Genomic DNA, 47,875 nt, shown 5'->3' on the forward strand with positions numbered 1-47,875 from the left:
ACATAAAAGACCTAAAAAATTGTCTTAAAAAAATTTTTTAGGTCTTTTATTCCGAAAGGCACTTTTTCAGTGCCCTCCATAATGGCAACTCTATTTTTTTATTTGTGTATAACGTTCATATAAAATGATACATCTACAATATTATTATATACAAAAAATAAAAAAATATATGATAAACATTATTGAAAGTAAAATAAGCATAAAAGTAAGAAAGTTTTCATAGAATTTTTTGAGAACAATAATATAGGGAAAGTTTAGAATGAGTGTTAAAGTAGAATTATTTTCAGGGTTTCTTGGAGCAGGAAAAACACAATTAATAAAGAAGCTAATAGAAGAAGGCTATTATAATGAAAATATAGCTATTATTGAAAATGAATTTGGTGAAGTAAGTATTGATGGAACAATATTAAAAAGAACAAATACATTAGTAAAAGAAATTAATGCAGGATGTATTTGCTGTCAGGTAACCGGTGATTTTAAGGAATCAATTTTAGATGTTGTTGAAAATTGCAATGTAGACAGGCTGTTAGTAGAACCTACAGGAGTAGCAAAGCTAAGTGACATAAAAAAAGTATTTGAAGAGAAAGAATTGAAAGATGTTGCTTATGTTGAAAAGGCAATAACAGTTGTTGATGCAGAAAAATTTAATTTATATTTATCTAATTTTAAAAGCTTCTTTGATAACCAAATAAGAAATGCTGATATTGTGATATTAAGTAGAACTCAAAATATAAGTAGTGAAGAGGTTAAGAAATTACATGATGAAATAGGAAAAATAAATAAAAATGCAATCATCGTTAGTAAGGAATGGAAAAATACTAAAGCTGAAGACTTAATACCAAAGAATTTTATTATAAGGAATAAAGGTACAAAAAGTGGAAAAACATCATTAAAGAAAAGCAGTTTTTCTAAAGGAATACTTAAAAAAGAAAATAATGAAGAAGACCAATTTGAAAGCTTTGCACTTAAGGTTAATAGAAAAGTTTCTAAGGAAGAACTTTTAAGTAAATTTAATTTTATTAAAAATAGCTTTGAATTTGGAGAAATAATTAGAGCAAAAGGAATAGTTGACACTAATAATGGTAAGGAACAGTTTGACTATACTTTATCTGAAATAAATATGGAAAAGATAGCTTATAGAGGAGAATCTGTTATTTCCTTTATTGGGACAAACTTAAATAGAGATAAAATAAAAAATTTCTTTCTTTAGGTGGTGGTATTATGAAGGTTGGCATAGAAGTAGTTACTGGATTTTTAGGGGCTGGAAAGTCAGCCTTTATTAATTCATTAATCAATAAAACTAAGGCAGTTGGTGAAAAAATAATAGTCTTAACATGTGAAAGCGGAAATGTAAAAATTAAAGAGTTAGAAGAAAATGATATTACTGTTAAACATATTGATTTTATAGAGGATAACTCAGAGTTAAACGGAGAAATTTATAAGATTGTTAAGGAATATAAGCCACATAGGATAATAATTGAGTATAACGGTACAGAAACTTTAGAACATTTATACAGATGCATTTTTGATAATGAAACAGGAAAACTCATAAAATTAAATACAATGTATTTTGTATGTGACGGAGATAGCTTAGATTTTTATATTAAGAATATGGGAGAACTTTTACTTCCTTTTATTCAAAGTAGTGATGTTTTAGTAATAAATAATTGTTATAAGTTAAGTGAAGAAAAAATAGAGGAAGATATAGATCTTCTTGGTACATTAAATCATAAAGCACAAATTATAAAGTCAAATAATAATGAGGATTTCGAAAAAGCATTAGATGAAAGTAAGTTGCTTGAAAATAATTTTTTAAGAAACATGAGGGTTAAGATAATTGATTATATGAGAAAGTGAGTTAGCAGGTGAGAAAGTGAGTATAAGTAAATTTGAATCTTGGATGTGGAGTTACCTTGGAATTATTGTTGAAGCACTACCTTTTTTACTAATAGGTGCAGTTTTATCAGCAATAATTCAAATTTATGTTTCTGATGATTTTATAAAAAAAATAATACCTAAAAACAGTATTATAGGATATTTTATAGCTGCAATTGCAGGAATATTTTTTCCAGTTTGTGAATGTGCAATTGTTCCTATTGCAAGAAGCTTAATAAAGAAAGGATTACCTGTAGGTGTTGGAATTACATTTATGTTAGCTGTACCTATAGTTAATCCCGTTGTAATTATGTCTACATATTATGCATTTCCAGATAACATAAGTGTTGTTATCTATAGAACTATTGGAGGAGTAGTAGGTGCATTAATAGTTGGTTTATTGACTGGTATAATGTATGACAAAAAGAAGAAAAATGAAGTTGTTAAAGATGATAATGTTGGACTTTATTGTGATTGTTGTACTTATAGTAATAATTATTATATTTCATTGAAAGGTAAGATAAAGAATTTAATATTAAATGCTTCTAATGAATTTTTAAATATAAGTATTTATTTTATTTTTGGTGCATTCCTTTCAAGTATTTTTGTTGTTTTTATGCAAGATAGCTTAATAAATAATATGACCTCAGGAAAAACCATAGGAATTATAATAATGATGTGTTTGGGCTTTTTACTTTCTTTATGCTCAGAAGCAGATGCATTTGTTGCAAAAGGGTTTATGGACAACTTTGGGGTTGCAGGAGTAATTGCCTTTTTAATATTAGGTCCAATGATGGATCTTAAAAATTTAATTTTAGCCTTTGGATTCTTTAAAAAGAAGTTTGTCCTTAAGCTTTTAGCAATGATTTCTGTTGTAGTATTTCTGATTTGTTTAGTTGTAGTTTAATTAATATATGGGGGAGCTATGAAAAAATTCAATGTTGATGAATTAATATGGTTTATTATTTTAATATTAATGGAAGTTTCGATTGTTTTTTTAATAAGAAGTGGAAATATTACTAACTTTGTAGGAGTAGACATGATAAAATACTTTTACTTAAGTATAGTTATTTTAGGTGTGTTTACAATTGCTCAGTTTGGAAGAATATTTACTATTAAAAGAAGGGTTGAAATAACAAATAAATTTATTCCATTAACTTTCACATTATGTATAGGTTTTATTTTGCTTTTTATATTTCCATTATTAAAAACTAATAATATAAATAGTGATTTGGGCCTTAATAAAAACGATGATGCTATAATTATAAATAGCGAAAATTATGAAATTTTAAATGACATAAATGACAATAAAGAAAAGTTCGAAGGAAAAAAGATGATTTTTTTAGGGTATGTAGATAAAAGTGAAGAAAATCCTGATTGCATTATTATTTCAAGAATAGCAGTGAAATGCTGTCAGGCAGATAAAGAAAAAATACAAATAAGAGTAAAAGGTATTGATAATGATTTTGAAGATGGGCAATGGATAAGTATAAGCGGAGAAATTTGCTTTGATGAAAAGTTCTTTATATTAGCTAATGAATATAAGCTTCAAAATGAACCAACGGATATATATTATCATGAGCACCTTTAGGGTTGTTCTTTTATTAGAAAATTGATATTATATAAGTTATGAGACCCTATAAGATTAATAGGGAAGTTTAATAAAAATATAAAGGCGGGATGAATTAATGGAATTGCCAAAGGTTAAAGTGGCAGATTTTGAAGGACCTTTTGATTTATTACTACATCTTATTAAAAAGAATAAGATGAATATATATAATATAGAGATATATAAAGTTACAAATCAATATTTAGAATATCTTAATACTAGAAAAGTAATGGACCTTGAAATTACATCTGAATTTATAGTAGTAGCAGCTACTTTAATAGAGATAAAATCAAAAAATCTTTTACCAAAAGTAAAGGTTGATGAAGAAGAGGAAAGTGAAGAAGATATTGAAAAAAGATTAATGGAACGACTAATTGAATATAAGAAGATAAAGAACGTTTCAGAATTCTTTAAGAATAAATATATAAATGCTGGTGAAGTTTTTAGTAAAAAGCCTGAAATTATTGAAGAAATAAAACCAGAAAAAATCGATAATGATGATATATTTAAAAATCTTACACTTTTAGATTTATATAATATTTATAATAAAATATTAGAAACCTATAGAGAGAAACAAAATAAGGTTAATGTAGTACAAAAGAAGATATATGTAGATAAGTATAAGGTTGAAGATAAGATGGAAGAACTTTTAGAAAGGTTTAATTCTAGTGAAGTTATTGAATTCAATAACTTAATGAAAGAAAGTACATGTAAGCTTGAAACTGTAGTAACATTTTTAGCATTATTAGAGCTTATAAAGATAAGAACTATTCAAGTTTTCCAAGATGAGAGTTTTTCAAATATACTTATTAAGAGGAGGAGAGATATTGAGTAACATTGATGTTAAGCAATATGAATTTAATGAACTATCAAGAAAGTCAGATATAAAATCAGCCATAGAATCAATGCTATTTGTAAGTGGTGAACCTTTAGCATTAAGGGAATTAAGCAATAATTTAGAACTTAAAGAAAAGAATGTTGAAGAAATCCTGAGTGAAATGGCAAATGAATATGAAGATAAAAGTAGAGGAATAAGATTAATTAGCATAAATGGAGCATATCAATTAGTAACTAAAAGTGAAAATTCAGATTTTGTTCAAAAGCTATTAAAGAAAAATAAAAAACATTCTCTATCACAAGCTTCTATAGAAAGTTTAGCAATAATTGCATATAAACAGCCAATAACACGTATAGATATAGATGAAATAAGAGGTGTTAAATCTGAATCTGCTATTGCAAGATTAATTGAAAGAGGATTAATTAAAGATATAGGTAGATTAGAAGTTCCAGGAAGACCAATACTTTATGGAACAACAGATGAATTTTTAAGACAATTTGGTTTAAAAACAATAAAGGAATTACCATCATTAGATTTATATAGTGATGAAGAAACTCAAAGTTCAATTGATTTATTAAATAAAGCAATTGAAGATATGGAACCAGAAGTTGATGATTTTGAAAATAATGATAATGAAAATAATATAGAAGAGGAAGTAGCAGAAGAGATGAATGAAGCTGCTATTGATGAAGATAAATAATTTTTATTATATAAATAAAGCTGTATCAAAATTTAATTGTTTTGATACAGCTACTTTTTTATAAGTCTAAATCTTGACTTTCAGTTCCAGCATTTTTATCTTTAAAGAATCCTTTAAATAAGTCTAAAAGTTGAGGAACTGAATCTACAATTCTATCAACAGTATTATCATAATCTACAGGTTGCAATCTTACAGAGCCGTCCTTAACTATTAAAAATGCTACTGGCTTTACAGTGACACCAGCCCCTGAGCCACCACCAAAAGGATAATTTTCATCTCCATCATCTTTAACAGCAACATGGTTACCAAATTCACTTCCACCAGATGCAAAGCCAAAGGTTACTTTAGAAATTGGAACAATCGAAGTTCCATCACTAGTTTCTACTACATCTCCAACTACAGTGTTAACATCTATCATATCACGTAAATTTTCCATAGTACTTCTCATTAAGTTTTCTAATTCATGTTTATCAGCCATAATAATCCCCAAATAAAGGGATTCACCTCCTATTTTTATTAAATGATTTTATAATAATAAAACATATATAAATAATTTTTGCTAAATTAAAGGTAATTATACTGTTTAGTGTGAGTTCAAAAAGTATTTTATCTTTAAAAATAGGCTTAAAATCATTTTTATATCTTTTTACCTTAAATATAATAGAAAAAATATTTAGTAGGATTGGATTAATATTATAAAGTAAACCAAAAGCTATAGCAGTTTTGCTTGAATCTCCTAAGGAATAAGAAATATTACTATCAAACTTTAATGTTGGCTTAAATTTATTATAAGCAAGGTTATGATAAAGTTTTTTAAAAGGTATTTCTTTAAACTTAACTTTTTTATTAGAGGAGTCATTATCATCTTTATGGTCATCAATTGTTTTTTCGATATTCTTACCTTTATCCTCTTTTGGTTTTTTCTTATTAAGAAATTTCTTTATTAAGCCACCATCATTAGATAATAAATTAATATTATAAATTTTTACGTAAAACCTATCCTTAGAGACATAAAAATGAAAGCTCAGGGGTATAGGTATAAACAAAATTAATACTATAACAACAAAAATTATTAAAATATGCATAATTAACCTCTCCTAATCTTCTATTAGTATTGCCACAAAAATTAAATCTAAATCATAAAAATTTAATAAACATGTTTAAAAATTTAATAAATGAAAATACTACATGTGTAAGGAGAAAATAGGAGTGATGGATATGAAAAATTTTAAAATCCTAGGAGTAACTTTAAGTTTAGTACTAATTATTTGTAATTTAATGAATAATTGTGTTTATGCGCAAAGCTTTGATGATGAAGATGAAGTTGAAGATTTAGCTATAATCGATGATATTCAAGATGATGATATAGATGATGTTGATATGGAAAATCTATTAAATAGCATTAGAGTAAATGCAAGATGTGCTATAGCAATGGATAGTAAAACAAAGCAAGTGTTATTTGCACAAAATGCAGACGAAATAGTGCCTATGGCAAGTACAACAAAAATCCTTACAGCCTTGATTGCAATAAGTCAAGGTAATTTAGATAGAGAAGTAACTATAAGTAAAAATGCATCATCTATAAGGGGATCAAAAGTTAAATATACAGCTGGTGAGAAAATAAAATTAATAGAATTATTATATGGACTATTATATAAGTCTGGTAATGATGCAGCAATTGCAATAGCAGAAGATATTGGTGGTAGTGTAGAAGGATTTGCTAATATTATGAATGACTATGCAAGAAGTTTGGGATTAGTTAATTCTCACTTTGAAAGTCCACACGGGTTAGATAGTGCTAAGCATTATACATGTGCTTATGATTTAGCATTATTAACTGCAAAGGCAATGGAAAATGAAACATTTTGCCAAATTTGTGGAACAAAAACTATAACAAGAGATGCATCAGGTTTTACAAGAGATTATAATAATATCAATAAAATTTTGTATAGAATTCCAGAAGCTAATGGAGTAAAAACTGGATATACAGGTCAAGCAGGAAAATGTTTAGTTTCATCAGTTAGACATGAAGGTAGAAACATTATTATCGTAGTTTTAAATTGTAGTGACAGATGGAATGTTACAGAACAAATTTATAAATATGTTTCAGATAATTATTGTTTTAAAGCAAATAATATGAAAGATATTGTAAATTCATCAGAATTTATTAATTTAGGAACAATAGTTGAAGAGTCAGAATTTGATTATGGATTTAAAGGTCAAGGATCTGTTGAGGTAGAAGTGTTTAACACATTATTTGATAAAAATAGTGGAGACATTATAGGAAAAGTAGCATTAAATGATAGTGGAAATGAGTTGTTAAAAAAAGCTCTAATATGCGACACTGATATATCACAAAAAGAATTTGATAGTTTAATACAAAATGAAGGCACTAATAATTAGTGCTTTTTTCTTTTATTGTATATAAATTTGGTATAAAATGAATATATAGGTATTGTTAATTATTAAATTAAAATAATGTAAATAGAATCGGAGGAGAATATTTTGAGTAAAACTATAGTAAAAGAATTAAAAGTATTATCTAAAACTAAATTTTTAAGCTTATATAATGCTGATTATATAAATAGGGGTGGTAAGGAAAAAACTTGGACAATTGCATCAAGAAAAACTAAAGAGGCATTAGAAGATCAATTCTTTAATGGAAAAGAAGATAAAGTAGATGCTGTTGTTATATTAGCATATCATAAGGATGAAAAGAAATTAGTTGCTATTAAACAGTTTAGAATTCCTTTAAATAACTATGTTTATGAGTTACCAGCAGGATTAATTGATAATGATGATGATATAATACCAACAGTTAAAAGAGAATTAAAAGAGGAAACAGGATTAGACTTAGAAGAGGTAATAGAAAGTAAAGTAGGAAATAAGCTTTATTTATCACCAGGTATGACTGATGAATCAGTTTCATTAGTATATTGTACTTGCTCAGGAGAAATTTCGACAGAAAATTTAGAGGAAGATGAAGATATCGAAACTATATTATTATCTAAAGAAGATGCAATTAAAATATTAAATAGTAATGAAAGATGTGATATTAAATTCTTCATGGCTTTACAGAGTTTTGTAGCAATGGGTGATGAAATTTTTAAATAAATTAAAAAAATAATTAAAATCTCAAAATTTTTTATAAAAAATCAAATTGTTTTATTTACTAAATGTTAGTTTCATGGTATATTAGTAGAAACTTAGCATATTGTTCTACAAGATATCTATTTTGGGATATATGGAAATTACAATTTCTGAGTGAACTTATGAAGAAAGACATAAAAACATTGGGGGGAAAACAACATGAAGAAAAACGAATATGGATTATTCACTGCCATAGCAATGATTGTTGGAATTGTTATAGGTTCAGGAATATTCTTTAAGAGTGACAATATTCTTGTTGCTACAGGAGGAAGCGTAGCATTAGGAGTATTAGTATTCTGTATAGCAGCAATTGCTATAATTTTTGGAAGTTTAACTATATCACAATTAGCATCAAGAAGTTCAAAAGAAGGTGGCTTAATAGCATATGCTGAAGAGTATTATAATAAGTCAACATCATGTGCTTTTGGTTGGTTCCAAACATTTTTATATTTTCCAACATTAATAGCAGTAGTTTCTTGGGTGGCTGGAATCTACATTTGCATTTTATTTGGAATAGAAGGAACATTAGAAAAACAAATGTTAATTGGATTAGCAATAATGGTGTTCTTATTTGTAATTAATACTTTATCAGCAAAGTTAGGTGGATTATTCCAAAATGCATCTACAATAATAAAGTTAATACCTTTATTATTAATTGCAGTTGCTGGATTAGTATTTGGAGATACAAGCAGTGTTTCATTTAGTGATATTACTGCAATGAAGTCTACAGGATGGATTGCTGCAATAGCACCAATCGCATTTTCATTTGATGGATGGGTAGTTTCTACATCAATTTCACATGAAATAAAGGATTCAAAAAGAAATTTACCAAAAGCTCTTATAATAGCACCTATATTTATTTTAATAGTATATGTTTTATACTTTGTTGGAATAAGCATGTATATAGGGCCAGAAACTATTATGAGCTTAGGAGATGCTCACGTTGACTTAGCTGCAAACAACTTATTAGGACCATGGGGAGCAAAAATTGTATTAATATTTGTTATAATTTCAATCATGGGTACTATTAATGGATTAACTTTAGGAATGATAAGATTACCACATTCTTTATCAGTAAGAAATATGTTCCCAAAATCAAAGGTTATTAATAAGATAGATGAAAAATTATTAATGCCAGTTAATTCTGCAATAGTAGCATTTATTATAGCTATAGTATGGTATATTGCTCATTACTTAACAACTAAATTTGGATTACTTCCAAATTCAGATATATCTGAAATATCAATTACAATGAGTTACACAATGTACATACTTTTATATGTAAAAGTTATTCAATTAGGTAGACAAGGTAAGATTTCAGGTATTTGGAATACTATAATTAATCCTGTTTTAGCTATAATAGGTTCATTAATTATTTTATTCGGAAGCATGGGTAATCAATTATTCTGGATATATGCGGCATTCTGCTTATTAGTAATGTTATTAGCAGTTTTATTTTGTAAGAAAAACGAAAAAATTATAAACGGTTGTTTAGAATAAATTATTAATAAAAATTTAAAACACACAATTATATGAGTTTACTCTTATAATTGTGTGTTTTTTTATAATATTTTACAGTAGAAAATTTTATATATTAGGCGATTTATAGTAACAAAACGGATTTAATGAAATAATCTATATAGTGTATAGTATTAATTTAGGAGTCGAAATGTTTAAGGAGACGATTGATTGTATAGATGCTGGTACTGAGTATTGCCCTTGCCATTTAGCTGAAAGTGGTGAATGCATACTTTGCTCTCAACTACAAGGAAGTCATTTTTGTGATTGTCTAAATTGGAATGGAGTTTGTATTTATCAAGAACTTTATAATAATGGTAATAAAGCTAAGGAGCAAAGAAAGGCTTATACCTGCAAAGTATCTGAAAAAGTGCTATGTCAAGATGATGTGCTTTTAATTAAATTTGAAGCACCACATAAATTAGCAATAGATTTAGCAAAGCCAGGAAGCTTTATATTTATAAGAAGTGATGAAAATGTTTATTTTGATGTTCCTATTTCAATATTAGATTCTAATATTGATACAAATATTATTTCAGTAATGATAGAAATAAGAGGTGTCAAAACAAAACAATTATTAAATATTGAATCTGGAGGAGAAATAACAATTAGAGGACCTTATTGGAATGGTGTATTTGGTTTAAAAAACATAAGAAAACAAAAAAATAATAATATTTTAGTAATTGCAAGAGGTATTGGAATGGCTCCTATGGTACCTGTAATTAAAAAATTAGTTCAAAATGATAATAAGGTTACTGTAATTGTTGATAAACAACCTTTTAATGATGTATACGTATCTGAATGGTTAGATAAGCTAAATATCGTTCCTCAAGAAATGAATTTAATTGAAAAAGGTAAGCTATCTCCTGAAGCTAAGGTGGCTATAAAATCAATAATTGGTTACAATAATATATCTTTAATCCACATTGCTGGAGCGGATATATTAACTTATGATGTAATCGAATATTTAGATTATTTAGATAGACAAGATATTGATTTATCATGTTGTAATAATTTTAAGATGTGTTGCGGTGAAGGTGTATGTGGAGCGTGCACAGCAAGGTTTTCAGGTCACAGAGTAAAGAGATTCTGTAAGGTGCAAGCTAGTCCAAGAGCTATATTTGAGGGGAGGAGATTAATATGATGAAGGTTATAATAGTTGGTGGGGGCTGGTCTGGATGTGCAGCTGCTTTAACAGCAAAGAAAGCCGGAGCAGAAGTCCATGTTTATGAAAAAACAGATCTTTTACTTGGACTTGGTAATGTTGGCGGAATAATGAGAAACAACGGACGTTATACAGCTTCAGAAGAGTTAATTGCATTAGGTGGAGGAGATCTAATTAAGCTAACAGATAAATGTGCAAGACATGCTAATATAGATTTTCCAGGACATAAACATGCAACATTGTATGATGTAAATAAGATTGAAGGTGTAGTTAGAGATTATTTAATAGATAAGGGAATTAACCTTCATATGGAAACAAGGGTAACAGACGTTGATTTTGAAAATAATAAAATTAATGGAATTTTACTAAGTGATGGAAGCTATGTTAAAGGTGATGTATTTATTGAAACTACTGGTACAACAGGACCAATGGGGAATTGTTTAAGATATGGTAATGGATGTTCTATGTGTATTTTACGTTGCCCAGCATTTGGACCAAGACTTAGTATTAGTGCAAGATGTGGAGTAGCTGATATTCAAGGTGAAAGAAATGACGATGTGCTTGGTGCATTTTCTGGATCTTGTAAGCTTGCTAAGGAGAGTTTATCTGATAGTATAAGAGAGCAACTTGATAAGACTGGAGTTGTTGTTTTGAAGGTTCCTTCTGAGGATGTTAATTATGGAAAGCTTAGTACTAAGGTTTGTCAACAATATGCTTTGAAGGAATTTGCGGAAAATGTAGTTTTACTTGATACTGGTCATGCTAAGCTTATGACTACTTATTACCCTTTACAAAAGCTTAGAAAGATTCCAGGACTTGAACATGCTAAGTATGTTGATCCTTATGCAGGAAGTAAGGGTAATTCTATAAGGTATTTGTCTGTAGCTCCAAGGACTAATGATATGAAGGTTGTTGGTGTTGATAATCTTTTCTGTGCTGGTGAAAAGTCTGGACTTTTTGTTGGTCATACTGAAGCAATTTGTACAGGTTCATTGGCAGGACACAATGCTGTTAGACTTATGATGGGAATGCATCTTTTAATTTTACCTTCTTCTATCGCAATTGGTGATTTGATATCTTATGAAAATGAGAAGTCTTCTACTAGGGAGGGAAGAAAGGACAGGTATACTTTTGCTGGAGCTAGTTATTTTAAGAGAATGCAGGAGTTAGGTTTGTATACTATTGATACTGCTGAAATTGAAGATAGGATTAAGAAATTGAATTTGGATAATATTTTTGAACAAAAATTAGTTTAGAAGATAGATAATACTCTGGGGGGAAAGTTACCCTCTAGAGTATTTATTTCTTGGGGACACTTGGAAAATATAGCAAATTAAATATAAAAAAGATTAATGAAGGAAAAGCTAGTAAGGAAAGAGATGAACTAAATGAAATAATAATAGATTATTTATAATTGTTAAGGACTAATAGTGGTGAAAGAATAGATTTAGAAATAGCATGTACATGTAAAATTATTAGGAAATTAGTGATAAGATTAAGAAGGTTAATTTGGATAGGATTTTTGAACAAAAATTAATATAGAGTATTTATAATCCCAAGGAGGTTATGGACTTCTTGGGATTTCTTTAGGATGAAATAACTAATTATTAATTATTCAAGTATTTTTGAACTATTATAGCTTAGAAAATAAAATTGTAAAAAATAACATAAAAAATATTGATAGTAACTTTTTAATATGATAAACTAATTAAAGTTACCGGTTACTTTGGGTTATAGAGTATATGTACGTGAAGTATAAAATTTTAGAGGTTGGGGTGAGGAGATGACTATAGAAGAATCAGTAATTGATGAATTACAAGATATTTTAAGTGAATTATATTTTAAATATGGTAAAGATAATGAAATAATAAGATTAAGTTGCATAATAGATAGCTTCATAGTTAAAAGGCAGAAGGAGGTCTTGATAAATTGAATGAATAATTTAAAAAATATTTAGTATTAAGCAAATACATAAAATATATATTAGAGAAAGAGGAGAAGAGGGTATATGAAAAAAGTAATTTGTCCAGGGGAAGCATTAATAGATTTTGTATCAATGGATTTAGGAAAATCTTTAAAAGAAACAAGTGGATTTTTAAAAAAGGCAGGAGGTGCTCCAGCTAATGTTGCAGCGGCTATATCAAAATTAGGTGCAGAAGCATATTTTTGTGGAACTGTTGGAAATGATGCTTTTGGTAGTTTTTTAGAAGATACATTTAAAAATAATAAAATTAATACTGAGCTTATGTTTAAATTAGATACTAATAATACAACATTTGCTTTTGTATCATTAATGGAAGATGGAGAAAGAGATTTTGAATTTGCCAGGGATGCTGATTCAAGATTGACTTTTGAGATGATTAAAGATAATCTTGAAAAGTTTGATTTATATCATTTTGGTAGTGCAACAGCTTTCTTAGAAGGAGATTTGAAAAAAACTTATTATAATTTAAAGGAATATGCAAAAAAGAATAATAAAATAATATCATTTGATGCTAATTATAGAGAAAGTTTATTTGGTAATAACAAAGAGGGATTTATAAAGTGTTGTATTGATTTTATTAAAGACAGTAATATAGTTAAGTTAAGCGAAGAAGAAGCTTTTTTAATTAGTGGAAAAAACAACATTAAAGAAGCTTCTGAATTCATTATAAAATTAGGGTGCAAAAATTTAATTATTACACTAGGGAAAAAGGGGGCGTTATTAACAACAAAGGAAAAACAAATTTTAGTACCAACAAAAGAGTTAAAGATGAAGGATGCAACTGGGGCTGGTGATGCTTTTATGGGAGCTGTATTAGCTCAAGTTGTTGAAAACCCACATAAATCAATGGAGGAAATAGTTAAGACTGCAAATATAGTTGGAGGTATAACTACAACTAAAATAGGTGCACTTGAATCTATACCAACTTGGGATGAGGTTTTAACTTTCATCAAAAACAGCTAGAAGTAATTGTGCTGAAATATTAACCAATTACAAAATTTATATTGTGTTAAATTAAATATCACCAAATAATATTAAAATAAGATATATCTTGAGTTAAATCTAGAGATGTATCTTATTTTTTACATAATATAAAAAATTAGGTTAGAATAAAGATAAAATTAAGCAACTTACTCTAAATTATAAGTTATCTAAAAAGTTATATAAACAAATAAGAAGGAATTGCCTTAAATAGGAAAAAGCAACCTGATGTGTAAGCGCTAACATGTTATTATCTCATTAAGTTATCGGTTACATTATGGATTATATAAAACAAAGAAGTTGAGAAAGTGAAAAAATATGTAGTTTAATTTTATTTGCTATTACAGTAAATTTTACTGGCTTCTCACTTGCTAAAACTAGTGATGTAAGTAAAAACATATTAGGATTTGATGATGGTGAAGAATATGTATCAATGTGGGTTCATGTTATTGAAGAAACAACAGATGGATAGGCATACTCAAAGTCTGTAAAGGAGTTTAATGAAAAATTCAATGGAAAATACTTTTTGGATATTGAGTTTGTTCCTCGTAATGAAAGTGGAGGAGTGTATTCAGATAAGGTTAATGTATCAGTAATATCAGGTGGATTACCAGATGTAATCACTGTTGATGGACCTAATATATCAGTATATGCAGCAAATAATATTATTCAGCCATTATCAAATCTATCAGAAGAAGAGAAAAGTATATATCTTCCTTAAATTATAGAGCAAGAAACTGTAAATGGAAATTTATATGATTTAGGGGTAATGGAGTCTAGTGTGGGATTTTATTATAACAATGATATTATAGAAGATGCAGGCATAGAAGTTCCATCTATAAATAATCCATGGACATGGAGTGAATTTATTGAAATATGTAAAAAATTAAAGGAACATTTAGAAGATGGATATGTTATAGATATGCCATTCCCATCAGGTGAAAACAATTATCAGATTTTAAAGACGATGGATTATTTAAGCAATTATATGATCAACTAGTAATATATGGACGCCCAAGATCTAAATCATCAGCGTATCCTCAGATAAGTACATCATTTCAACAAGCTATTGAAGGAGTATTATTAAATTCAAAAGGAGAAACCGATGAATTTGAATATGGCTCATTAGAAAGAATATTATCTAGGGAAAACTTAATCCTAGCAATGAAGATAGTAATATCCAATAAAGGAAGCAATGGAGTTGATGGAATGACAGTTTATGAACTTAAACAATTTCTACAAACAAAATGGACTAAAATTAGAGAAGATATATTCAATAATGAGTACAAACTAATGCTAGTTAGAACAGCTGAAATCCCAAAACCAAACGGAGGTACTAGGTTACTAGTAATACATACGGTTTTAGATAGACTTATTCAACAAGCAATTGAACAAGAACTAAACCTAATTTATGATGAAAATTTCTCGGAGAATAGTTTTGAATTCCACCCTGGTAGAGCTGCAAAAGATAGAATAAAGAAAGCTGAAGATTATATTAATAAAGAAGCATAAAGACAAACTACGAGAAATATTATCAAGGGCAAAACCGATGACTTTGGAACAAAGAATAATTAAGCTAAATCAAGTTAATATAGTTTGGATTAATTATTATGGAATAGCAAAGTGTAAAGGCATTGTTATTCAATGGGATAAATGGATTAAACAGAGATTAAGAATGTGTATATGGAAATAGTGAAAGAAGATTAAAACAAGATATAAAAACCTTAAGAAACTAGCACTTAATCACTATCAAGCAATAAAATTTGCCAATACCCGAAAAGGATACTGGCGAGTAGCAAATAGTGCAATATTAAATACTACAATAACAAATCAATTCTTTAACGACTTAGGTTTGAAAAGCCTAACGCGTCAATATATTAAAATTCATTAAACTTAAAGAACCGCCGTGTACTAGACCGGTATGTACGGTAGTGTGAGAGTCCGATAGATAAAATAATTATCTACCTCATACTCGATTAAATTAAAAGTTAGGATTGAGTGGTGATTGAATTGTATAAGAAATTTACATGGAATTAAATTGAAAAAAATGAAGAAATTCATTGACATGTAACCGGTAACATGATATTATATTAATCAAGGTAACCGGTTACGTTAACGATTACCAAAAAGTTAGCATGTATTTATGATTTATATGTAAATACAAAATATGCAAATTATAATAAGTAAAATTTATTCGAAGGGATGGGATTTAATTGAGGCAAGTAGAGACAGCTATACCGATTAAAAAGGAATCATTGGGAGGTAAGTTTTTAAGAGGGCAGAAAGGAGGGAAAAGTAGTTTAGTAAAAAAAATAAATTATGTAAAAAGAAATTATCAGTTATATCTTTTTTTTACATTACCTCCATTATTACTATTGATTATATTTAAGTATATTCCAATAGGAGGAATATTAATTGCATTTGAAGATTATAACCCTATAGCAGGTATATTAGGAAGTGATTGGGTTGGGTTTAAACATTTTCAAAGGTTTTTATCATCTCCAGATTTTATGAACCTATTAATGAATACTTTAAAGTTAAGTGTTTATGGATTATTATGGGGATTTCCAATACCTATTATACTAGCATTACTATTAACTAGAGTTAAAAGTGAGAGAATAAAAAAGGTAATACAATTAGTAATATATGCTCCGAACTTTATTTCTGTAATTGTAATTTCAGGGATGATTATTCTATTCTTATCACCAGTAGGACCTATTAATCAAGCTTTTGGAACAGCAATAAATTTTATGACCAAGCCAGAAGCATTCCGTACTATTTATATAGCTAGTGGAATTTGGCAAGGTGCAGGATGGGCTTCTATTATTTATACTGCAGCATTATCTAATGCAAGTAAGGAATTGACAGAGGCAGCGGTAATTGATGGTGCTAATATATTTCAACAAATATGGAATGTTGATATTCCAGCAATTAAACCAATAATGGTTATTCAATTTATTTTATCTATGGGTGGAATTATGAGTATAGGTTTTGAAAAGGCTTTAGCATTACAAACAAGCTTAAATTTACCTACATCTGAAATATTAGCTACCTATACTTATAAAATGGGATTACAGTTAGGTGACTATAGTTTTTCCACAGCAGTTGGATTATTTAATGCAGTAATAAATGTAATATTATTAGTTGTAGTAAATACATCAGTCAAGAGACTAAATAAAGATGAAGAAGAAGCGTTAGGACTATAGGGGGAGAAGATATGAAAAAGAAAAAAAGACAAAAACTTTCACTTTCAGATAGACTTATTTTAAATAGTGGATATATATTATTAGGAATTTTTCTTTTAGCTATAATAGTACCACTTATATATGTTATTGTTGCATCTTTTATGGATCCAGTTGTGTTGAGTAGTGAAGGTATAACTTTTGATTTTAGTAAATGGTCATTAGAAGGATATAAAAGGGTATTAAAAGATGATATGCTTTTAAGAGGCTTTTTGAACTCAGTATTTTACTCTATATCATATGCAGTAATATCAGTTGCAGTAACATTAATGGCAGCATATCCATTATCAAAAGAAGAGTTTGTTGGAAGAAAATTTGTAAATACATTATATGTGATAACTATGTTTTTAGGTGGTGGATTAATACCAACATATTTATTGATAGATAAGTTAAATCTTTTAAATACAGTATGGGCAATTTTACTTCCAGGAGCAATTAATGTATGGAATATAATGCTTGCTAAAACTTATTTTAAAACTTTACCTAGAGAGTTAAGAGAAGCATCAGCTATTGATGGAGCAAGTGAAATTAAGCACTTCTTTAAGATAGTTTTACCAGTATCAAAACCAATTATAGCAGTATTGATGTTATATCAATTTGTAGGACAATGGAATAGCTATTTCGATGCAATGATTTATATAGATGATGCTAATTTGCAACCGCTACAATTAGTAATAAGATCAATATTAATTCAAAATGCACCATCTACAGGTATGATTGCTGATATTCAAAGTATAGCTGAAATGTCTAAGATATCAGAGTTATTAAAGTATTCAACTATAGTAGTTTCAAGTTTACCATTATTAGTTATGTATCCATTCTTCCAAAAATACTTTGATAAGGGTATTATGGTTGGCTCAATAAAAGGATAATATTATAAAAGGAGAGAGAAAAAATGAGGAAAAACAACATTAAAACAATAATAAGTACAGCATTAGTATCAATTATGGCAATTTCTTTAATAGGTTGCGGGTCAAAAGGTAATGAGAAAAGTGAGGAAACTGTGTTAACGAATGTTTCATTTCCTTTAGAGGAAACTGCAACTTTAACTATGTTAACAAGTGCACCAGCAATTTCAGAACAAGATCCAAATAAAAGACTTATATTTAAAAGATTAGAAGAAGAAACTAATGTTCATATTGATTGGACATGCTATCCAGATGATCAATATGGTGATAAGAAGAACTTAGCATTATCTAAAAAAAACACACTTCCAGATGTAGTTTTTAATGCAGCTATGAGTAATTATGATTTGCTTCGTTATTCAAAGCAAGGTGTAATTGTTGCAGTTGAAGACTTAATAGATCAATATATGCCTAATTTATCTAAGATATTAGATGAAAATCCTGAATATAGAAAAATGATTACAGCTCCAGATGGACATATATATTCATTCCCATGGATAGAAGAATTAGGAAGTGGTAAGGAAGCTATTCAAGCTGTAGCAGATATTCCATTTATAAATAAGAAATGGCTTGATGAGTTAGGATTAGAAGTGCCAACTACAACTGATGAATTAGTAGAAGTATTAAAAGCATTTAGAGATGGAAATCCAGAAGGAAGAACTGATGTAATTCCTATGTCATTCATAATGAATGGAGGAAATGAAGATCCTGCTATATTACTTGGAGCATTTGGTGAGGGGGATAACACAGATCATTTCCTTGTAACAGATGATAAGAAAGTTATTTATTCAACTGTTCAAGAAGGATATAAAGAAGGACTAAAATGGCTTAACTCTCTTCAAAATGAAGGTCTTTTTGATCCAGAAGCATTTACACAGGATTGGGCAACTTATGTAGCTAAGGGTAATAATGGTAGATATGGAATGTTCTTTACATGGGATGCTGCAAACATCGTTACTAATCCAGAAGATTATATAGCTCTTCCAGCATTAGCAGGTCCAGAAGGAAATGTTAATGTACCAAGATCTAACGGATATGGTGTTGATATTGGTAGATGTGTAGTAACTAGTGCAAATAAGAATTTAGAATTAACAGCAAAATGGATAGATGAACTATATGATCCACTTCAATCAATTCAAAATAACTGGGGAACTTATGGTGATGAGTTAAATCAAAATATATTTGAGTTGAAAGAAGATGGTACTTTAGCTCATTTAGATTTAGGTGGTTCTTCACCATGGGAAGTTAGAGTTAATCAATGTGCTGGAGGGCCATTAGCAATTCTTAATGAATACTATGGTAAATATTCAACTTGTCCAGATGATGCTAAAGCTAGATTAGATATACTTCATGGAACTTATGTTAAGGATATGAAAGCAGAATATAATTATCCAGTAGTGCTTATGAGTCAAGAGGATATTGAATTACTTACTCAATATGAAACAGCAGTAAGGCAATATACTGATCGTAAGAGAGCTGAATGGGTATTAAATGGTGGAATTGATGAAGAGTGGAATTCTTATCTTGAAGAAATGGAAAAGTTAGGTTTATCTAAGATGTTAGAAATTAAACAAAAATATTTAGATGAATATTTTAAATAAAGATTAGATGAAATATAGATAATTAAAAAAATTAGTAAGTAGTTAAGAGGTTTGAATTAAAATGCGATAAATATAATTAGAAAAAGTATGTTGTTTATAGAGTTATCGTATAGTAATTCCTACCTCTTAACTAGAATATTACAAAATAATATTTTAATTTTGATATGTTTTTAGTATGCATAGTATAATAGGAATGGTGTAATAGTGATGATAGAAAATAATTTTATTTTAGAAAAAGTAAGAAAATATGAAAAAGAATTTATTAATTGTATATCAAAAGAGGAGAAACCATCTTTTCATTTATGTGCCCCTATAGGATGGATTAATGACCCAAATGGATTTTCAACATTTAATAACGAATACCATTTGTTTTATCAATATCATCCTTATGATGTAGTATGGGGACCGATGTATTGGGGTCATAGTAAGACAAATGACTTTATTAAATGGGAACAGTTACCGATAGCGCTTGCTCCAGAGGCAAGTTATGATATGGGAGGGTGTTTTTCTGGTAGTGCCTTAGAGTATGATGGCAAACATGTAATTATGTATACTGGTGTATTAGATAATAAAGATGAAAATGGAGAAAGAGTAGTAAGACAAACTCAATGTATAGCAATTGGGGATGGAGAAAACTATGAAAAGTTAGAGTGTAATCCTGTAATTACTCATGAAATGTTACCAGAAGGAAGCAGTCTAGAAGATTTCAGAGACCCTAAGATATGGAGAGAGGGTGAAGAGTTTTATTGTGTAGTTGCAAGTAGAAGTAATGATGGTAGTGGTCAAATTCTTATGTATAAATCTAATAATTTAAAAGAATGGGAGTTTGTAACTATTGTTGATAATAGTAAAAATAAAGTAGGACGTATGTGGGAGTGCCCAGATTTATTTAGTTTAAATGGAAAAGGTGTGCTTATAATTTCTCCACAAGAAGTTAAGGCTACTAAGGATGGATTCCATAATGGAAGCAATACTGCATATTTAATTGAAAAATATGATAATGAAAAGAAGTCATTTGAAAGAGAAAGTTGTAATGTTATAGATTTTGGATTAGATTTTTATGCACCACAAACATTGGAGTCAATAGATGGAAGAAGAATAATGATTGGATGGATGCATTCTTGGGAAAATAGAATCGTACCAGGCAATTTTAAATGGTGTGGAATGATGACAATGCCTAGAGAGCTTACAATTAGAGATGGATGTTTAATTCAAAATCCAATTAGAGAAATTGAAAATTATTATAAGAATACGGTAGAATATAATAATTTAATAATTAAAGATGAAGTGTCACTAGATGGTATATTTGGAAGAGAATTAGATATTACAATAGATATTGATGGATCACAGGCTGAAGAATTCAAAATTAAACTAGCAAAAAATAATGAATATGAAACAATAATAAGCTTTAATTCAAAGAAGAATATAATTGAATTTGATAGAAGTTACTCAGGAAATTATGGAGATATACTTCACAAAAGAGAAATGAAGGTTAGAGATAAAAATGGAAAAGTTAAAATGAGATTAATAATAGATAAATATTCTGTAGAGATATTTGCAAATGATGGAGAACAAGTTATGACGTCAACATTCTATACGCCTTTAGAAGCTACAGGTATAACTTTCGCATCAGAAGGTAATTCTATAATTAATATTAAGAAACATGATATTGAAGTTTAACTTATAAAAAATGAGTATGTAGGTTTAGTAATATTAAACCTACATACTCATTTTGTTTTAAGATGTTGTATCTCTTATAATTAAATCAGTATCAATTGTAATATTTTCAAGCTTTACTGAGTTTCCTCTATTTTTAGAATTAATTTGTCTTAGTATTAACTTCATTGCAGTATCAGCTATTTTATTGATATCTTGATTTACCGTTGTAATTGGAATTATTGACTCTACAGAAATTGGAGAGTTATCAAATCCTATTATTTCATATTCATCAGGAATCTTCTTTTTATTTTTAATAAGAATATTTAATAAAATATTAGCATGTGTATCATTACTTACAAAAATACCTTTTTTCATATTAGGATAATTTTTTTCTATGTCATCATAAAGTTTTGACATGTTTATATATGTTTCTTCAAAATTATGACCTAGATGTGAAAGATAACACGTATATTTGGAATTTCTATCTTCGCAAGCTTTCTTAAATGCCTCAATACGTTTATATGAAGGGATTTCTTTTGCAACATCAGTATTTATATGAATTAATATATCACATTTATTGTCTATTAATAAATTAGTTGCTTTAAAAGCACCAGCATAGTTATCACTATTAACACTAGAAATATATTTATCTTCACGTTCTATAGAAACTATTGGAATACTTAATTCACTTAGTGTTTTAGAATCTATAGTATTACTAAGAATTATTAATCCTTCTATTTGATAAGCCATTAACTCTTTAATATAATTCATTTCTTTAGTATATTTACTTTCTTTATTAGTATCATGATTTTCTACAAAAACTAAAAATTTATAATTATATTTTGAATAAGTATTTATAAGACAATTTAACATTTGCGAATAATAATGAAGAAATAAATCAGGAATTATTATTCCAATCATTTCACTTTTTCCGTTAGCTAAACTTCTAGCAACTTTGTTTTCTTTATAATCCAATGCAATTAGTGCATCTTCAATTTTTTTTCTAGATTCAAGTGTTAATGAATCAGGATTATTAAAATATCTGGAAATTGTTGTTTTTGAAAAATTTGTGTATTTAGCAATATCACTAAATGTAACTTTTTTTGTCATAAGCACCTCACCCACTTTTATTATATCAAAATAGTAAATATTTATCAAAAAAATTATAGGTATTGACGTGAAAATGATAACATGGTAATATAATAACAAAGTTACCGGTAACATTACCGGTAATTAATACGATTGGAAATGGAGGAACTTGAATGGGTAGACCTAAAATACATTTAACGGCACCTAAAAATTGGATTAATGATCCAAATGGATTTATTTATTATAATGGAGAATATCATTTGTTTTATCAGTATTTTCCATATGATTGTAAATGGGGGACAATGCATTGGGGACATGCTACTAGTAAAGATTTGATAATGTGGAAACATTACCCTATAGCTTTATATCCAACGAAAGAATATGATCAAAATGGATGTTTTTCAGGGACTGCAATTATTGAGAAGGGGGAGTTACATTTATATTATACGGCAATAAAGTATGATAAATTTAGAGAGGGAAATATTCATTCACCTTATGATAATTATTCATTTGAAGCATCTCAAGCCAAGATAGTATCAAAAGATGGATATACATTTAATAATTATGAAGATAAAAGATTAATAATACCTCCTATTATGGATGAAAGTTTAGGGCATCGTACACATACAAGAGATCCTAAAGTTTGGAAATATAAAGATAGTTATTCTATGATACTTGGAAGTAAATTCAAACAAGAAGATAATGATAAGTTTACAGGAGAAGCATTATTTTATACCAGCAAAGATGGAGAAAAGTGGACTTATAAAAATAGATGCTATGATGATACAATAGGAGATATGTGGGAGTGTCCAGATTTATTTGAAGTAGATGGTAGATATGTTTTAGTAATGTCACCAGAGAATATTATAGCAGATGATATTAATTATACTAATAACTCCGTTTATTCAATAGTTGATTTTGATGAAGAAACTTGTGAGATGAAATTAATAAATAATCAAAAATTCTTAGATGAAGGACTAGATTTATATGCACCACAAACTACTTTAGATGAGTTTGGAAATCGAGTTTTAATTGGTTGGATGAGAATGCCATTAACGTTTGATGGCGAAGATTGGATAGGAATGATGTCTCTTCCTAGAGTTATTAATATAAAAAATAATGATGTGTACTTTAGTGCTCCAGAATATATAGATAAATTATTTAATAAAGAAGTTAAATTGTCAGAGTTTGATGTAAATGATGTTTATAAGTTAAATGCTACATTAAATAAAGATAGTGTGTTGGATATAGGTGGATATAAGATTTCTATAGTAGATGATAGTATAGTTACAGATAGAAGTAAAGTGTTTCCGGATATGAAAAGAAAAGGACGAGTATTTAAGTCTTCTAAGTTGAATGGTAGATATGATTTATCAATTTATATTGACAATGGAATTATTGAAATATTTATTAATGATGGAAAATATGTTATTTCAAATATAGTATATGGACTAGAGTCTAAAATAGAAGTGCATAATATAGAAACAATACGATTGCTTAAGATATAAATTTTAATCAGCATCTATTAGTATAATTTAAATTTTATAATAGTTGCTGATTAAAATACTTTAAAATGGAGGGGTAAAAATGTCTAAAGATAAACAATATGAGAAGGTAGCTAAAGAATTATTAAAATGTGTTGGGGGAGAGGAAAATATAATAAGTGTTGCACATTGTGCCACAAGATTAAGAGTAGTTTTAAAAGATGATAAGAAAATAGAAAGTGAAGCTATTGAAGAAATTGATTTAGTTAAAGGAAGTTTTAATAATGGTGGTCAATTTCAAATAATTTTAGGAACTGGAATAGTGGATGAGGTATGTAAACATTTTATAGGGTTATCTGGAATATCAGAAACTAGTAAAGAAGAATTAAAGCAAGTATCATCTAAAAAGGGAAATGTAATGCAAAGGTTTTTAAAGGCTTTAGCAGATGTTTTTGTTCCAATATTACCTGCACTTGTAGCAGCAGGTTTACTAATGGGAATTAATAATTTATTAACGGTACAAGGATTATTTATAAAAGGAAAGTCATTAATAGAAGCTTATCCTACAATTTCAGGATTAGCAGAAATGATAAATACATTTTCTAATGCTGCATTTGTATTTTTACCTGTATTAATTGGTTTTTCAGCAACTAAAATATTTGGTGGGACACCAGTTTTAGGTGCGGTTATTGGTGCTATAATGATTCATCCAGATTTATTAAATGGATATTCATATGGAGAAGCATTGTTAGATGGAACTGTACCATATTGGAGTATATTTGGATTTAATATTGCTAAGGTAGGTTATCAAGGAACAGTTCTGCCAATAATAGCTTCATCATTTATATTAGCAAATATAGAAAAACGATTGAGAAAAGTTGTAACTCCGATGTTAGATAATATAGTAACTCCACTTATAACTGTATTGGTAACAGCAATTTTAACATTTACTGTTGTTGGCCCAGTTATGAGAACTGTTGGAGATTGGATGACAGCTGGTGTAATGTATTTATTCTTTGATTTAGGTTTTGTTGGAGGAGCTATTTATGGTATTGTTTATCCATTATTAGTTATAACAGGTATGCATCATAGTTTAGTAGCAGCTGAAACGCAAATTTTAGCTAATATAGGAACTTTAGGTGGATCCCCAACATTTGCAGTAGTTGCAGCATCAAATGTAGCACAAGGAGCAGCTGCTTTAGCAGTGTTTTTTATAATTAAGAAGAATGCTAAAATGAAAAGTACAGCATCAGCTGCTGGTATATCAGCATTATTAGGAATAACAGAGCCGGCAGTATTTGGAGTTAATTTAAAATTAATATATCCATTTATAGGTGCTTTAATAGGTTCTGCTGTAAGTTCTGCTTATGCAACATTTATGAAGGTGTTATCTTTATCACCAGGACCTGCAGGATTACCAGGGGTTATAGTAATTAGAGCTGAATCAATGATTCAATATATGATAACAATGCTAATGGCTTTTGTAGTAGCATTTATTTCTACAGTTATATTAGCTAAAATATTAGCTAAAAAGAAAGAAATTGTATAAATTATAAGTAATAATTACTCTGAATTATATAAGTAAGATATGAATAATAATTGAATTATAATTTGGATATAATAAATTGTAGTTAAATAAAAATAGAGTAAAAATTTTGAAATGTATGAGAGAGTATAAAACTTTTAATGAAGGGAGCTAGATAAAATATAGTTTCCTTCATTTTTATATAGTAAATTAATTATAACTATAGCTTTTATAAATAAGAGTAAAGACTAATTAATAATATTTAATAATAAGATATTAGTATATTATTAATTAGTATATAAGTAATGAAGTAAAGTATTAAAGATTAGATAAAGTTTAATAATAAATAGTGAAATTTAGCATGGAGAGGTTGTGTAGCAGCTATAACTGCAAAGAAAGCTAGAGCAGATGTTTATATATATGAAAAAACAGATCTGTTACTTGGGCTTGGTAATGTTGGTGATATAATGAGAAATAATGGACGTTATATGGCTTCAGAAGAGCTTATTGATTCTTGAAAAGCTTAGAAAGATTCCAGGACTTGAACATGCTAAGTATGTTGATCCTTATGCAGGAAGTAAGGGTAATTCTATAAGGTATTTGTCTGTAGCTCCAAGGACTAATGATATGAAGGTTGTTGGTGTTGATAATCTTTTCTGTGCTGGTGAAAAGTCTGGACTTTTTGTTGGTCATACTGAAGCAATTTGTACAGGTTCATTGGCAGGACACAATGCTGTTAGACTTATGATGGGAATGCATCTTTTAATTTTACCTTCTTCTATCGCAATTGGTGATTTGATATCTTATGAAAATGAGAAGTCTTCTACTAGGGAGGGAAGAAAGGATAGGTATACTTTTGCTGGAGCTAGTTATTTTAAGAGAATGCAGGAGTTAGGTTTGTATACTATTGATACTGCTGAAATTGAAGATAGGATTAAGAAATTGAATTTGGATAATATTTTTGAACAAAAATTAGTTTAGAATATAGATATATTAGGCCACTAGCAATGAATTAAAATTTGCTAGTGGTCTTTTGACTGAAAAGATAAGTTGTTTTAAAGGTTTATTAGGATAGTAGATGTATAATTATTCCTAATGATAATTTTACTAGTGTATAGGATGTTATTCCAATAAAATATGATGGGAACATAGATATGATTATTGAAACAATAAGTAAGAAAAAATTAAAAGAGTGTGTTTAAAGTCAAATTGAAAATAATCTTAATTTGATTGAAAGTGATTAGATTAAAATAAATATAGTTAAAACACCTTAATAGACTGAAAAGTTTATTAAGGTGTTATTTTTTACAAAATATAATCCATATAATAACAATTTGAGCTGGAAACACCTCAATATGTCGAAATCACTCAATAAATAATCAAGTTATTTTCAGCAATAATTATATATTTGATATGAAATTAACTCAGTTCGACAGAAGGATATGAAAATATAGTGTATAATATACATTAATACTATTATTTGTAAAAAAGAGATATAAAAGATGTTAGGTAAAAAAATTGAAATTGCAAGAAAATCAGTAGATTTAATAAGAGAGTTTTTTAGTTTAGAAGCTATTTTAGGAGAAAATTTATGTAGGGGAATAGAAATCAATAAAGAAACGGCTTCTATTATAATTAATGATTTATATGAAGGTGTTTTAGAATATGATGTTGAAAAGGCAGCAATAGCATTTGAGGAAAGAATAAATGGATGGGGTCCATGTTCTAGTGGATTTTATGATGCTATAGAGGAAGAAAAGAATTGCTTTGATGATAAGTTTAGTGAATTAAGTAAAGATGAATTTATAAATTATGTAGGAAGTATATATTATACCGAATATAGATGTGAAGAAATAGTTAAGGAATTAAAGGAATTAGCTGAAGAATATAAAGAATTATAAAGTAGTTTTATTTTGATATACAAAGAAACTTGAAAAGGTGAAAGTAAGTGAGAGATGGATATAATTAATCATATTACTTATAATGTTGTAGAAGGAACATATGATAGTGATATATTTACAGCAGAAGATAAAGGAAAAGATTTTAGTAAAGCATTTTTATCATTGAAATATGTTAAGTAAAATATTATGTTTAGATATTTCTACACAATTAAAGTTAGTAGAAATAAGTGAATTTGATGATTTAGGTATAAGAATATAAGAGGGAGGATTAATTTATGGCAGATATAAAATTTGAAATTAAAGAAACATTAGGTGCTATAGCAGAATCAGCTAAAGGTTGGAAAAAGGAATTAAATATAATTAGTTGGAATGGTAAAGAAGCTAAATATGATTTGAGGGAATGGTCACCTGATCATGAAAAGATGGGGAAAGGCGTTACATTAACTAACGATGAATTAAAATCATTGAGGGATTTATTAAATAGTATAGAATTTTAAGTTTTATTTGAGGTTATGAAAGTATAAATAAAAGAAAAAGTTATTGATTTATTCGATTCAACGAAAGAACCTGCTATTAACATGGTATATGAAGTATTTTTAGATTCATCAGATACAAACTTTGTCATTCCAGTATATCAAAGAAATTATGATTGGAAAAAAGAACAGTGTAAGCAGTTATATGATGATTTAGTTAATATGATAAAGTATAAATATAAAAATCATTTCTTTGGAACAATAGTATCAATTTATAATGATAGTGGAAGAAATAGAGAGTATTTAATTATAGATGGGCAACAAAGGATAACAACTATTTCTATATTATTATTAGCGATAGTTAATATAATAAAAGAAAATAGATTAAAAGCAAATGGAATAATAAAAGAAAAGCTTACTAATCAATATTTAATAAATCAATATTGTGAAGATGATGATAGAAAGTTAAAATTAAAGCCAATAAAGAATGATAGACAAGCATTTGAAAAGTCTTATAGAAAGAGCAGATGATATAACAAAAAGCGAAATAGAGGCTTTAATAGAAGGTAAAACTATAGAAAAACCAGTACATGAAGACATAACCTACAATGATGTTTATGATAATTTAGATAACCTTTGGAACTTTATGTTCTTTACAGGATATTTCAAAAAGATAAGTGAAAGAATGGATGAAAATACCCAAGAAAAGTTTGTAGAGCTAGCAATACCAAACTTAGAAGTTAAGTATATCTTTAGAACTAAGATACTTAAATGGTTTAATGAAAAGATAAAGAGCGAAGATTTATCTCTTCTTTATACTTCAATTATAAAAGGAGAAGTTGATGTATTCCAAAGGGAAGTAAATAGATTATTGAAGAAGACAATAAGCTTTAATGATGCATATGAAAACTTTTATCATGGATTTATGATAGGATTATTATCTCATATGGATGGTTACATTGTAAAATCCAACAGGGAGAGCGGGGATGGAAGATGTGATATTTATATAAAACCACTATCAATTTTTGATAAAGCAGTAATAATTGAAATGAAGGTTTGTGATAAACCAAAAGAGCTATTTACAAAGCCACAAGATGCTCTGCAGCAAATTGAAGATAAAAAATATGCATATGAACTTAATCAAAGTGGTTATGAGGATATTATAAAGTATGGAATGGCTTTTTATAGAAAAGACTGTATTGTAAAAATAAAAGAATAACAAGCAAATCTAAAGGAAACATACATCTAATATTTTATTGGAACTGAATAAAAAAGGATTATTTCACTCATATTATAAAATGTACTCTATAGGATAAGACTCTTTTATATTGTTTACTCTATAGGGTACATTTTAAAGATCAAAGGTTTTTAATTTATTTTTAAGTATAGTCTTTTAAGCTATTATTTTTAGATAATACCATTAAAATCTATTTCTAAGTTGTTGAAGATGTTTACTTTTATTTTGTCATTAAAAGTATACAAATCAGGCTGATTATAGCCACTTTCAGTTAAAGTATAAACTAAAATGTTTTTTTTCATAGGATTTACTATCCAATATTCTTTAACTTTATATTTTTCATAAAGGTAAAGTTTTTTTACATAGTCATTTCCAGGATTAAATTTAGAAACAATCTTAACAATCATATCAGGAGAACCAAAGCAACCTTTATCATTTAATTTATTTTTATCACAAATTACTGATATATCAGGTTGAACAATATTTTTGCTATCATTTTCATTTTCATTTTCGTTAATTAACACAACGTCAAAAGGAGCAGGATAGACTTTACATTGTCCTTTGTTAGATTTAATATAATTTCTTAATTCTGCTGAAATTTCCATTATTAATTCTTGATGTATTCTACTTGGAGCAGGAGACATTGCAAAAATCTTGCCATCAATAATTTCAACAAACTCATCATTTGGGAAATTTAAATAATCATAATAAGTATAAACTTTATTATTTATTTGTTGGATAGCCAATTCATCACCTCAATTAATTTATTTTATTACATTTAAGTGATCTTGAATTACAAAAACATCTTTTTCAGTATCTTGAACCTTACGAGTTATGAACTTAACATCAGTTTTAGTATCAGATAAATCACTTTTTTATATTAATTAAATAGTAGTTCTAGAGATATATCAACCAGTTTCGACCATGGTATCATAGTTTTTGCACTAAGTTTATCCAGTCTATTATTGTAATCTAAATCTATTGATGTATTGAATCTAACTTTAGTTTTAACTTTCTATATTTACTTCATTAATGTAATAATATTAATCAAATTCAATTTATTTTAGATATATTTTTATAAATTAGTTTTTGATAAAAGATAATTTGGTATTTAAAGATATCTAATACAATAATAAAAAGCTATCTAATAAGAACATTTAAGTTTAAAAAAATATAATAAACTTGATTTCAATTTATTACTTTTTTATATAGTCTTTTACAAATTATTTTTAACTATAATTATTTTAATTATTAGTATTATTAAGATAATTTTCTAAAAATATATTTATTAAATTACTTAACGACATTACTTTATTAAGGTATTATTTCTTTGCTTGTAAAGTTAAGTTTTTATCAACCATGATAGTTAAATTTTTTTAATGCTAATTCCTCAAAAAAAGTTTCTTTATTCAATTTAACTTAATTTTATCATAATTACGTAAGAAAAGAAATTACGTAAAATAAAAAAATGATAGTTACGTAATGGAGGATAAATTAAATTAGAACATTAAAGACATCTAAAAATTTCATATCGCTTAAACAATATATTAGAACTAAAGACTTTATCAGCAAATGAACAATATTTTTTAGAATTTATTTTGATAATAAGTATTAAAGATGCTTTTCTTATTTATTTGATATAAGTTAAAAAAAAGTGATAAAAAAATATCAAATAAAATAATAGTATTTTTTCTGATTATCCAAATAAAAGAATAATCTTAATAAAATTTAATTGCTAAAATTTACTTTAATTATAACTAAAATAGAAAAAATGACTAAAATAACAATAAAAAATACAAAAAATATAGAAAAAAATCTAAAAAATACAACAATTTTGTGATAATAATCACTGAATACAATCAAATTAGACATTATAATAACCTTACAGATTGTTATTAAAATAACAAATAGAGTTAGGGGGAATAATAATGTTTAACGAAGAATTTAACAAAGTTGCAGGTGCAGCTAAAGCTAAAAATGAATTATTAAAAAATAATAAAGTTGGATATTTAGTTTCAGCGATGTTAGCAGGACTTTTTGTAGGTATGGCTATAATGCTTATATTTACAATAGGAGGATTATTATCATCAGCAGGTTCACCAGCAACTAAAATAGTAATGGGAATTGCTTTTGGTGGAGCTTTAAGCTTAGTTGTAATGGCTGGATCTGAATTATTTACAGGTAACAACTTTGTAATGGCAGTTGGATCATTAAACAAGACTGTATCATGGATGGATACTATAAAGGTTTGGATAGCAGGATTTATTGGAAATTTAGCAGGTTCAATATTAGCAGGATATATGTTTTACTTAACAGGTCTTGCAACAGGACCAGTTGGAGAGTTTATAGCAAATACTGCAGCTACAAAAATGAGCTTACCAGTTTCAGAATTATTCTTTAGAGGATTATTCTGTAATATATTAGTTTGTTTAGCTGTATGGTGTAGCTTTAGATGTAAAGATGATGTTTCAAAATTAATAATGATATTCTGGTGCTTATTCATATTCATAACATGTGGATTTGAGCATAGTGTTGCTAATATGACATTACTTACAATAGCACTATTAGCTCCAGGAACAGCAGCTGTAAGTGTATCAGGATATATTTATAATATAGGAATAGTTACTTTAGGAAATATGGTTGGAGGAATTTTATTTGTAGCAATTCCTTACTACTTAATTTCAAAGAATAAAAAAGTTTCTAATTAATTATTTAAAGATTTATATAAAAAAGATATAGTGTCTAGTAATACATTAGATTCTATATCTTTTTTTGTTATATTTAATATGTACTATATATTTTATAATAACGTAGATATTTTGTGTTGCAGAAATTAGTGCATTTTCACTTATAAAAACAGAATAAAAGTAATAGTATTATTAAATTTAACAAGTAGAAATTACTAACAAATTATTGCAATTAATATAATATTTAATATATTATATAGTTATATTTTAATAGAGGAGGAGTTAAGGTAATGCTTAGTGAAAAATTATTAAAAGCTCTTAATGAACAAGTTAATTTTGAATTTTATTCTTCTTATACATATCTTGCAATGGCGGGATATTGTGAATCAATTGATTTAAGCGGATTTGCTAATTTCTTTAGAGTTCAAGCTAAAGAAGAATTAGATCATGCCATGAAATTATATGATTATGTATATCAAAAAAATGGATCAATTGAATTAGAGCAAGTAAATAAACCACAAACACAATATGATGGAGTAATTGATGTGTTCCAAAAAGGATATGAGCATGAGCAATTAGTTACAAAAAAGATATATTTATTAACTGATATAGCTTATGAAGAAAGAGAACATTCTACAATTAGTTTACTTAAGTGGTTTATCGATGAACAAGTAGAAGAAGAAAATAACTTTAATGCTTTACTTAAAAAAGTAAGAAGAGCTGGGGATAACCAAGCAGCATTATATTTACTTGATGATGAATTACAAAAGAGACAATATTTATCTCCACAAAATGTATAGTTTTTGAATTCTATTAATTTTGAGTGGGAACAATTAATAGAAAAAGTGCTAGGTATATAAAATTATAAATACCTAGCACTTTTTTAATTTATTAACATATCTTTTGATACACTTTTATTTAACTTAATATGCATTACTACCATAACTATTAAAATTAATAGTAAATATACTGGAAATAGCCTTACACTTATATGATTTGCAATAATACCAAATAGAGGTGGCATTAGTAAGTTTCCAACATAAGCACTTGCCATTTGTACACCTATAACTGCTTGTGATTTATCTGCTCCAAAATTCGTTGGTGTAGAATGAATAATGCATGGGTATATTGGAGCACAACCTAAACCAATAGTAACCAAGCCTACTAGAGCAACTTGATGACCAAATGGTAAACACATAAGTATAATACCAATTAAAATAATGACTTGTCCTAAATAAATCATTTGTTTATCATTGAGCTTCATAGTAATAAACCCACTAACAGCTCGTCCTACTGTAATTCCTATAAAGAATAGACTTGCATAACTTGCTGCTATTTCTAAATCAAATCCATGTTGTAGTACTAAGTAGCTACTAGCCCATAATCCAGTTGTTTGTTCTAATGCACAATAGCAGAAAAACATAAGCATTACTTGTTTAGCTCCTGGAATATTAACTATTTCTTTTAAAGTAAGTGCTTTATCTTTTTTATTTTCAGATTCTTGAACACCATCTACATCGTCTATAACAGGACGTTTTTTCCAAAGTGGTAAACTTAACATAATTATAATAGTTAATACAACTTGTATTAATGATATATAACGATATCCCATGTTCCAAGTTTGTCCATTAAGTAATGCAAAGCTCATAATATATGGACCTATACTAGCTCCAACACCCCACATACAATGAAGCCAACTCATATGATGACTCTTATAATGTAGAGCTACATAGTTATTTAATGAAGCATCAACACTACCCGCACCAAGGCCATAAGGTATTGCCCATAATACTAACATCCAATAAGAGCTACTTATAGAAAATCCCCATAAAGCTACTGCTGTCATCAGAACACTAAATGCTGTAACCTTACCTGTTCCTAATAATTTTGTAAGACGATCACTTTGCAAGCTAGAAAAAATTGTACCAGCTGAAATAATCATAAAAATTGCACCTGCATAAGATACAGGAACATTAAATTCTTGATAAATTGTAGGCCATACAGAACCTAATAATGAATCTGGCAGTCCTAAGCTAATAAAAGCTAAATATATAACTGCTAATAATAAACTAAACATATTGATTTCCTCCTTTATATATTGATATGATTATATCATCAAAAAAATAAAATTAATAAGATAAAATAGTCGTTTTCATATGACAATATCTTCAAAAAGGAGTAGTTATGGCTTTATCAGAATGTATATCAAAAATAGATAAAACTGGTCTTGAATTAATAGAACATGGAATTGCTAGTTTCCCTATAGCATGTTACCATGATGATTTACAAAGAGAATGTGTTGATTGGCATTGGCATGAAGAATTAGAGTTAATTGTTGTTTCAGAAGGGAGAGCTATTATTGCTGTAGATGGTGAAAAGCATATTGTAAATAAAGGAAATGGATTTTTTATTAATACAGGGGTTCTTCATGGTGGATGGATTTATGAAAGTATTAACTGTAGATTTCATTCTATTGTATTTCATCCTCGTTTAGTTGGTGGAAGTTCTAATAGTATATTTTGGACTAAATATTTAAATCCGATTTTGAGTAATATTTCTTTTAAAGGATTGTTTTTAGATTATTCAATACACTGGCAAAAAGATATACTTTGTAGTATTGATGAAGCATGGTATCTTTGTGCTAATGAAGAAGAGGGGTATGAATTTGAAGTTCGTAATGCTTTATCAAAGATCATTTATCTTATGTCTAAACATTTAGAGTGTATAGAATCAAATACATCAACAAAGAAGTTAAGAGATAGTCAGCGTATGAAAAATATGATTAAATATATTGATGAACATTATTCAGATAATATTACTATTGATGAAATTGCTGAAAGTGTATCTTTAAGTGTAAGTGAATGTTTACGTTGTTTTCATAATACAATTGGAACTACACCTATACAATATTTAAAGTCTTTTCGTATTAAAAAGGCTGCTGAATTATTAACAAATACAGATATGAAAATAGTTGATATTGGTATAATGTGTGGTTTTCAGGATATGAGTTATTTTGCAAAAACATTCCGTAATATCTATGGTTGTACACCGTCAAAATACAGGGGGAAATAGCATTAAGTATTTAAATGAAGGTGTATGTTCATTAAAGATTACGTTATTGTGACTTTTTATATAACAAATGTTATAATTATTTATATAAAAGTCAGTTTTAATGATAGAAGTTAATTAAAATTTGTTTAAATTAGAGGAGATTTACATGAGTTTTAATAGAAATATATTAGGAGAGAATTCAAAAGAAGATATTTTAAGATTAGTAAAAAGTAATGAATTTAAGGAAATCTTTAAAAGAAATAATATAGAGAATGTAATTATATTTGGTAGTTTAACAAAAGATGACTTTAATGAAGAATCAGATATTGATATAGCAATTATTGGAGAGAATAAAATATCAGATACAGTGGATTTAAATCTAACTTTAGAGTTAGAGGATTTTCTAGGAAGAAGCATAGATCTTATAGATATAAATGATGAGGAGATAGAAAATATTATAAAAATAGAGGCTTTAAATAGGAATTACGGTTGATGCAGCGATAAAACTATTAAAAGAAAAAAATATCTTCTCAGATGAAATAGCTAATTATATAAATTCGGCAAGACTTATAAGAAATAGAATTGGTCATAGATATAAGCAACTTAAAATAGAGACCTTAGTAAACTTTTTAGAAGAAAATATTGAGGTAAGAAATAGTTTGTTTGAATTTGTAAAAAGCTTTTTAAAATAATAGAAATTTCAACGAAAATAAAGTTAGATGAATTTAAAATAATTCAAAAACCCAAGTAGAAAGATTATATTGTTCTACTTGGGTTTTATTAATATAAATTTAAGAAAATATTTCATATAAGATAAGTTTAGTGGTTTTGATGATTGTAATTTGTAGTGCGAGGATTAATTTAGTATTACAATCAAGAATTTAATTTTTTGTTTTATAAGAAAACTTTAAAAATGCTATTGACTTAGAGTTAACTTCAATACTTATACTTAAAATATAAAATTAAATTAAAAATTTTAATTATATAATGGGGTGTGAATATGAGTAAAAAAGTATTAATTTTATCTTCAAGTCCAAGAAAAGGTGGAAATTCAGATTTGCTTTGTGATGAGTTTATGAGAGGTGCAAAAGAAAGTGGGCATGATGTTGAAAAAATATTTATAGCACAGAAAAAAATAAATTACTGTATGGGTTGTGGAGTCTGTAATTCAACTAGCAAATGTGTTCAACATGATGATATGGCTGAAATACTTGATAAAATGGTTAGTGCTGATGCAATTGTTTTAGCAACACCAATTTATTTTTATTCAATGGATGGGCAATTAAAAACACTTATTGATAGAACTGTACCAAGATATACTGAAATAAGAAATAAGGATTTTTATTATATCATGACTGCAGCTGATACAAATAAAGATATGCTTAAACGTACAGTAGAGGCAATACGTGGATTTACAGAAGATTGCCTTTCAGGTGCAAAGGAAAAAGGGATAATTTATGGAACTGGAGCATGGGGAAAGGGAGAAATTAAAAATACTCCACAATTCTTAGAGGCTTATGAAATGGGAAAAAATATATAGGTTAATATAGTATAAGGAAAACGCTCAAGGTGATAATAATTAATTTACCTTGAGTGTTTTATTTTAGGAAATAGTTGATCCAAATGATAGGTGTGAAAATTAGAGTTTTTTTTAGAAAGCCTAAATTAATAATGCTTATTAGGCATTATTTTATATTTATTATAGGTATTAGACATTATTGGAATTGTAAAATAAAATATTAGTATAAGGTAAAAGAAAGTGATTTAAGGAGGAATAATATATGGAATACGTAAAATTAGGTAATACAGGATTAGAAGTATCAAAGATTTGTTTAGGATGCATGAGTTTTGGAGATCCAGAAAAATGGATTCATAGTTGGGTATTAAATGAAGAAGAATCTAGAAAGATAATAAAAAAATCATTAGATATTGGAATAAATTTTTTTGATACAGCAAATGTATATGGTTTAGGAGCTAGTGAAGAAATATTAGGACGTGCATTAAAAGACTATGCAAGTAGAGATGAGATTGTTATTGCAACAAAGGTTAGTGGGTCAATGGGAAAAGGGCCAAACAAATCAGGATTATCTAGAAAAGCTATTATGAATGAAGTTGATGCAAGTTTAAAACGTTTAGGAGTAGAATATATTGATATTTTATACATTCATAGATGGGATTATAATACACCAATTGAAGAAACTATGTGTGCACTTAATGATTTAGTACGTTCAGGAAAAGTTTTATATTTAGGAGCATCATCAATGTATGCATGGCAATTTGCAAAGTCTCAATATATAGCTGAAAAGAATGGATGGACAAAGTTTTCGGTAATGCAAGGTCATTATAATTTATTATATCGTGAAGAGGAAAGAGAAATGAATCAATTATGTAAGGATATGGGGGTAGCTTTAGTTCCATATAGTCCATTAGCAGCAGGTCGATTGACTCGTGATTGGAATTCAGATTCAAAGAGATTTAAAGAGGATAAAGTTGCAAAAGTAAAATATGATACTACAGAAGAAAGCGATAAAATAATCGTTGAAAGAGTTTCTGAAATTGCAAAAAAATATAATGTAACAAAGTCGCAAGTATCAATTGCTTGGTTATGGAGCAAAGGAGTTACAGCACCTATTGTAGGAGTTACAAAGGAAAAATACTTATATGATTTTGAACAAGCCTTAAAAGTTAAATTAACTGATGAAGATATAAAATATCTTGAAGAGAAATATATTCCACATAATATTGTTGGACATGAATAAGAAAGGGTTATTTGATGAATAAAAATAATATTAAGCCTTGGCTTGTTTTAGTTGTATGTTGTGGACTTGCTGCATCTTCAATTGGAATATCAATTAATTCATCAGGAGTGTTTTATACTCCTGTATCTGAAGATTTAGGAATTATGAGAGGAACATTTTCCATGCATATGACTATATTTTCTATTGTAACTGCAATGTCAGCACTTATTGTACCTAAAATTATGAATAAATTTTCATATAAATTAATTTTAATACTTAGTGTATTAATTTCAGTTATTTCTACTGGAATGATGGCTTATTCAAGAAATATTTATATATTTTATTTATTAGGTGCTATAAGAGGATTTAGTACAGGTTTATTTTCAATTGTGCCTTTGACAATGATAGTAAATGGGTGGTTTGAAAAGAATCATGGATTGGCTACATCAATAGTTTTTGGCTTTAGTGGACTTGCTGGAGCTATTTGCTCACCTATCTTAGCTAGATGTATTGAAGTGTTAGGATGGGAAACTGCTTATATAGTCAAAGCTGGAATAATTCTTGCATTATGTTTACCAGCAGTTATTTATCCATTTGAAGTTACTGCAAAAGATGAAGGTAAGTTACCTTTTGGTTATAGCACAAATGAAATTATAAATAAAAATATTAATAAAAATCAAAGATTTGATTTTATGACAACCATATTTATAAGCTTTTGTATATTTGCACTTATAAATACAACAATTACAGGAATAACTCAGCATTTACCAGGTTTTGCACAATCAATAGGATATAGTGCATCAGTAGGAGCTAGCTTATTATCAGCAGGGATGCTTGGGAATGTTATTTCAAAGCTAGTAATTGGATTTATGAGTGATAAGATTGGACCAGTTAAAGCAAGTATTACAATGATAGTAATAAATACTTTAGGAGTTATTTTACTTATGAGTGGATTATCATCAATGATAATAGTTGGTGCCTTCCTTTTTGGATCTATATATTCAGTTGGTGCGGTAGGACTACCAGTTTTAACAAAGTATTTCTTTGGAATAGATAATTACTCAAAGGTATTTCCAATTATATCTTTTTTATCAAATTTAGGTGCAGCTTTTGCATTAACATTAGTAGGTTATATATATGATTTTACAAACTCATATAATTTTTCATTTATATTAGCTATAGGAATTAATACAATATGTTTAATTTTAACTTTTGTTATTACTAAAGAAAATAAAATCATAAATAGAGAAAAATTAGTATCTTAAATTGTATATAATTATTTAAGCTCGAGGGAAATAATGTATAATATACAAAAGTAGAGGTGATAACATGGAAATTAGAGTTTTAAAATATTTTTTAGCTGTTGCAAGAGAAGAAAATATTACAAGGGCAGCTGAAAGTTTAAATATAACACAACCTACATTATCAAGACAACTAATGCAACTAGAAGAAGAGCTAAAGGTTCAGCTTTTTATAAGAAGTAAAAGTAAAATAGTTTTAACTGATAAAGGTATGCTTTTAAGAAGAAGGGCAGAGGAAATAGTAGGGTTAGCTGAAAAAACAGAAAATGAATTTTCAAATTATGAGGATATTATTGCAGGAGAAATATTCATTGGTAGTGGAGAAACTAATTCTATGCATAGCCTTGCAAAAGTAATGAAAGACTTTCATGATTTATATCCTCAAGTTCAGTATAACTTATATAGTGCAAATGCTGATGATATTAAAGAGAAAATAGATAAAGGATTAATTGATATAGGACTTTTAACTGAGCCAGTAGATATTTCAAAATATGATTTTGTACGTCTAAAGGAAAAAGAGGTTTGGGGCGTTTTAATGAGAAAAGATGACGTTTTAGCTAGTAAAGATTATGTTACAGCTGATGATTTAATTGATAAGCCCTTAATTAGTTCAAGACGTGGAATGATTCAAAATGAAATTTTTAATTGGTTTGGTAAGAATTATGATAAGTTAAATATTATTTCAACATATAATCTTGTTTTAAATGCTTCTGTTATGGTAGAAGAAGGGTTAGGATATGCTTTTAGTTTAGAGAATTTAATTAATGTTAATGATGAAACTAATATTTGTTTTAAACCAATTTTTCCAAAGGTTGAAACTGGAACAGTGATTGTATGGAAAAAACATCAAATATTTTCTTCTGCAACAACTAAATTTATAGAAGAAATTAAAAGTGCTTTTAAAGAAAAATAAGTTTTAAAAATTTAATGAAAGTGGGATTAAGAATAATGAGAAACGTAAAAAAGCAAGCAGTAGCTCCAAAGACTATACCAATTTTGAGAGAGGCTTTTGATAAAATAAATGATACTGAAATTCGATGGTTATCAAGTGCAGGAATAATGATAAATTCACATGGAACAGTAATAATGATTGATCCATTATTAGAAGGATTTGATTTACCATTATTAGTAGATATGCCAATTAAGTCTGAAGAGGTTCCTAATTTAGATGCTGTTTTAATTACACATTGTGATAATGATCATTTTAGTAGAACTACATGTAAAAATCTTTCTAATGTATGTAATTCATATCATGGACCACATTATGTAGCAGAATTAATGAAGGAAGAAGGATTAAATGGTATTGGTCATGATATATATGAAAGTTTTAAGGTGGGAAATTTAAATGTAAAATTAACACCTGCTGATCATGCATGGCAAAATGAAAGTAGTAAGTATAGTAAAATTAGAAAATTTGAGTTTGAAGATTATTGTGGATTTTGGATTGATACTCCAGAAGGTACTATTTGGTTACCAGGTGATTCAAGACTATTAAATGAGCAGTTAGAAATGCCATTTCCTGATGTAATATTATTAGATTTTTCTGATAACTCATGGCATATTGGATTAGATGATGCGGTTAAACTTGCTAATACTTATCCTGATGCAGAGTTAATTTTAATTCATTGGGGAACAGTAGATGCTCCAGAAATGAATGCTTTTAATGGAGACCCGGCTGATTTAATAGGAAGAGTAGTAAATCAAGAGCGTATTAATATACTTGCAGCAGGAGAAGTTTTTAAGTTAGATAGCAAAAATGATAAATAATAAAATCCTATAATTAGATATTGACTTAGAGTTAACTTAAAGTTCTATTATAAAGTTATTCCAATAAATGGAGGTGTTTAATTATGAAAATTACAAATAAAACAAATGAGTATCGTGAAAAAATGAGATTAGGTTGTATTTCGGAGTTTGGTGAAACTGATCCAGAATTTGTTGAGGTATTTGAAAATTTTGCTTTTGATGAAGTAGTTAATCAAGATGATCTAGATGATAAAACAAGATTTATGGCAATTATAGCAACTCTTATAGGATGTCAAGGAATTGATATATATAAAGATATTCTTCCAGTTGCACTTAACTTTGAAGTAACACCAATTGAAGTTAAGGAAATTGTATATCAAGCAGTTGCTTATCTTGGTATGGCACGTGTATTTCCATTTTTAAAAGCTACAAATGAAATACTTAAATGTAGAGGAATTAAATTGCCACTTGAAGGTCAATCAACTACTAATAGAGAAAATAGACGTGAATCTGGAACAAAAGTACAGGTAGATATTTTTGGAGATAATATGAAGGATTTTTGGAAGTCTGGACAAGAGGAAAAACGTCATATTAATTATTGGTTAGCGGCTAACTGCTTTGGAGATTACTACACTCGTAGAGGGCTTGATTATAAGCAAAGAGAAATGATTACATTTTGTTTCTTATCAGCACAAGGTGGGTGTGAACCACAATTGACTTCACATGCTGCTGCAAATATGAAAATTGGAAATGACAAGGAGTTTTTAATTAAGATTATTTCACAATGTTTACCGTACATTGGTTATCCACGCTCATTAAATGCATTAAAATGTGTTGATGCAGCAGCAAAAGAATTTATTAAATAGGTATTAAAGGGAGGTTTAAGATGAGTGATAATAAGAATTTAAGTGTATTTAAAATGGGAGAACCATTACCAGAAATGTTTTCTAAGTATTTTATAGGAAATGCACATTTAAATATGTTAACAACTGAAGGAGTTAGTATTGGTAATGTAACTTTTGAACCAGGATGTCGTAATAATTGGCATATTCATCATAAGGGTGGACAGATTTTACTTGTTACTGGGGGAAGAGGATATTATCAAGTATGGGGAGAAGAAGCTAGAGAATTAAAAGCAGGGGATGTTGTTAATATTCCAGCTGAAGTTAAGCATTGGCATGGTGCAGCAGCAGACAGTTGGTTCTGTCATCTAGCTATTGAGATACCAGCAGAAGGTGCAAGTAATGAATGGCTTGAAGCTGTTAGCGATGAAATTTATTGTAAGTTAAAATAATTAAAAGTGTTAAAATAATAAATAATTCGTATTAGTGAAAAACATTCTAGTAGGTAGACATTTCATATCTACTAGAATGTTTTTTTTGTTTTAAGTTAATTATATGGAGGGAAAGCTAGAGCTTATACGTAAACAATATACTATTAAATAGGTATTAATTATAAAAACAATAATAAGGAACTGATTTTAATTAAAAATTTATGCATAAGACAATATAAATAATGAAATATGATAGATGTTGCGAAATTTAACAAAATTTTTTTGTTTTAGGTGCAAAATGCAATATTATTGCAACATTGATAGTGTAAAATATAGATACATATATAAATATTTGCCATTTAAGGGGGCTGTACTATGGATAATTGTGTAGGGAAAATTTTAAATGATAAAGAGATAAATATAAATGAGGGGTATATGTTAATTTTATTTGACACATTAAAGACAGAAGAAAATATAGTAACTGTTCCATTAAAATATTTAATGGATAAATTTCAAACAAAAAGAAAAGTAAAAATCTCAAATATATTAAGAGCATTAGAAGAAAAGTGTTATATAGAAATTATTAAAACTAAAGGAAGGGTTAGCAGTTATAAAATAGTTAAGGATTATATGATAAATGATGAAATTGTTTCTAATGAAATAATTGAAAATAACGATACTATGAATTCTAATAGTAACGATTGTTTGAGTTGTGGAATAACAACTAGGGGTGAAATAGGGAATGGTACCAGGGTATTTGGGAGTATAGGTACCTGTAATAAAATAGATACAGGTAATAAAAATGTCACTAGTAGTAGTTATGTAAGTGATACTAGTACTGGTTATATAAATGATACTAGTACTGGTATCTCTAGAGGTACTGGTAGTGGTGATTATTATGATACTAGTATCCTTAAAACACCAGGTGCTATTTTGAACGAAAGTGTTGAAAATAAAGGGTTTAGCAGAGGTAGATACCCAAATGATACTAGTTGTTATGATAATAATAATAATAATATTAATAATAATATAAATAATAAATTATATATATATATTTTAAATACTTGGAATGACAAAGGTATAGCTAATATAGGGAGTTTAGACTCTAAAGTTAAGGGGGCTATGGATAATGCTCTGAAATTTTATTCTGTAGATGAAATTGTTAATGCTATAAATAATTATGGATTGGTATTTGAAAGTGATTATTTTTATGATTATAGATGGAGTTTGGTGAATTTTTTGAACAAGCCTAATGGCATTGGACGCTTTTTGGATACTGGTGATATGTGGATGAATTATTATAATAATCATTGTTCTTATAGTGAGAAATTGAAGAGAAATGGTATTAATATTGAGGATTATATAGATTAATAAACGTTAGGAAAATTGTTTATATGTTTTTGATAATTATATAAAATTTTATTTAGTTTGAGTCTAGTTATTTTTTTAGTAATAATATAAAATTATGAATAAGAATGTTCTTTTAAGATATGATTTGTAAGGAAAAAGTTATACAAAATTACATTTGAGAAAAAATGTATTTTAAGATGATATAGATATAGCAAGGTTTGATTGTAGAAAATATTAATTAACATAATCTTATATATGTTATTTAAAAAGGAGGCGATATTAATGAAAAAAAGATTCAATACTACTGGTGTATGTATACCAACTATGCATTATATGGTTGATATAACAGATAAACTTGATAAAATTATAGAACTGATAAAAGAAAAAGATTACTTTATTATAAATAGACCAAGACAGTATGGAAAAACTACAACTATGTATATGTTAGAACAGAGACTGAAAAATGATTACTTGGTAGTAAGCATGAGTTTTGAAGGGATAGGGGATGAAGTCTTTCTTAAAGAAAAAACATTTTCTAAGGTATTTATAGAATTAATGGCAGAAAGCTTGGAATTTACAAACGAAGAAGAAAGTAAAAGGTTATTAGGATATGAAAATGATATTGATAATTTAAGAGACTTATCTAAGCTTATAACAAGGTTTGTTAGAGATAGTAAGAAAGATGTTATTTTATTTATTGATGAAGTAGATAAGAGCTATAATAATCAGTTATTTTTGAGCTTTTTAGGAATGCTTAGAAATAAGTATTTGTTAAGGCAACAAGGAAAAGATAAAACTTTTAGTAGTGTAATTTTAGCTGGAGTATATGATATAAGAAATTTAAAACTAAAATTTAGAAATGAAGATGAAAAGAAATATAATAGTCCTTGGAACATAGCGGTTGATTTTGACATAGATATGAAATTTAATGAGAAAGAAATAGAATCTATGTTAAAAGAGTATTCTTCAGAGAAAAATGTAATTATGAATACAAGAAATATAGCACAGTTATTATATAGATATACAAGTGGGTACCCTTTTTTAGTTACTAGAATATGCAAGATAATTGATGAAAAACTTAACAAAGAAAATTTAGAATGGACAGAAGAATATATAATTAAGGCAAATAAAATCTTATTATCAGAGCGTAATACTTTGTTTGAAGATTTAATAAAAAATGTTGAAAATAATGAAGAGTTAAAAGACTATATATTTGATCTAATAATGAATGGAGAAGAAAAGAGTTTTAATCTTGATAATCCTATAATTAATTTAGGAAATGTATTTGGATATTTTATAAATAAGGACGGAAAAGTGAAAATATCAAATAGAATATTTGAACAAAGATTATATAATTATTATTCTTCTAAGTTGGAAAATAAAGTTGATATGAGTTCTTATAATTTTAAGGAAAACTTTATAACTTCTACAGGGTTAGATTTTAAAAAGATTCTTCTAAGATTCCAACAGTTTATTAAGGAACAATATAGTTCTATTGATTCTAAATTTATAGAAAGAGAAGGTAGACTTCTATTCTTAGCATTTATAAAACCAATAATAAATGGAGTTGGTTTTGACTTTAAAGAAGTACAAATTTCAGAAGAAAAGAGATTAGACGTTGTAATTACTTATTTAAAAGAAAAGTATTTAGTAGAGCTTAAGATTTGGAGAGGTGAGGAATATCACAAAAAAGGTCTTAAACAGTTAAGTGATTATTTAGAGATTAATGAATTAGATTGTGGCTATCTTATTATTTATAACTTTAATAAGACGAAAGAATATAAAAGTGAAACAATAATGGTTGATAGTAAAAAGATATTTGCAATTTGGGTGTAAAAATAAGTAGATAATATATATATGGATAAAAAATAAATTTCCACTAGCTAAGTCGGTGGCTTTTTGGGACAGTAGATAGAGTTGCTTTCATAGCAATATACCTACTGTCCCTTAATTTATATTAAATGTCATTTTAATGTATTTTATATCATCTAAGTATTAGTAAATTAGTAAATATAGCTACTGTATAAACTAATGAATATATATTAAGATAATACAAAATACTAATATTAAATAATGATAAAATAAAAAAAATAAAAAAGGAGATATAATGATACAGGATAATAAAAACTTAAAATTAGAAAATACATACTGTGAATTGCCAAATATATTTTATTCAAAAGAAATTCCTGAAAAAATATTAAATCCTAAATTAGTAGAATTTAATAAAGAGTTAGCAGAAGATTTAGGATTAGATTTAAAGTTTTTAAATAGTGATGAAGGAATACAGTATTTAGTAGGAAATAAACTTTTAGAAGGAAGTACACCAATAGCACAAGCCTATGCAGGTCATCAATTTGGACACTTTACAATGCTTGGAGATGGTAGAGCTATACTTTTAGGTGAATTTATATCAAGAAATGGACAAAGATTTGATATTCAACTTAAAGGAGCAGGAAAAACTAAATATTCAAGAGGTGGAGATGGAAAAGCAGCTTTAGGGCCAATGCTTAGAGAATATATAATAAGCGAAGGTATGTATGGGCTTAAAATTCCAACAACCCGTAGTTTAGCAGTTATTTCTACTGGTGAAAATGTAATAAGAGAAGAAATTTTAGAAGGTGCATTATTAGTACGTATAGCAAAAAGTCATATACGAGTTGGAACATTTCAATTTGCAAGAAATTTTGGAGATGTTGAAGATCTTAAAAAACTAGCAGATTATACTTTAAATAGACACTTTAAAAAAGATACCTATGAAGGAAATCCTTACTTATATCTTCTAAAAGAGGTTATAAATAATCAAGCAAAACTTATTTCAAAATGGCAGCTAGTTGGATTTATTCATGGTGTTATGAATACTGATAATATGACAATTAGTGGAGAAACTATAGATTATGGTCCATGTGCATTTATGGATTCATATGATATAAATACAGTATTTAGTTCTATTGATATTAATGGAAGATATGCTTATGGAAATCAGCCTAAAATTGGTGTTTGGAACTTAACTAGATTTGCGGAAAGTTTACTACCATTACTAGATGATGATATAGATAATGCAATTAAAATAGCTGAAGAGGCATTATCAAACTATGGAAAATTATATAATGAGTATTATTTTAATGGAATGAGAGCAAAGCTTGGGTTATTTAATAAAGAAGAGGAAGATGAAAATTTAATTTTATCACTTTTAATTATAATGAATAAATTTAAAGCTGATTATACAAATACTTTTTTAAACTTAACATTAGGTAATTTAGAAGAAATGAGTATTTTTAAAAGTGATGATTTTAAAAAGTGGTATGAATCATGGCAAGCTAGATTAGCTAAACAAAATAAATCTAGAGATGAAATTAAAAAACTTATGCAATCAAACAATCCAACAGTAATACCAAGAAATTATATTGTAGAGAATGCAATAAAAGCTGCAGTAAATAATAATGACTATAGTGTTATAAATAAGTTTTTAGAAGCTCTTAAGAATCCTTATGATTATTCAAATATAAGTGAAGAGTACTCAAAAATACCAGAAGTGCCATCTTGTCCTTATAAAACATATTGTGGTACGTAATTAAAAAAATAGGGAGGAAATTAATCTTGTAGATAAAATATTATTTTCAGGATTAATTTTTTATTTTATATAAATATATTAATCCAATAATTGGTATACATAAAATTATGAAAAAATCAACTTTAAATTGTAAAAGTATGATATAATATAATGATAAACATATAAGGAGGTAATTATATGTTCAATGTAGGTGATAAAATTGTTTACCCAGGTCAAGGTGTTGGTATTATTTCATGTATTGAAGAAAGAGAGTTTAAAGGTGAGAAACAAAACTTTTACGAAATAGACATAGTAAATAGTACAATGAAGTTAAAATTACCAGCTAGTAGATTTGAAAATGCTAATATTAGATTAGTTAGTGATTCAGAGGAAATTGATAATAGTCTTAAAGATATAGTTAATTATACTGAAGAAGTTGATAATCTACAAAAATCTGTTAAAAGAGAAAGAGAAGAAAATAATAGTAAGAAAGTTAAAAATGGAACTTTCGATGATTATTTAAGTGTAGTTTGTAACTTAACACAAGTTAAAAACTGTGGAAATGCAAATTCAAGTGAAAGTCAAACATTAAATTCAACGAGAGGCTTTGTAGTTCAAGAAATATCTGAAGTTAAAGGGATGAGTATTGAAGAGGCTAATGAGTTTTTAGATGGACATTTAGATGTATTTTCAAATAATAAATAAAAAACTCTTGCAACTTTAATTTATTATGATAAAATAATAAACATAGCCAAAAAAATAAAGATTTTAATATATATATGTATGTAAATTTCTACTTACTTAGAAGCTTATATTATTAAATGTATTTGTCTTTGAAAAGGAGGAAATTTATATGACTGATAAGACTTTAGTATGCAGAGATTGTGGTTCTGAATTCGTATTCACTACTGGAGAACAAGAATTCTACAAAGAAAAAGGATTCACTAATGAACCAACAAGATGTGTTGCTTGTAGAAGAGCTAAAAAAGAACAACAAAATAGAAGATAATTCTGTTAAGTTTAAGGGACTACTTTTTAAGTAGTTCCTTTTTTGATGTATTTAGAATACCACAGATTTGACATATAGTTTAGAAAGGATTCTGAATCTGTTAAGTTGATATGAAAAAATAGCTTGATTTTTCATAGAATTGCTCGCTCTTTGAAATTTATATAAGTTTGAATTTTTTATTGTATGGTAAACAAACCTACAATAAAATTGATTTTTGCAGGTTAAATAAAGGTA

Annotated in this window: 48 protein-coding genes and 4 pseudogenes; 46 read left to right on the top strand and 6 right to left on the bottom strand. The window is 27.5% G+C overall.

Features of this window, described 5'->3' with window-relative positions; all coding sequences use genetic code 11:
* The first annotated feature begins 259 nt into the window (after positions 1-259).
* The 6 genes from HCG70_RS12400 (at position 260) to scpB (ending at position 5,022) form a co-directional block, all read left to right on the top strand.
* Entirely contained in the window at positions 260-1,210 is a 951-nt protein-coding gene (locus HCG70_RS12400) for a GTP-binding protein (protein WP_042396817.1), read from the top strand.
* Positions 1,211-1,221: 11 nt separating this feature from the next.
* On the top strand, positions 1,222-1,857 hold the full coding sequence (locus HCG70_RS12405; protein ID WP_042396819.1) for a GTP-binding protein: 636 nt from the start codon (positions 1,222-1,224) through the stop codon (positions 1,855-1,857).
* Positions 1,858-1,873: 16 nt separating this feature from the next.
* Complete coding sequence (locus HCG70_RS12410) at positions 1,874-2,782, top strand: permease (protein WP_052330627.1); 909 nt, start codon at positions 1,874-1,876, stop codon at positions 2,780-2,782.
* An 18-nt stretch (positions 2,783-2,800) separates the two neighbouring features.
* The gene (locus HCG70_RS12415) at positions 2,801-3,466 is read left to right on the top strand and encodes a DUF1980 domain-containing protein (RefSeq protein WP_042396822.1); all 666 of its coding nucleotides are present in this window, start codon (positions 2,801-2,803) and stop codon (positions 3,464-3,466) included.
* Positions 3,467-3,563: 97 nt separating this feature from the next.
* Complete coding sequence (locus HCG70_RS12420) at positions 3,564-4,319, top strand: segregation/condensation protein A (RefSeq protein ID WP_042396824.1); 756 nt, start codon at positions 3,564-3,566, stop codon at positions 4,317-4,319.
* Complete coding sequence (gene scpB, locus HCG70_RS12425) at positions 4,312-5,022, top strand: SMC-Scp complex subunit ScpB (RefSeq protein WP_396021000.1); 711 nt, start codon at positions 4,312-4,314, stop codon at positions 5,020-5,022. The genes HCG70_RS12420 and scpB overlap by 8 nt, the downstream gene beginning before the upstream one ends.
* 58 nt (positions 5,023-5,080) lie before the next feature.
* Here scpB and ytfJ read toward each other — a convergent pair whose 3' ends face one another.
* Both ytfJ and HCG70_RS12435 read right to left on the bottom strand, forming a co-directional pair.
* Complete coding sequence (gene ytfJ / locus HCG70_RS12430; RefSeq protein ID WP_042402709.1) at positions 5,081-5,500, bottom strand: GerW family sporulation protein; 420 nt, start codon at positions 5,498-5,500, stop codon at positions 5,081-5,083.
* A 22-nt stretch (positions 5,501-5,522) separates the two neighbouring features.
* On the bottom strand, positions 5,523-6,107 hold the full coding sequence (locus HCG70_RS12435) for a DUF2953 domain-containing protein (RefSeq protein ID WP_195949564.1): 585 nt from the start codon (positions 6,105-6,107) through the stop codon (positions 5,523-5,525).
* Positions 6,108-6,300: 193 nt separating this feature from the next.
* Between HCG70_RS12435 and HCG70_RS12440 the strand changes: the two are divergent.
* The 15 genes and pseudogenes from HCG70_RS12440 to HCG70_RS12505 all read left to right on the top strand — a co-directional run.
* Positions 6,301-7,173, top strand: a pseudogene (locus HCG70_RS12440) (D-alanyl-D-alanine carboxypeptidase family protein); the annotation flags it as partial.
* A 354-nt stretch (positions 7,174-7,527) separates the two neighbouring features.
* On the top strand, positions 7,528-8,136 hold the full coding sequence (locus tag HCG70_RS12445) for an NUDIX hydrolase (RefSeq protein ID WP_042402714.1): 609 nt from the start codon (positions 7,528-7,530) through the stop codon (positions 8,134-8,136).
* Positions 8,137-8,331: 195 nt separating this feature from the next.
* Entirely contained in the window at positions 8,332-9,672 is a 1,341-nt protein-coding gene (locus HCG70_RS12450) for an APC family permease (RefSeq protein WP_042402718.1), read from the top strand.
* Positions 9,673-9,841: 169 nt separating this feature from the next.
* Positions 9,842-10,834, top strand: coding sequence for a sulfide/dihydroorotate dehydrogenase-like FAD/NAD-binding protein (locus tag HCG70_RS12455; RefSeq protein WP_042402721.1), 993 nt, complete (start codon positions 9,842-9,844; stop codon positions 10,832-10,834).
* Positions 10,834-12,111, top strand: a complete 1,278-nt coding sequence (locus tag HCG70_RS12460) for an FAD-dependent oxidoreductase (protein WP_195952854.1) — start codon at positions 10,834-10,836, stop codon at positions 12,109-12,111. Before HCG70_RS12455 ends, HCG70_RS12460 begins: the two co-directional genes overlap by 1 nt.
* 527 nt (positions 12,112-12,638) lie before the next feature.
* Positions 12,639-12,788 carry a hypothetical protein gene (locus HCG70_RS12465; RefSeq protein WP_172676149.1) on the top strand — a complete coding sequence of 50 codons (150 nt, stop codon included), beginning with the start codon at positions 12,639-12,641 and terminating at the stop codon, positions 12,786-12,788.
* Between the two features lie 75 nt (positions 12,789-12,863).
* The gene (locus HCG70_RS12470) at positions 12,864-13,802 is read left to right on the top strand and encodes a carbohydrate kinase (protein WP_042402349.1); all 939 of its coding nucleotides are present in this window, start codon (positions 12,864-12,866) and stop codon (positions 13,800-13,802) included.
* Between the two features lie 544 nt (positions 13,803-14,346).
* Positions 14,347-14,541 carry a hypothetical protein gene (locus HCG70_RS17460; RefSeq protein ID WP_052330760.1) on the top strand — a complete coding sequence of 65 codons (195 nt, stop codon included), beginning with the start codon at positions 14,347-14,349 and terminating at the stop codon, positions 14,539-14,541.
* A gap of 3 nt (positions 14,542-14,544) precedes the next feature.
* Complete coding sequence (locus HCG70_RS17465) at positions 14,545-14,820, top strand: extracellular solute-binding protein (RefSeq protein WP_396021001.1); 276 nt, start codon at positions 14,545-14,547, stop codon at positions 14,818-14,820.
* A gap of 164 nt (positions 14,821-14,984) precedes the next feature.
* The gene (locus HCG70_RS12480) at positions 14,985-15,332 is read left to right on the top strand and encodes a reverse transcriptase domain-containing protein (protein ID WP_042402352.1); all 348 of its coding nucleotides are present in this window, start codon (positions 14,985-14,987) and stop codon (positions 15,330-15,332) included.
* Between the two features lie 37 nt (positions 15,333-15,369).
* Complete coding sequence (locus HCG70_RS17825; protein WP_242833274.1) at positions 15,370-15,513, top strand: group II intron maturase-specific domain-containing protein; 144 nt, start codon at positions 15,370-15,372, stop codon at positions 15,511-15,513.
* A gap of 619 nt (positions 15,514-16,132) precedes the next feature.
* On the top strand, positions 16,133-17,026 hold the full coding sequence (locus HCG70_RS12490) for an ABC transporter permease (RefSeq protein ID WP_394805652.1): 894 nt from the start codon (positions 16,133-16,135) through the stop codon (positions 17,024-17,026).
* 11 nt (positions 17,027-17,037) lie between these two features.
* Complete coding sequence (locus HCG70_RS12495) at positions 17,038-17,934, top strand: carbohydrate ABC transporter permease (protein WP_042402355.1); 897 nt, start codon at positions 17,038-17,040, stop codon at positions 17,932-17,934.
* A 23-nt stretch (positions 17,935-17,957) separates the two neighbouring features.
* Positions 17,958-19,568 carry an ABC transporter substrate-binding protein gene (locus HCG70_RS12500; protein WP_042402358.1) on the top strand — a complete coding sequence of 537 codons (1,611 nt, stop codon included), beginning with the start codon at positions 17,958-17,960 and terminating at the stop codon, positions 19,566-19,568.
* A 207-nt stretch (positions 19,569-19,775) separates the two neighbouring features.
* Positions 19,776-21,248 carry a glycoside hydrolase family 32 protein gene (locus tag HCG70_RS12505; protein ID WP_042402361.1) on the top strand — a complete coding sequence of 491 codons (1,473 nt, stop codon included), beginning with the start codon at positions 19,776-19,778 and terminating at the stop codon, positions 21,246-21,248.
* Positions 21,249-21,305: 57 nt separating this feature from the next.
* On the opposite strand, the gene HCG70_RS12510 is transcribed toward HCG70_RS12505, so the two are convergent.
* The gene (locus tag HCG70_RS12510) at positions 21,306-22,337 is read right to left on the bottom strand and encodes a LacI family DNA-binding transcriptional regulator (protein WP_042402364.1); all 1,032 of its coding nucleotides are present in this window, start codon (positions 22,335-22,337) and stop codon (positions 21,306-21,308) included.
* 152 nt (positions 22,338-22,489) lie between these two features.
* Here HCG70_RS12510 and HCG70_RS12515 point away from each other — a divergent pair, with 152 nt between their 5' ends.
* The 8 genes and pseudogenes from HCG70_RS12515 to HCG70_RS12545 form a co-directional block, all read left to right on the top strand.
* Positions 22,490-23,824 (top strand): glycoside hydrolase family 32 protein, encoded by a 1,335-nt coding sequence (locus HCG70_RS12515; protein ID WP_042402366.1) that lies wholly within the window; start codon positions 22,490-22,492, stop codon positions 23,822-23,824.
* A 79-nt stretch (positions 23,825-23,903) separates the two neighbouring features.
* Positions 23,904-25,349, top strand: coding sequence for a sucrose-specific PTS transporter subunit IIBC (locus HCG70_RS12520; protein WP_042402370.1), 1,446 nt, complete (start codon positions 23,904-23,906; stop codon positions 25,347-25,349).
* Between the two features lie 489 nt (positions 25,350-25,838).
* Positions 25,839-26,306, top strand: a pseudogene (locus HCG70_RS12525) (FAD-dependent oxidoreductase); the annotation flags it as partial.
* 521 nt (positions 26,307-26,827) lie between these two features.
* Positions 26,828-27,226, top strand: a complete 399-nt coding sequence (locus HCG70_RS12530) for a hypothetical protein (RefSeq protein WP_042403054.1) — start codon at positions 26,828-26,830, stop codon at positions 27,224-27,226.
* Between the two features lie 54 nt (positions 27,227-27,280).
* On the top strand, positions 27,281-27,406 hold the full coding sequence (locus tag HCG70_RS17470) for a hypothetical protein (protein ID WP_260457825.1): 126 nt from the start codon (positions 27,281-27,283) through the stop codon (positions 27,404-27,406).
* Between the two features lie 95 nt (positions 27,407-27,501).
* On the top strand, positions 27,502-27,723 hold the full coding sequence (locus HCG70_RS12535) for a YdbC family protein (protein WP_042403051.1): 222 nt from the start codon (positions 27,502-27,504) through the stop codon (positions 27,721-27,723).
* Between the two features lie 81 nt (positions 27,724-27,804).
* Positions 27,805-28,230: a DUF262 domain-containing protein gene (locus HCG70_RS12540; RefSeq protein WP_195951880.1), complete on the top strand. Its 426-nt coding sequence runs from the start codon at positions 27,805-27,807 to the stop codon at positions 28,228-28,230.
* A pseudogene (locus tag HCG70_RS12545) lies at positions 28,202-28,918 on the top strand (PD-(D/E)XK nuclease domain-containing protein); the annotation flags it as partial. The gene HCG70_RS12540 and the pseudogene HCG70_RS12545, both read left to right, overlap by 29 nt.
* Before the next feature lie 188 nt (positions 28,919-29,106).
* Here HCG70_RS12545 and HCG70_RS12550 read toward each other — a convergent pair.
* Positions 29,107-29,682, bottom strand: a complete 576-nt coding sequence (locus tag HCG70_RS12550) for a Uma2 family endonuclease (protein WP_078061319.1) — start codon at positions 29,680-29,682, stop codon at positions 29,107-29,109.
* A gap of 134 nt (positions 29,683-29,816) precedes the next feature.
* Positions 29,817-29,927, bottom strand: a pseudogene (locus HCG70_RS17830) (ribbon-helix-helix domain-containing protein); the annotation flags it as partial.
* A 937-nt stretch (positions 29,928-30,864) separates the two neighbouring features.
* On the opposite strand from HCG70_RS17830, the gene HCG70_RS12560 reads away from it, so the two are divergent.
* Positions 30,865-31,644: a formate/nitrite transporter family protein gene (locus tag HCG70_RS12560; RefSeq protein ID WP_042398157.1), complete on the top strand. Its 780-nt coding sequence runs from the start codon at positions 30,865-30,867 to the stop codon at positions 31,642-31,644.
* A gap of 269 nt (positions 31,645-31,913) precedes the next feature.
* Positions 31,914-32,423 carry a ferritin gene (locus tag HCG70_RS12565; RefSeq protein WP_042398159.1) on the top strand — a complete coding sequence of 170 codons (510 nt, stop codon included), beginning with the start codon at positions 31,914-31,916 and terminating at the stop codon, positions 32,421-32,423.
* A gap of 83 nt (positions 32,424-32,506) precedes the next feature.
* On the opposite strand, the gene HCG70_RS12570 is transcribed toward HCG70_RS12565, so the two are convergent.
* Positions 32,507-33,700 carry a sugar MFS transporter gene (locus tag HCG70_RS12570; RefSeq protein ID WP_055291623.1) on the bottom strand — a complete coding sequence of 398 codons (1,194 nt, stop codon included), beginning with the start codon at positions 33,698-33,700 and terminating at the stop codon, positions 32,507-32,509.
* Between the two features lie 107 nt (positions 33,701-33,807).
* Here HCG70_RS12570 and HCG70_RS12575 point away from each other — a divergent pair, with 107 nt between their 5' ends.
* From HCG70_RS12575 to HCG70_RS12645, 15 genes are all read left to right on the top strand, one after another.
* A complete protein-coding gene (locus HCG70_RS12575; protein WP_221697838.1) occupies positions 33,808-34,695 on the top strand; it encodes an AraC family transcriptional regulator in 888 nt (295 codons plus the stop codon).
* 145 nt (positions 34,696-34,840) lie between these two features.
* Positions 34,841-35,167, top strand: a complete 327-nt coding sequence (locus tag HCG70_RS12580; RefSeq protein ID WP_055291621.1) for a nucleotidyltransferase family protein — start codon at positions 34,841-34,843, stop codon at positions 35,165-35,167.
* A gap of 7 nt (positions 35,168-35,174) precedes the next feature.
* Positions 35,175-35,366: a hypothetical protein gene (locus tag HCG70_RS17835; RefSeq protein WP_396021002.1), complete on the top strand. Its 192-nt coding sequence runs from the start codon at positions 35,175-35,177 to the stop codon at positions 35,364-35,366.
* Positions 35,367-35,674: 308 nt separating this feature from the next.
* Positions 35,675-36,214, top strand: a complete 540-nt coding sequence (locus HCG70_RS12590; protein WP_042398172.1) for a flavodoxin family protein — start codon at positions 35,675-35,677, stop codon at positions 36,212-36,214.
* Positions 36,215-36,455: 241 nt separating this feature from the next.
* Positions 36,456-37,433 (top strand): aldo/keto reductase, encoded by a 978-nt coding sequence (locus HCG70_RS12595; protein WP_055291620.1) that lies wholly within the window; start codon positions 36,456-36,458, stop codon positions 37,431-37,433.
* Positions 37,434-37,447: 14 nt separating this feature from the next.
* Positions 37,448-38,677 (top strand): MFS transporter, encoded by a 1,230-nt coding sequence (locus HCG70_RS12600; RefSeq protein WP_055291619.1) that lies wholly within the window; start codon positions 37,448-37,450, stop codon positions 38,675-38,677.
* Between the two features lie 64 nt (positions 38,678-38,741).
* A complete protein-coding gene (locus tag HCG70_RS12605; protein WP_055275859.1) occupies positions 38,742-39,626 on the top strand; it encodes a LysR family transcriptional regulator in 885 nt (294 codons plus the stop codon).
* Positions 39,627-39,661: 35 nt separating this feature from the next.
* Positions 39,662-40,480 (top strand): MBL fold metallo-hydrolase, encoded by an 819-nt coding sequence (locus tag HCG70_RS12610; protein ID WP_221697839.1) that lies wholly within the window; start codon positions 39,662-39,664, stop codon positions 40,478-40,480.
* Between the two features lie 83 nt (positions 40,481-40,563).
* Positions 40,564-41,325 (top strand): carboxymuconolactone decarboxylase family protein, encoded by a 762-nt coding sequence (locus HCG70_RS12615; RefSeq protein WP_221697840.1) that lies wholly within the window; start codon positions 40,564-40,566, stop codon positions 41,323-41,325.
* A gap of 20 nt (positions 41,326-41,345) precedes the next feature.
* The gene (locus HCG70_RS12620; protein ID WP_055291617.1) at positions 41,346-41,753 is read left to right on the top strand and encodes a cupin domain-containing protein; all 408 of its coding nucleotides are present in this window, start codon (positions 41,346-41,348) and stop codon (positions 41,751-41,753) included.
* Between the two features lie 354 nt (positions 41,754-42,107).
* Positions 42,108-43,103, top strand: a complete 996-nt coding sequence (locus tag HCG70_RS12625; RefSeq protein ID WP_221697841.1) for a hypothetical protein — start codon at positions 42,108-42,110, stop codon at positions 43,101-43,103.
* A 261-nt stretch (positions 43,104-43,364) separates the two neighbouring features.
* Positions 43,365-44,918, top strand: coding sequence for an AAA family ATPase (locus HCG70_RS12630; RefSeq protein WP_196048645.1), 1,554 nt, complete (start codon positions 43,365-43,367; stop codon positions 44,916-44,918).
* A 271-nt stretch (positions 44,919-45,189) separates the two neighbouring features.
* Complete coding sequence (locus tag HCG70_RS12635; protein ID WP_221697842.1) at positions 45,190-46,653, top strand: YdiU family protein; 1,464 nt, start codon at positions 45,190-45,192, stop codon at positions 46,651-46,653.
* A gap of 177 nt (positions 46,654-46,830) precedes the next feature.
* Complete coding sequence (locus HCG70_RS12640; RefSeq protein ID WP_055275875.1) at positions 46,831-47,337, top strand: CarD family transcriptional regulator; 507 nt, start codon at positions 46,831-46,833, stop codon at positions 47,335-47,337.
* A gap of 148 nt (positions 47,338-47,485) precedes the next feature.
* The gene (locus tag HCG70_RS12645; RefSeq protein WP_042398208.1) at positions 47,486-47,641 is read left to right on the top strand and encodes a zinc-ribbon domain-containing protein; all 156 of its coding nucleotides are present in this window, start codon (positions 47,486-47,488) and stop codon (positions 47,639-47,641) included.
* Positions 47,642-47,875: the final 234 nt, after the last annotated feature.

The sequence above is a fragment of the Clostridium sp. K04 genome (assembly GCF_019734375.1).
Taxonomy (GTDB): Bacteria; Bacillota; Clostridia; order Clostridiales; family Clostridiaceae; genus Clostridium; species Clostridium saudiense.

Excerpts from the sequence above, each read along its gene's own strand:
- HCG70_RS12400 (WP_042396817.1), top strand. The coding sequence starts at position 260 with ATGAGTGTTAAAGTAGAATTATTTTCAGGGTTTCTTGGAGCAGGAAAA.
- HCG70_RS12405 (WP_042396819.1), top strand. The coding sequence starts at position 1,222 with ATGAAGGTTGGCATAGAAGTAGTTACTGGATTTTTAGGGGCTGGAAAG.
- HCG70_RS12415 (WP_042396822.1), top strand. The coding sequence starts at position 2,801 with ATGAAAAAATTCAATGTTGATGAATTAATATGGTTTATTATTTTAATA.
- HCG70_RS12420 (WP_042396824.1), top strand. The coding sequence starts at position 3,564 with ATGGAATTGCCAAAGGTTAAAGTGGCAGATTTTGAAGGACCTTTTGAT.
- ytfJ (WP_042402709.1), bottom strand. The coding sequence starts at position 5,500 with ATGGCTGATAAACATGAATTAGAAAACTTAATGAGAAGTACTATGGAA.
- HCG70_RS12435 (WP_195949564.1), bottom strand. The coding sequence starts at position 6,107 with ATGCATATTTTAATAATTTTTGTTGTTATAGTATTAATTTTGTTTATA.
- HCG70_RS12450 (WP_042402718.1), top strand. The coding sequence starts at position 8,332 with ATGAAGAAAAACGAATATGGATTATTCACTGCCATAGCAATGATTGTT.
- HCG70_RS12455 (WP_042402721.1), top strand. The coding sequence starts at position 9,842 with ATGTTTAAGGAGACGATTGATTGTATAGATGCTGGTACTGAGTATTGC.
- HCG70_RS12460 (WP_195952854.1), top strand. The coding sequence starts at position 10,834 with ATGAAGGTTATAATAGTTGGTGGGGGCTGGTCTGGATGTGCAGCTGCT.
- HCG70_RS12465 (WP_172676149.1), top strand. The coding sequence starts at position 12,639 with ATGACTATAGAAGAATCAGTAATTGATGAATTACAAGATATTTTAAGT.
- HCG70_RS12470 (WP_042402349.1), top strand. The coding sequence starts at position 12,864 with ATGAAAAAAGTAATTTGTCCAGGGGAAGCATTAATAGATTTTGTATCA.
- HCG70_RS12480 (WP_042402352.1), top strand. The coding sequence starts at position 14,985 with ATGAAGATAGTAATATCCAATAAAGGAAGCAATGGAGTTGATGGAATG.
- HCG70_RS17825 (WP_242833274.1), top strand. The coding sequence starts at position 15,370 with ATGACTTTGGAACAAAGAATAATTAAGCTAAATCAAGTTAATATAGTT.
- HCG70_RS12495 (WP_042402355.1), top strand. The coding sequence starts at position 17,038 with ATGAAAAAGAAAAAAAGACAAAAACTTTCACTTTCAGATAGACTTATT.
- HCG70_RS12500 (WP_042402358.1), top strand. The coding sequence starts at position 17,958 with ATGAGGAAAAACAACATTAAAACAATAATAAGTACAGCATTAGTATCA.
- HCG70_RS12505 (WP_042402361.1), top strand. The coding sequence starts at position 19,776 with ATGATAGAAAATAATTTTATTTTAGAAAAAGTAAGAAAATATGAAAAA.
- HCG70_RS12510 (WP_042402364.1), bottom strand. The coding sequence starts at position 22,337 with ATGACAAAAAAAGTTACATTTAGTGATATTGCTAAATACACAAATTTT.
- HCG70_RS12515 (WP_042402366.1), top strand. The coding sequence starts at position 22,490 with ATGGGTAGACCTAAAATACATTTAACGGCACCTAAAAATTGGATTAAT.
- HCG70_RS12520 (WP_042402370.1), top strand. The coding sequence starts at position 23,904 with ATGTCTAAAGATAAACAATATGAGAAGGTAGCTAAAGAATTATTAAAA.
- HCG70_RS12530 (WP_042403054.1), top strand. The coding sequence starts at position 26,828 with ATGTTAGGTAAAAAAATTGAAATTGCAAGAAAATCAGTAGATTTAATA.
- HCG70_RS17470 (WP_260457825.1), top strand. The coding sequence starts at position 27,281 with ATGGATATAATTAATCATATTACTTATAATGTTGTAGAAGGAACATAT.
- HCG70_RS12535 (WP_042403051.1), top strand. The coding sequence starts at position 27,502 with ATGGCAGATATAAAATTTGAAATTAAAGAAACATTAGGTGCTATAGCA.
- HCG70_RS12540 (WP_195951880.1), top strand. The coding sequence starts at position 27,805 with ATGGTATATGAAGTATTTTTAGATTCATCAGATACAAACTTTGTCATT.
- HCG70_RS12560 (WP_042398157.1), top strand. The coding sequence starts at position 30,865 with ATGTTTAACGAAGAATTTAACAAAGTTGCAGGTGCAGCTAAAGCTAAA.
- HCG70_RS12565 (WP_042398159.1), top strand. The coding sequence starts at position 31,914 with ATGCTTAGTGAAAAATTATTAAAAGCTCTTAATGAACAAGTTAATTTT.
- HCG70_RS12570 (WP_055291623.1), bottom strand. The coding sequence starts at position 33,700 with ATGTTTAGTTTATTATTAGCAGTTATATATTTAGCTTTTATTAGCTTA.
- HCG70_RS12575 (WP_221697838.1), top strand. The coding sequence starts at position 33,808 with ATGGCTTTATCAGAATGTATATCAAAAATAGATAAAACTGGTCTTGAA.
- HCG70_RS12580 (WP_055291621.1), top strand. The coding sequence starts at position 34,841 with ATGAGTTTTAATAGAAATATATTAGGAGAGAATTCAAAAGAAGATATT.
- HCG70_RS12590 (WP_042398172.1), top strand. The coding sequence starts at position 35,675 with ATGAGTAAAAAAGTATTAATTTTATCTTCAAGTCCAAGAAAAGGTGGA.
- HCG70_RS12595 (WP_055291620.1), top strand. The coding sequence starts at position 36,456 with ATGGAATACGTAAAATTAGGTAATACAGGATTAGAAGTATCAAAGATT.
- HCG70_RS12600 (WP_055291619.1), top strand. The coding sequence starts at position 37,448 with ATGAATAAAAATAATATTAAGCCTTGGCTTGTTTTAGTTGTATGTTGT.
- HCG70_RS12605 (WP_055275859.1), top strand. The coding sequence starts at position 38,742 with ATGGAAATTAGAGTTTTAAAATATTTTTTAGCTGTTGCAAGAGAAGAA.
- HCG70_RS12610 (WP_221697839.1), top strand. The coding sequence starts at position 39,662 with ATGAGAAACGTAAAAAAGCAAGCAGTAGCTCCAAAGACTATACCAATT.
- HCG70_RS12615 (WP_221697840.1), top strand. The coding sequence starts at position 40,564 with ATGAAAATTACAAATAAAACAAATGAGTATCGTGAAAAAATGAGATTA.
- HCG70_RS12620 (WP_055291617.1), top strand. The coding sequence starts at position 41,346 with ATGAGTGATAATAAGAATTTAAGTGTATTTAAAATGGGAGAACCATTA.
- HCG70_RS12625 (WP_221697841.1), top strand. The coding sequence starts at position 42,108 with ATGGATAATTGTGTAGGGAAAATTTTAAATGATAAAGAGATAAATATA.
- HCG70_RS12630 (WP_196048645.1), top strand. The coding sequence starts at position 43,365 with ATGAAAAAAAGATTCAATACTACTGGTGTATGTATACCAACTATGCAT.
- HCG70_RS12635 (WP_221697842.1), top strand. The coding sequence starts at position 45,190 with ATGATACAGGATAATAAAAACTTAAAATTAGAAAATACATACTGTGAA.
- HCG70_RS12640 (WP_055275875.1), top strand. The coding sequence starts at position 46,831 with ATGTTCAATGTAGGTGATAAAATTGTTTACCCAGGTCAAGGTGTTGGT.
- HCG70_RS12645 (WP_042398208.1), top strand. The coding sequence starts at position 47,486 with ATGACTGATAAGACTTTAGTATGCAGAGATTGTGGTTCTGAATTCGTA.